The sequence below is a fragment of the Paragemmobacter amnigenus genome (assembly GCF_009908265.2).
GTDB classification, from domain to species: Bacteria; Pseudomonadota; Alphaproteobacteria; order Rhodobacterales; family Rhodobacteraceae; genus Paragemmobacter; species Paragemmobacter amnigenus.
Map to the genome: position 1 here is coordinate 57495 of NZ_JAAATX020000011.1, position 56014 is coordinate 113508.

Genomic DNA, 56014 nt, shown 5'->3' on the forward strand with positions numbered 1-56014 from the left:
CCGGCCATAAGGACCGTGTCGTTGAAGCGGATGGCGTTGGCGGCGGCCTCTTCCCCGTCGGCGGTGTGGATCACGCGGTAGCCGTCGAAGCAGCCCGAGGCGGCGAGGCGTTTGGTGGAGAGGATGGTTTCGGCATCGAGAAGCGAGCAGTCGGTCTTGAAATGCAGGACGCCGGGGGGCGTGTGCACCTCGCGCAGGGTGTGGCCCCATGGGGTGACGAGGGCGCGGAGTTCCTCGATTCCGGCGGCATCTGTGCGGGCCGAGCGGCCGACGAGGATTTCGCGGCCCGTGACGAGGATGTCGCCGCCTTCGATCGTGCCGGGGCCCGTGATGAAGGCGACGGTGGTGTAGAGCGCTCGCAGGTGGGGGGCCATTTCCGCCGCCTCGCCCAGCCGCGTGGGCGCGCCGGGGCGCATGATGATGGCGCCCTGGGGCAGGCAGAGGGCGGTGTCTTCGACAAAGACCGAGTCGGGAAAGGCGTCCAGCGGCGGGAGTTCCACGACCGTCGCGCCGGTGGCGCGCAGGGCGGCGATATAGGCGGCGTGGTGGCCTTGCATCGTGGCGAGGTCGGGGGTGCCAATGTCGATCGCGCGCAGGCCGCGGGTGATGGAAGCGGCTGGGCGGCGCGTGACGGCGTGGGTAAAGCGGAAGGAAGCGTCGGTCATGTCACCACCCTAGCAGGGGAAGGGATGGTGGGCGACCCTGGAATCGAACCAGGCATGGGTCTCCCCGGCGGAGTTACAGTCCGCTGCCGCACCTTGCAGCTCGTCGCCCGACGCGAGGCGGGGGATAGCCGAGGGGGAAAGGGGCGTCAAGGAGGAAAGCGGGGAAAAGTGGCTTGCAAACGGGGGGCTTCGGGGGACATGGATGGAGGGTGCGAAAAGGGGATGCCGAGATGAAGACCGGAGCGAAGAAGCCCACATGGGTGATCGACAAGGAACGCGCGCGGCGGGCCGAGGCGAAAGAGACGGTCTGGCTGTTCGGCATCCATGCGGTGCGCGACGCGCTGGTCAATCCGGCGCGAGAGAGGCTGCGGCTGGTGGTCACGAAAAATGCCTTTGACCGGCTGGCCGATGCGATTGCCGCAAGCGGGATGGAGCCCGAGATCGTGGACCCGCGCAAGTTCGACGTGCCCATCGACGAGGGGTCGGTCCATCAGGGCGCGGCGCTTGAGGCGCGGCCGCTGAACTGGGGCAAGCTGGCGGATGTGGCGATTTCGGGGGCCGGGGCGCCCTTGGTCGTGCTGCTGGACCGGGTGACGGACCCGCATAACGTGGGCGCGGTGCTGCGGTCGGCCGAAGTCTTCGGCGCGCGGGCCGTGATCGCGCCGCGCCATCATTCCGCGCCCGAGACGGGGGCGCTGGCCAAGACGGCGAGCGGGGCGCTGGAGCGGCAGCCCTATCTGCGGGTGACGAATCTGGCTGACGCGATGGTGGAGCTGAAGGAGATGGGCTATGTGCTCATCGGGCTGGATGGCGACGGGACGGTGCCGCTGGCCGAGGCGATGGCGGGGGTCGGCACGCGGCCCGTGGGGCTGGTGCTGGGGGCCGAGGGGCCGGGGCTGCGCGACAAGACGCGCGAGACCTGCGACGTGATCGCGCGGATTCCTTTTGCCGGGGAGTTCGGGTCGCTGAACGTGTCCAACGCGGCGGCGGTGGGGCTTTATGCGGCGTCGCAGCGGTAGGGGCTTCGGGGTTTGTGGAGATGGCGGGGTGAACCCCGCCCTACGGATGTCCGCAAGCCGGAACCCGCACCCCGACACCAAAGATTTATCACGAATGCGGGATGGGAACTTTAATTCCCGTCCGCGGTTTCTATGTCACAGCACAGAGGTTCGGGTTCGGAACACCCGTTTCTCATTCACTGTCCCTCGTTCCGCGACTTGGCGCCCGGCCGCAGAGGCCCGGGCGCCTTTTTCTTTGGGGGTGTTCCAATGACCGATGACGATATCCGCCGCATCCTGACGGGCGTCCGCACGATTGCCGTCGTGGGCTGGTCGCCCAAGCCGGAACGGGCAAGCCATGGCGTCGCGGCCTTCCTGAAGCGCAAGGGGTATCGGGTGATCCCCGTCAATCCCGGACAGGCGGGGCAGGAGGCGCTGGGCGAGGTGGTGCGGGCGTCGCTGGCCGAGATCGGCGGGGGGGTGGACATGGTGGACATCTTCCGCCGGTCGGAAGAGGCGGGCGCGGTGGTCGACGAGGCGCTGGCGGTGCTGCCGGGGCTGAAGGCCGTGTGGATGCAGTTGGGCGTGGTGGATGCGGCGGCGGCGGCGCGGGCGCGGGCGCAGGGGGTGGAGGTGGTGATGGACCGCTGCCCCGCGATCGAGATGCCGCGGTTGGGGATGTGAGGGGCAAAATTCTTCTGGCGAAGAATTTTGGGTGCGATTTTTCTTGCGAAAAATCGGGGTCCGGTCAGCGGGGTAGGGGTCGGCGGGGATTTTCGCAGAAAATCCGGGGCCGGGAATTTTCGCCAGAAAATTCCCGTTCCCTCAGCCGCGGGATGCCTTTTCGGCAATGCCCGATGTGCCTTCGCGGCGGTCAAGCTCGGCCAGCACGTCGTCCAGCGTCACGTCGCGGGCGGCGAGCATGACGAGAAGGTGGTAGAGGACATCCGCCGCCTCTGCGGTCAGCTTGGCGCGGTCGCCCTTCACGGCCTCGATGATGGCCTCCACCGCCTCTTCACCGAATTTCTCGGCGCATTTTTCGGGGCCCTTGGACAGGAGCTTGGCGGTCCAGCTCGAGTCCGGATCGGCGCCTTTGCGGGACTGGATCGTGGCGGCGAGGCGGGAGAGCGTGGTCACTGTAGCCTCATGGGGATGCCGGCGGCGGCCATGTGGGCCTTGGCCTGGGCGATGGTGTAATCGCCGAAGTGGAAGATGGAGGCGGCAAGGACGGCGGAGGCGCCGCCGATGGTGACGCCTTCGACGAGGTGGTCGAGGGTGCCGACGCCGCCGGAGGCGATGACGGGGATGGAAACCGCGTCCACGATGGCGCGGGTGAGGGGCAGGTTGAAGCCCGCGCGGGTGCCGTCACGGTCCATGCTGGTCAGCAGGATCTCGCCCGCGCCTTTCGCGGCGACGGTGCGGGCGAAGTCGACGGCGTCGATGCCGGTGGGTTTGCGCCCGCCATGGGTGAAGATTTCCCATTTGCCGGGGGCCACGGTCTTGGCGTCGATGGCCACGACGATGCATTGCGACCCAAACCGGTCGGCGCTGCGGGCCACGACATCGGGGTCGGCCACGGCGGCGGAGTTGAAGCTGACCTTGTCGGCACCGGCGAGGAGGAGGGCGCGCACATCTTCGGGCGTGCGGACGCCGCCGCCGACGGTGAGCGGCATGAAGCATTGTTCCGCCGTGCGGGTGACGAGGTCGAACATCGTGCCACGGTTTTCGTGGGTGGCGTGGATGTCGAGGAAGCAGAGTTCATCGGCACCGGCGGCGTCATAGGCGCGCGCGGCCTCGACCGGATCACCCGCATCGCGGAGGTCGACGAAGTTGACGCCCTTGACCACGCGGCCATCGGCCACGTCGAGGCAGGGGATGATGCGGGTCTTGAGCATGGGCTGGCCTTGGCGATCCGGAGGGCGGCGCTGTCACCGACGCAGATAGCGGATCAGGTGGACGAAGGCCAGAAGGACGAGCGCCAGCGCGACGGCGGCGGCGAAGGGGAGGGTGACAAGGGCGAACCAGCCCATCATCGCGGCGGTGTAGAGCGCGCCGCCCCAGTCGGCGCCGAGGATGATGCAGCTGTGGATCGACCCCTCGTCCAGCCGGCAGCCCGCGGCCGAGGCGATCAGGCCCGCCGCGAGGGTCGACAGGACCGGCAGCAGGCAGAGGAGGAGAAGGACACTCAGGACAAGATAGGCGATACGCATGGGGGCAGCATAGCGCGGCGATGCGGGCCTGTCGCGGGGGATTTGGCGTGGAGCGGGGGCCAGCCCCCGCACCCCCGGAGTATTTGGGTCAAGATGAAGGCGTATCCGGTCGGGCTTGGTGCCTGCGGGCGCGGGGGGGCGTTGCCGGTGTGGCGGGAAGAGGCGGCCAGCCCGCGCGCGATGGTCAGGCTTTCAGGGCAGAGAGCGCGGCGGCGAGGTCGATGGCGCCGTCATAGAGCGCGCGGCCTGAGATGGCGCCCGCGATGATGCCGGTGTCGCGCAGCGCGATCAGGTCTTCCATCCGCGAGACGCCGCCGGAGGCGATGACGGGGATGGTGACGGCGCGGGCCAGCGCCGCGGTCGCGTCGATGTTGGGGCCCTGCATGGCGCCGTCGCGGTCGATGTCGGTGTAGATGAGGGCGGCGACGCCTGCATCCTCGAAGCTCTGGGCAAGGTCGGTGGCCATGACATCCGTCTCGGTCGCCCAGCCCTTGGTGGCGACGCGGCCCTTGCGGGCATCGATGCCGACGGCGACCTTGCCCGGGAAGGCGCGGGCGGCCTCGCGCACCAGCGCGGGGTTTTCCACGGCGACGGTGCCGAGGATGACGCGGGCAAGGCCCTTTTCCAGCCACATGGCGATGGTGGCCATGTCGCGGATGCCGCCGCCGAGCTGGGCGGGGACGCTGATGCGGGAGAGGATCGCCTCGACCGCCGCGGCGTTCACCGGTTCGCCAGCGAAGGCGCCGTTGAGGTCGACGAGGTGGAGCCATTCGCAGCCCGCCTGCTGGAACTTGAGCGCCTGTGCGGCGGGGTCGTCGCCGAAGACGGTGGCGGCGGACATCTCGCCGCGCAGGAGGCGGACGCATTGGCCGTCCTTCAGGTCGATGGCGGGGTAGAGGATCATGGGCGTGGTCCTGCGCGGTGGGGCTGTGCCGCGCGTTTGGCACGGGTCGCGCGGCGGGGCAAGGGGCGGGGTGGAGCGGCAGGTCGGGGTGCGCGACCCAACGTCAGGCTTGATCGGTGGCGCGGGACGGGGAAGATGGCGGCGTTCGGGGGCGTTTCAGGGAGGTTCGGTCGATGAAACGGTTGGTGATGGCGGCGGCGGTGATGGCCGGAATGTCGGGCGCGGCATGGGCGGCGGATCCGGTGGAGGGGGTCTGGCAGACGGAGGTCGATGATGGCTCTTTTGCTCACATTACCATGTCACCCTGCGGTGAGGGATTTTGTGGCGTAATTTCCAAGACGTTCAAGGAAGACGGATCAGAATACGTTTCAGAGAACCAAGGAAAAACCATCGTGATGGACATGATTCCCAGAGGAAACGATGAATATGAGGGTCAGGTTTTCCGCCCCTCCAACGGGAAGACCTATTACGGCACCATCGGTCTGGAGGGTAACATGCTCAAATTGTCTGGTTGCATTATAGGTGGATTGATCTGCGCCAAACAAAATTGGACTAGGGTTGAATAACGGGAGGTGCGTTTCTCCCCTTGATTGAAATAGAGATTGACTCGGCTGCTATCCGGCGATCAGTGTTGCGTGGATTGTAGGTGAACGCTTGGTAGTAAAATGAAGGTAGCTGTTCCGGCGCTGTTGTTGGTACTCCTGTCGGGCTGTGTTTCAGATACCGTTTGGTATCAGGAGGGTGCTCGGCCAGCGGTGGTAAACGACGCGGCAACTGACTGTGCTGTTGAGGCAGTGAATAGAGTGCCGCAGAATACACAGCTTGGAATGACCCCCGCTTATACAACTCCAGCCCAGACTTACTGCACAAGCGGGGGCTTCGGTTCGGTGAACTGCACGACTTATGGCGGTGACGTTCGCGGAGGTGACATTTATTCATACGATGCAAATAGTGGCCTTCGTCAGCAGGTGATGGCGCAGTGCATGGCGCGCCGAGGATATCAGCTCATTTCACTGCCGGTGTGCGCTCCGGAGAAAGTTCGAAACGTTGAGGTGGACCAGTCTCGCCTTCCTAAGTTGACGGAAAATTCTTGTTTGGTGCAGACGTCCACTGGATATGCGATGGTGAACCCAGAGTAATTCAACCATCGCACTGGCGGCGGTTTGTTCTGACCAAGGGGTGCAGGGGCGACCTTGCGCCCCTTTGCTTTTGCGGGGGGTCCGATGGGGCGGCGGGACTGGGGCTGGTTGGCGGTGCTGTCGCTGCTCTGGGGCGGGTCTTTCCTGTTTGTCGAGGTGGCGCTGCGCGGTCTGCCGCCGCTGGCGGTGGTGTGGTGCCGCGTGGCTGGCGGGGCGGTGCTGCTGGCGGGGGTGCTGCGCCTGACCGGGGCGGGCCTGCCGTGCGGGGGGCGGGTCTGGGGCGCGCTGGCGGTGATGGGGGTTCTGAACAATGCCGTGCCCTTCACGCTGTTCGCGCTGGCGCAGGGGCAGTTGGCGGGCGGTGTGGCGGCGATCCTGAACGCGATGACGCCGGTGCTGACGGTGCTGGCGCTGGCAGTGCTGGCGGGCGAGCGGCCGGGGGCGGGGCGGCTGGCCGGTGTGCTGGCGGGGTTTGCGGGTGTGGCGGTGATGATGGGCGGCGCGCTGGAGGGCGAGGGCTGGGCCAAGCTGATGTGTCTGGGGGCGGCGGGGAGCTATGCGCTGGCCTCGGTCTGGGCGCGGCGGTTCGGGGCGATGGGGCTTGCGCCGGTGGTGGTGGCCTTTGGCCAATGTGCGACGGCGGCGGTGCTGTTGTTCCCCGTGCTGATGGTCGGGCGGGTGTGGGAGGGGGTTTCGGCGGGGCCGGAGGTTTGGCTGGCGGTGGCGGGGCTGGCGAGCCTGTCGACGGCGCTGGCCTATGTGATCTTCTTTCGCCTCATGGCCTCGGCCGGGCCGGTGAACGTGCAGCTTGTGACCTTCCTGATCCCCGTGAGCGCGGTGGCGATGGGGGTGATGCTGCTGGGCGAGCGGATCGAGGCGCGGCATCTGGCGGGGGCTGCGCTGATCGGGCTGGGGCTGGTGGCGATTGACGGGCGGGTGGCGGGCTGGCTGCGGGCGCGGGTCAGCAGGTGAGGCGGCCGCGGCGTTCGCCGCTGTCGCCGGTGAAGCTGGAGGCGACGGCGGTGCAGCCGGTGGCGAGCGCCACGGCGCGCAGCATCTGGTCGGGGATGGCGCGGCGTTCGGCGGGGGAGGCGTAGCCGAGGCGGATCACCTGCGCGCGGTTGCCGTCGCGGAAGACGGCGTAGCTGCGGCCTTCGACGACCACGTCGCTGCGCCGGGCGTCGAAGAATTGCGGAGAGGGAGAGGCGCAGGCGGCGAGGAGCAGGAGGGTTGCGAGAGGGCGCATAAACAGAAACCTTGGAACCGGGAACACGGGGCCAAGGATGGCGGCTGTCGGCCTGCAAGGCAAGCAGGGCCGCGTTGCGGGTTGGGCCCGCCTGTCGGGGCCGTCAGGGTTTCCAGCGCAGGAAGTTCGCGATCAGGCGCAGGCCGGTGGCCTGCGATTTCTCGGGATGGAACTGGGTGCCGATGATGTTGTCGCGGCCCACGATGGCGGTGATGGGGCCGGCATAGTCGACATGGGCCAGCAGATGGGCGGGGTCGGCCACGCGGAAATGGTAGGAATGGACGAAATAGGCGTGGTCGCCCGTGGAGATGCCCGCGAGCACGGGGTGGGGGTGGTCGATCACCAGATCGTTCCAGCCCATATGCGGCACCTTCAGCGCCGGATCGGCGGGGGTGATGCGCGTGACCTCGCCCCCGATCCAGTCGAAGCCGCGGGTGTCTTCGTATTCGCGGCCCCATGTCGCCAGCATCTGCATGCCCACGCAGATGCCGAGAAAGGGTTTGCCGGCGGCGACGCCGTCCGAGATCGCCTCGAACAGGCCGCCGAAGCTGCCCAATGCGCGGCGGCAGGCGGGGAAGGCGCCGTCGCCCGGCAGGACGATGCGGTCGGCGCGGGCCACGTCATCGGGCGCGGAGGAGACGAGGATGTCGCCCGCGCCGACCTCTGCCGCCATGCGCTGGAAGGCCTTTTCGGCGGAATGGAGGTTGCCGCTGTCGTAATCGACGAGGACGGTCAGGGGCATGGGCGTTCGGGTCCGGCTGGGGGCAGGAACTTTCGGGAATTCCTGCAAATTTCTTTGGAGAAATCCGGGCGCGCTGCGGTCAGAGCGCGCCCTTGGTGGAGGGCAGGACACCCGACATGCGCGGGTCGGGTTCGACGGCCATGCGCAGGGCGCGGGCCACGGATTTGAAGGCGGCCTCGGCGATGTGGTGGCTGTTGAGGCCGTGGATCAGGTCGACATGCAGGGTGATGCCGCCATGGGTCGCCAGCGCCTGGAAGAATTCGCGCACGAGTTCGGTGTCGAAGCTGCCGATCTTCTGCGTCGGGAAGGGAAGGTTCCAGACGAGGAAGGGCCGCGCCGACAGGTCCAGCGCGCAGGCCACCTGCGCGTCGTCCATGGCGAGGTTGAAATGGCCGTAGCGGCGGATGCCGCGCTTGTCGCCCAGTGCGCGGGTCAGGGCCTGACCCAGCGCGATGCCGCAATCCTCGACCGTGTGATGGTCGTCGATGTGCAGGTCGCCGTCGGCCTTGACCGTGATGTCGATCAGGGAATGGCGGGCGAGCTGGTCCAGCATGTGGTCGAAGAAGCCGACGCCGGTGTGGTTGTCATAGGTGCCCGTGCCGTCGAGGTTGACGGTGACGGCGATTTCCGTCTCGGACGTGGTGCGGCTGATTTCGGCGGTGCGCATGGCGGGACCCCTGTGCTGGTCGGGGCCTTATAGGGCGCGGGGGCGGGTTTGGAAAGCGGGTCAGGCGCCGCGCTGCGCGGGGTGGCGGCGCGGCGAGAGGGTGGCGGCAAGGCCAAGGAAGAGGCCCGAGAGCGCGGCGATGGTGCCCGCAGCGGAGACGGTGAAGGACAGTCCGAGGGCGAGGGGCAGGTAGCCCGCGATCAGCGTACCGAGGATGGCGGAGAGGGCCGCGACGAGGATCGAGAGCGCAAGCTGGCGCGGCAGGCTGTCGGTCAGCAGGCGGGCGGTGGCGGGGGGGCAGACCAGCATGGCGATGGTCAGGATGGACCCCACCGCCGAGAAGGCCGCGACGGCGGCCAGCGCGGTCAGCCCCGTCAGCGCGGCCGAGAGGGTGCGGGTGGGGATGCCCATGGTGGCGGCGAAGCCTTCGTCGAAGGTGGCGATGGCGAGCGGGCGCCAGAGCAGGGCGAGGAGGAGGAGGATGCCTGCGGCAATGGCGGCGAGGAGCGGCAGTTCGGGTGGCAGGCTGGCCAGTGCTGCGGGGTCCGTCAGCGAGGACCAGCCCGCGGCCTCGATCCAGATCAGGCCTTCGAGATTGCCGTAAAGCGCGTGTTCCACATCCAGATGCACCGCCGCCGCACCGGAGGTTTCCAGCAGCAGCACGCCTGCGGCGAACATGGCGGTGAAGGTCACGCCCATGGCCGCGCCCGGATCGGCCCCCGTGGCGCGGCGGATGAGTTCGATGAGGCCGGCCGAGAAGGCGGCGGCGGCCAGTGCGCCCCCCAGCATGACGGGCGGCGCGGCAGAGCCGGTGAGCAGGAAGGCCGCGACGAGGCCCGGCAGGACGACATGGGCCATGGCATCGCCCAGCATCGCCTGACGGCGCAGGAGCAGGAAATTCCCGGGCGCGGCGCAGGCGATTGCGGCCAGTGTGGCGATGACCAGCGGCGGCAGGGTGAAGGGGACGAATTCGCTGCCGGTCATGTCTGCTCTCCGGCGGCGAGGCGGGCGCGCAGGCGGGCATGGGCGATGCTGCGCGCGATCAGGCCGCGCCGGGGCGCGATCAGGGCCGAAAGCGCGAAGGCGGCGAAGGCCAGCAGGACGATGGCGGGGCCGGTCGGCAGGTCGGGCAGCGCGACCGAGAGCGCGGCGCCCAGATGGCCCGAGACCGCGCCGATCGCGCCCGCCAGCAGCGCCACGGTGGACATCCGGTCGGACCAGAGGCGGGCGGCGAGCGCGGGGGTGATGAGCAGCGCCACGATCAGGATCAGCCCTACCACCCGCAGGCCCAGCAGAACGCAGGCCAGCGTCAGGACAAGGAGCGCCATATCGGCGGCGCGGGTGTCGATGCCCATCAGGCGGGCATGGGCGGGGTCGAAGGCCGTCATCACCAGCGCGCGGCGCAGAAGCCAGAGCAGCGCCAGCGTCACCGCGCCACCACCCGCGACCAGCAGCGCGTCATCGCGCAGCATTCCGGCGGTGGAGCCCAGAAGGAAGCTTTCCAGACCGGCAGGGCGGCCAAGGCTCAGGTTCTGGATCACGGTCAGGATCACGATGCCCGCGCCGTAGAAGGTGGAGAGCACCGCGCCGATGGCCGCATCCTCGGGCAGGCGGGTGCGGGTCAGGCGGTTCAGCGCCATCAGTCCGAGCGCGGCAGAGATCCCCGCGCCGAGGAGTAGGCCCGCCAGCCACCGCCCGTCGCTGCCAAGCGCGGCCATGACGAGGAAGGCAAGGCCGATGCCCGGAAGCGTGGCATGGGCCATGGCATCCGAGACGAGGGCACGGCGGCGCAGCGTGGTGAAGGCCCCCGTGCAGCCCGCGGCGAAGCCCAGAAGGGCGGCGCCGATGCTGACCAGTGCGGCATTGTAGCCGGACTGGAAGAGCAGGGCCTGAAGCAGGGTTGCGGTCATTGCGGGGCGTGGCCGTCAGGCCGGGATCGCGGTGAGAAGCTGGTTTCCATAGGCCTCGGCCACCGTGGCGCGGCGGAAGGTGGCGGCGGTCGGGCCTTCGGCGATCACATGGCGGTTCAGCAGCAGGACGCGGTCGAAATAGGCAGGCACGGTGGACAGGTCGTGATGCACGGCAATCACCGTGCGGCCCTGTGCGCGCAGGCCGTGCAGGACGGCGATGATGGCGGATTCGGTCGCGGCATCCACGCCCGCGAAGGGTTCATCCAGAATGACGAGGTCGGCATCCTGTGCCAGGGCGCGGGCAAGGAAGACGCGCTGCTGCTGGCCGCCCGACAGCGCGCCGATCTGGCGCGTGGCGAAACCGGCCATGCCCAGACGGTCAAGGCAATCGGCTGCGCGGGCGCGGAGCGCGGGCGTCAGGCGGCCCAGAAGGCCTGTCTGGCGATAGAGGCCCATCTGCACCACGTCGATCACGCGGGCGGGAAAGTCCCAGTCCACCGCGGCGCGCTGGGGGACATAGGCGATGCGGGGCATGGCGCGGGGGACGGGCTGGCCGAAGGCGCGCACCTCGCCCGTCAGGGCGGGGATCAGGCCGAGCGCGGCCTTCAGCAGCGTGGATTTGCCCGCCCCGTTGGGGCCGATGACGGCGGTCATCGACCCCTTGGGGAACCGGGCACTGACCGTGGCGACTGCGGGGACTGATCCGTAGGCCACGGTCAGGCCTGTGATGGCGAGTGCCGTTTCCGGCAGTGGGATTGGGGTTGGGCTCGCCATCATGTGCCTGCGTCGAGTTTGCCGACCATGCCGCGTTCCGGCGCATCGCCGCCCAGTGCGCGGGCGATGGTCGTGACGTTATGGTCGATCATGCCGATCCATGTGCCCTCGTAGCTGCCGTCGGGGCCCATGGCATCGGAGAAGAGTTCGCCACCGATCGTGACGTAATGGCCCTGCGCGTCGGCGCCTTCGATCAGGGCGCGGATGGTGCGGTCCGAAACGGAGCTTTCGACAAAGACGGCGGGGATGCGGCGGCTGACCAGAAGGTCGACCAGTTCGCCGATACGGGCAAGGCCGGCTTCGGATTCGGTGGAGATGCCCTGTATCCCCTCGACCTGCCAGCCATGGGCGCGGCCGAAATAGGCAAAGGCGTCATGGGCCGTGACCAGAACCCGCGCGGGTTCCGGGACCGTTGCCAGCGTCGCCGCGCAATAGGTCTGGAGCGCCGCCACATCGGCGCGCAGGCCGGCCAGTCGGGCCCCGGTGTCGAAGCCCTGTTCCTCTAGGGCGGCGGCGATGCTTTCGGCGGCGATCAGCCACAGGTCCGGGTCGAACCAGACATGGGGATCGGGCCGGTCGGGATAGGCCGGGTCCGAGAGGAGGCGGTCCTTCGGGATCGTCTCGGCCACGGCGAGGACCGGCGTGCGGCGCGACAGGTCCGCCATGACATCGGTAAACTGCGCCTCGAGGTTCAGGCCGTGCCAGAGGATCAGGTCGGCGCGCGAGAGCGCGAGGATGTCCGAGCGCGTGGGGCGGTAACCGTGCGGGTCCATGCCCGGCCCCATGAGCGCGCTGACCGGACCGCCGGTCAGGCGGCGCGCGAGATCGGCGATCATGCCCGTGGTGGCGGTAATCGCCGGTGCCGCCGCCGAGGCGTGGAGAGCGGGTGCCGCAAGGGGCAGGCTGGCCAGACCGGCAAGCAGCGCGCGGCGCGAGAGGGCGAAGGAGGGGGTCGCTGTTCTGCTCATGGGGGGAAGATGGTGAGAATGGTTCTCAAAGTCAACATGGAATGAGAGCGGCTCGCAACTTCGTGACCGAAGGGGTGTTATTCGGGTGGGACTTCGCGCAGGGGTTGCGGCGGTTGCCTGCCTGCGGGGAGGGGCGGCGGGATCGACGCTTGACGCAGGGCGGGGGGCGTGCGGAACTGGTCGCGGACGCAGCCTGCGGGGCTGGGATCCGGGGCAGCGAAAGATCCGGAAAATCCGGACGACGGACAGGCGGAAAGAGGGGCAGATCATGGATTTCAGGCAAACTCGGGCGGGGATTGGTCTTGTGCTGGCGCTGGTTGCGGGGGCCGCAACTGCGGGAGAGGTGATGTCGCCCGATTATGGCGCGGTGACGCATCGTCCGGCGCCGTCGGGGGCGGGCACGCTGATCGAGGTGAAGAGCCTGCACGGCTGGTCCTGCAGCGGGGTCTATGCGCCGCCCGCGCGGGCGGGCGAGGCGGTGGATTTCCCGCTGGACTGTTCGGACGATGTGAAGGGCAAGGCGCTGATGAGCGTCGAGGATGGCCGCGCGGCAATCCTGTTCCAGCGCAAGGACGGCAGCAAGGGCAGCGCGGCCTTCCGCATGGAATAGGGCCGCATGGAATAGGGACGGCCCGACCGGAGCGCCGAAATGACGACGGCCACCCCGCGGGGTGGCCGTTTGCCGTTTCGACTGGAGCGGGCGATGAGATTCGAACTCACGACCCTAACCTTGGCAAGGTTATGCTCTACCCCTGAGCTACGCCCGCACTCCGTGGCGCGGGTGATAGTGCGGGGCGGGGCGGGGTGCAAGGGGAAATTTCGGCCCTGGGGAGGGGGGCGATTTTTCTGCGAAAAATCGGGCGTCGCGCGGGTGGAGGCGGGCGGGATGGTTGGTCCGGGGCGGGAAATTTCGCAGAAATTTCGTGCGGGCCGAAATGCGAACGGCCGCCCAAGGGCGGCCGTCTGGCAGGTCCGACTGGAGCGGGCGATGAGATTCGAACTCACGACCCTAACCTTGGCAAGGTTATGCTCTACCCCTGAGCTACGCCCGCGCCGGTTGGACTGGCGCTGATCTATAAAAGCCGCGCGGGGGGTTCAAGGGGGAAAGTGCGGGGCAGGGCGGATTTTTGGGGCAGGCAGGATGGGCAATCCTGCCCATCCTGCGGCGCCGGTCATTCCAGCTCGACCAGCAGGTCCTTTGCCTCGATCATGCTGCCCGCATGGACATGCAGCGCCTTGACCGTCGCCTCGCGGTCGGCATGCAGGCCGGTTTCCATCTTCATCGCCTCGATGGTGACCAGAAGGTCGCCCGCGCGGACCTTCTGGCCCACGGTCACCGCCACGGAGGCGATTGAGCCCGGCATCGGCGCGCCGACATGGGCGGGGTTGCCGTCCTGCGCCTTGGGCCGTGCGGCGGTCTTGGCCTTCACGGCGCGGTTCGGCACGCGGATCACGCGGGGCTGGCCGTTCAGTTCGAAGAAGACCTTGACGTCGCCGTCCTCGGTCGTCTCGCCCACGGCTTGCAGGCGGATTTCCAGCTGCTTGCCGGGGTCGATTTCCGGCGTGATCTCCTCGCCCGGTTCCATGCCGTAGAAGAAGGTCTTGGTGGGCAGGGTGCGGACGGGACCGTAGAGGCGGTGGCGGCCCATGTAATCAAGGAAAACCTTGGGATACATGAGGTAGCCGTTCAGATCCTCGTCATCCACGGCGCGGCCGCCGAGTTCTTCGGAGAGCTTCGCCCGCGTTTCTTCCAGATCGACGGGGGGCAGGGTCTGGCCGGGGCGTCCGGTCAGCGGCGCCTCGCCCTTGAGCACCTTTTTCAGGATGCCTGCGGGCCAGCCGCCATGGGGTTGGCCGAGATTGCCTTTCAGCATGTCGACGACCGAGTCGGGGAAGGCCACGTCATGGTCGGGGTCTTCGACCTGTGCCCGCGTCAGGCCCTGCGCTACCATCATCAGGGCCATGTCGCCCACCACCTTGGACGAGGGCGTGACCTTCACGATGTCGCCGAACATCTGGTTGGCGTCGGCATAGGCCTGCGCCACTTCGGGCCAGCGTTCCTCGAGCCCGAGCGAGCGCGCCTGCGCCTTGAGGTTGGTGAACTGGCCGCCGGGCATTTCGTGCAGGTAGACTTCGGACGCGGGGGCGGGGATGCCGGATTCGAAGGCCGCGTATTGGGTGCGGACATGTTCCCAGTAGTTCGAGATGTCGCGGATCGCCTTGATATCCAGACCCGTGTCGCGGTCGGTGTGGCGCAGCGCCTCGACGATGGAGCCGAGGCAGGGCTGCGAGGTGCCGCCCGAGAAAGCGTCCATCGCGGCGTCCACCGCATCGACGCCCGCGTCGCAGGCGGCAAGGATCGTCGCCGCCGCGGCGCCGCTGGTGTCATGGGTGTGGAAGTGGACGGGCAGGCCGATTTCCTGTTTCAGCGCCTTGACGAGGATGCGGGCCGAGGCGGGTTTCAGAAGCCCCGCCATGTCCTTCAGACCCAGCACATGGGCGCCTGCGGATTTCAGTTCCTTTGCGCGGTCGACGTAATATTTGAGGTCGTATTTGGACCGCGCGGGGTCCAGAAGGTCGCCCGTGTAGCAGATCGTGCCTTCGCAGACCTTGTTCGCCTCGATCACCGCGTCCATGGCGACGCGCATGTTCTCGACCCAGTTGAGGCTGTCGAACACGCGGAAGACATCGACGCCGGTTTCGGCGGCTTGCAGGACGAAGGCGCGCACGACGTTGTCGGGATAGTTGGTGTAGCCCACCCCGTTCGAGGCGCGCAGGAGCATCTGGGTCATCAGGTTGGGCATGGCCGCGCGCAGGTCGCGCAGGCGCTGCCACGGGCATTCCTGAAGGAAGCGGTAGGCCACGTCGAATGTGGCCCCGCCCCAGCATTCGACCGAGAAGAGTTGCGGAAGGTTGGCGGCATAGGCGGGGGCCACGCGGACCATGTCGATGGACCGCATCCGCGTCGCAAGCAGCGACTGGTGGCCGTCGCGCATGGTGGTGTCGGTGATGAGCACCTTCTTCTGCGCCTTCATCCAGTCGGCCACGGCCTGCGGGCCCTTCTGTTCCAGCAGGTTCCGCGTCCCCGTGGCGGGGGTTTCGGTCAAGAGCTTCGGGGGCTTGGGCATCTTCGCCTCGGCCGGGGGTTTGGGCCGGCCTGCGGTTTCGGGATGCCCGTTCACCGTGATGTCGGCGATGTAGGTCAGGATCTTCGTCGCGCGGTCGCGGCGTTTCTTGAAGGCGAAGAGGTCGGGCGTCGTGTCGATGAACTTGGTCGTGTAGGAATAGTCGAGGAAGGTCGGGTGCTTGAGCAGGTTGATGACGAATTCGATATTCGTCGCCACCCCGCGGATGCGGAATTCGCGCAGGGCGCGGTCCATGCGGGCGATGGCCTTTTCCGGCGTCTGGGCGTGGGCCGTGACCTTCACCAGCAGCGAGTCGTAATAGCGCGTGATGACGCCGCCCGCATAGGCTGTGCCGCCGTCCAGACGGATGCCGTTGCCAGTGGCCGAGCGGTAGGCGGTCAGGCGGCCGTAGTCGGGAATGAAGTTGTTGAGCGGGTCCTCGGTCGTCACGCGGCATTGCAGGGCGTGGCCGTTGAGTTTGACATCGGCCTGCGACGTGACGCCGGTCGCTTCGGGCAGGGACTTGCCTTCCTCGATCAGGATCTGGGCCTGCACGATGTCGATGCCGGTGACTTCCTCGGTCACGGTGTGTTCGACCTGCACGCGGGGGTTCACCTCGATGAAGTAGAACTTGCCCTCGTCCATATCCATCAGGAATTCGACGGTGCCAGCGCATTCGTAGTCGACATGGGCGCAGATCTTGCGCGCCATCTCGCAGACCTCGTCGCGCTGGGCCTGCGTCAGGTAGGGGGCGGGGGCGCGTTCGACGACCTTCTGGTTGCGGCGCTGGACGGTGCAGTCGCGTTCCCACAGGTGCCAGACATTGCCCTGCTTGTCGCCGAGGATCTGCACCTCCACATGGCGGGCGCGCTGGATCATCTTTTCCAGATAGCCTTCGCCATTGCCGAAGGCGGCTTCGGCCTCGCGCCGGCCTTCGCGGACCTTGGCCTCAAGCTCGTCCTCGCCCAGGATCGGGCGCATGCCGCGCCCGCCGCCGCCCCAGGATGCCTTGAGCATCAGGGGATAGCCGATTTCCTTGGCCTGCTTCTTGATGAGCGCCATGTCCTCGCCCAGCACCTCGGTCGCGGGGATGACGGGGACGCCCGCCTCGATCGCCACGCGGCGGGCGGAGGCCTTGTCGCCAAGGGCGCGCATGGTTTCGGCGCGGGGGCCGATGAAGGTGATGCCCGCCTGATCGCAGGCTTCGACGAAGTCGGGGTTTTCCGACAGCAGGCCATAGCCGGGGTGGATCGCGTCCGCGCCCGACATCTTGGCCACGCGGATGATTTCGGGGATCGACAGGTAGGCGCCGACAGGCGACATCCCCTCGCCGATGCGGTAGGCCTCGTCCGCCTTGAAGCGGTGGAGGGACAGCTTGTCTTCCTCGGCGAAGACGGCGACGGTCTTTTTGCCCATTTCGTTGGCGGCGCGCATGACGCGGATGGCGATCTCGCCGCGGTTGGCAACGAGGATCTTGCGGAACTCTGGCATCGGTCTCTCCGGTGTCGGCAGTCAGGCGGGCTTTTCACGAAGTTTGCGGCAGGCGCAAACAGGGGCGTACTCTAGGGGCGCTGCGGTGCGGCGCAAGTGTGGGAACCGGCGTTATCTGCAAATTTTGCGAAATATTCAGGCAGCCTTTTGCAGCTGCAAAGCCTGCTTTTGCAGCTGCGGCAGGACTTTGGGTGGGAAAAGGCGAACATTCGGTGAACTCTTTTCCTTTGCCGCCAGAGGCGCTAGGGTTCGGGGCATGAGCGATTTCGACCATCCCGACAGCTTCGACGCCCCCGCCATTCCGCTTTCGCAGCGGGCCATGATGGCGGGGCGGGGGGCGCCCTATCTGGACGATCTGAACCCCGCGCAGCGCGCGGCGGTGGAGGCGCTGGACGGCCCCGTCCTGATGCTGGCAGGGGCGGGGACGGGAAAGACCAAGGCGCTGACGGCGCGGATCGTGCATCTGTTGCGGACGGGGCGGGCAAGGCCGAACGAGATTCTGGCGGTGACCTTCACCAACAAGGCCGCGCGCGAGATGAAGCTGCGTGTCGGGCGGATGCTGGGCGAGGTGGCCGAGGGGATGGCGTGGATGGGCACCTTCCATTCGCTGTCGGTCAAGATCCTGCGGCGGCATGCGGAACTGGTGGGGTTGAAGTCGAACTTCACCATTCTGGATACGGATGACCAAGCAAGGCTGGTCAAGCAGTTGCTGGACGCCGAGCACATCGACCGTAAGCGCTGGAACGAGCGTTGGTTCTTGCATCACATCGACAGTTACAAGAACCGCGCTTGGTCTCCAGATGAGGTTCCGGCTTCCGAGGACCCTGAAGTCTGGTTGACGCCGAATATCGGAAATGTGCCGTCATTCATGGGCGGAACTGGTGCAAAGCGGAAAGTAACGCAGGTCTATCGCGCGTATCAAAGTCGGCTCTTGGCGCTCAACGCGGTCGATTTCGGCGACCTTCTTAACTACTGTGTTCATCTCTTCAAAACGTGCCCTGACGTTTTGGAGCAGTATCAGCGACGGTTCAAATACATCCTCGTCGACGAGTATCAGGACACCAACGTCTGCCAGTATCTGTGGCTGCGGCTTCTGGCGCAGGCGCATCGCAACATCTGCTGCGTGGGGGATGACGACCAGTCGATCTATGGCTGGCGCGGGGCCGAGGTGGGCAACATCCTGCGGTTCGAGAAGGATTTTCCCGGCGCCGTGGTGGTGCGGCTGGAGCAGAATTACCGATCCACGCCCCATATTCTGGCGGCGGCGTCAGGCGTGATCGCGGGGAATGCGGGGCGGTTGGGCAAGACGCTGTGGACCGAGGTGAAGGAGGGCCACAAGGTCCGGCTGATCGGCCATTGGGACGGCGAGGAAGAGGCGCGCTGGATCGGGGAAGAGATCGAGGCGGTGCAGCGCGGCACGCGGGGGATGGACCCTGTGGGGCTGGACGGGCAGGCGATTCTGGTGCGGGCATCCCACCAGATGCGGGCCTTCGAGGACCGGTTCCTGACGATCGGGCTGCCCTATCGGGTGATCGGGGGCCCGCGATTCTATGAGCGGCAGGAAATCCGCGATGCGATGGCCTATTTCCGGCTGGCGGTCAGTCCGGAGGACGATCTGGCCTTCGAGCGGGTGGTGAATGTCCCCAAGCGGGGACTGGGGGACAAGGCGCAGGCGGATATCCAGCGGACGGCGCGGCTGTCGGGCGTGTCCCTGCACGAGGGCGCGCGCGAGCTGGTGGCCAATGGCGGGATCGGCGGCAAGGGCGCGGGGCAGTTGCGGGCCTTTGTCGAAGGGATCGACCGCTGGCACGCGCTGACGCTGGATGCGGTGCGGGTGGCGGGGGATGACGACCTGCTGGAGCCCATTGGCGCGGTGGCGCCGGCGATGGATCACGTGCGGCTGGCCGAGATGATTCTGGAGGAATCCGGCTACACCGAGATGTGGCAGAACGACAAGACACCCGAGGCGCCGGGGCGGCTGGAGAACCTGAAGGAACTGGTCAAGGCACTGGAGCAGTTCGACAATCTGCAAGGCTTCCTCGAACACGTTGCCCTCATCATGGACAACGAGACCGAGGAGGCGGGCGAGAAGGTCAGCATCATGACGCTGCACGCCGCCAAGGGTCTGGAGTTTCCGGTGGTGTTCCTGCCGGGGTGGGAGGACGGGTTGTTCCCCAGCCAGCGCAGCATGGACGAGAGCGGGTTGAAGGGGTTGGAGGAGGAGCGGCGTCTGGCCTATGTCGGCATCACGCGGGCCGAGGAGCTGTGCACCATCTCCTTCGCGTCGAACCGGCGGGTTTACGGGCAATGGCAGAGCCAGTTGCCCAGCCGCTTCATCGACGAATTGCCGGCCGCGCATGTCGAGGTGCTGACGCCGCCGGGGCTTTATGGCGGCGGCTTCGGGGCGGCGGCCCCCTATGTCTCCAGCATGGATGACCGGATTTCGAAGGCGGATGTCTACAACTCGCCCGGCTGGAAGCGGATGCAGGACCGCGTGCAGACGCGGGGCGTGTCGCAGCCGCGCGAGGCGCGGGGGGTGGTGATCGACGCGACGGCGGTACCGGCCTTTACCGAAGGGGACCGCGTGTTCCACCGCAAGTTCGGCTATGGCATCGTGATCGGTCTGGAAGGCGACAAGCTGGAGATCGATTTTTCGAAGGCGGGGATCAAGAAGGTCGTGGCGGGGTTCGTCGTCGATGCGGATGACGCGGACGAGGTGCCGTTCTGAGCCGCGATTTCTGACACAGAAATCGCGGCGTTTTCTGCACGCAGAAAACGGGGCCAGACGTCGGGGGTCCGATTTCTGCGTCAGAAATCGGCGCGTTTCCTGCGTCAGGAAACGCCCTTCCGGGCCAGACGCTCCAGCGCCCAGATCGCCAGCCCTGCCAGCAGCCCCCAGAAGGCCGCGCCGATGCCTGCGAAGGCCACGCCTGCGCCGGTCACGGCAAGGGTGAGGGTGGCGGGGAAGCGTTGGTCGGGCGTGGCGAAGGCCCCCGTCAGCGCGCCCGTCAGCGGGCCCAGAAGCGCCAGCGCGACAAGGGCCGTCATCAGCGCGGGAGGCAGGGCGTTGAGGATGGCGATGACGACAGGGCCGGTCAGTCCCAGCACGACCCAGACCGCGGCATAGGCCAGCCCCACCTTCCAGCGTTGCGACCGGTCAGGGTGCACGTCGTCGCCCATGCAGATGGCGGCGGTGATGGCGGCCATGTTCACCGTATGCGCGCCCATGAGCGCGGTGGCCGCCGAGATCAGGCCGGTCACGGTCAGGGCGGGGGCGACAGGCGGTTCGAATCCTGCGGCGCGCATGGTGGCGAAGCCCGGCAGGTTCTGCGAGGCCATGGTGACGAGGTAGAGCGGCAGGCCAAGGCCGATCAGCGCGGCCCAGTCGAAGGCGGGTGCCACCAGAACGGGGACGGGCGGCACCGGCGGCAGGGCGGGCAGCAGCGCCGCGCCCGTGGAGAAGGCGGTGGCAAGGCCCGCGGCAAGCGCGGCCAGCACGGCCAGCGCGGGGTTGGAGAGCCGGACGAGGGCGAAGAGTGCCACCATGGGCGCGACCAGAAGCGGGGCAGCGGCCAGCGCGCCGGCGCCTTTGAGCACGAAGGGCAGCAGCACGCCCGCCAGCATGGCAGCGGCGATGCCGTCGGGGATGCGCGCCACGAGGCCCCCGAGCGGGCGGATCAGTCCGGTGGCGGCGATGAGAAGCCCTGCGAGGATGAAGGCGGCCACGCCCTCGGCCATGCCATAGCCGGAGGAGGCGGCGATCAGCGCGGCGCCCGGGGTGGACCATGCCAGCACCACCGGAACGCGGTGCCATGTGGAGAGCAGTGCCGAGCCTGCCGCCTTGGCGAAGCAGACACCCATCACCCAGCTTGCCGTCTGGTCCGGTGTCGCCCCCAGTGCGGCGGCGGCGGCGAGGACCAGCGCGATGGTGGAGCCGTAGCCCACGAGGGCCGCGACGAGGGCGGCGGAAAAGAGGGAGGGGCGCATCGGTCCTGTCGGGTCTGCTTCGCTGTTGCGGCGGACTATCGGCGGCGGGGATGCGGGATGCAAGCGGCGCAGGACGGATGCGGCGACCCCGAGAGGGAGGAGGGGGTCGCCGCCTGGTCCGTCCGGCCCGAGGGAGGAGGAGAGGGCCGGTCGCACATCGTGGGGGGGGGGGCTGCCCCCGGAAAGGATGCGGCGGTTCCCGGGAGGAGGTGGGAACCGCCGCCGGTCCGATGACCCTCAGGGAGGAGGAGGAGGGTCTGTCGCACGGGCGTGGGGCAGGTGGCCCCGAATGGAATGGCGGCGATCCCAGGGAGGAGGAGGGGACCGCCGCAGGTCCGGCAGGCCCGAGGGAGGAGGAGAGGGCCCGTCGTACACCGGTGGGACCGTCGGTCCCGGAATTTTGTGCGGCGGTCCCAGGGAGGAGGAGGGGACCGCCGCGTTTCCGTGTCCCCAGGGAGGAGGAGGGGGACTTCGGATCGGTTTGGACGTCAGCGCCGGGGCGCGACATCCGAGTCAAAGTGCGGCGACGCCAGGGAGGAGGAGAAGCGCCGCCGCTTTTGCCAAGAACCCCGGGAGGAGGTGGGGTTCAGCAAGAAACCTTATTTGCCATAGGCGGCTTCGTGGGCCACCGAGCGGATGTCGTTGCGCGAGATGCCCAGATCGGACAGTTCGCGGTCCGAAAGCACGAGAAGCTCGCGGACGGTCTGGTTGTACACGGCGCGGCGGGCGAGGTGCGCTTTGAACTGGGCGACATAGCCCGAGAAGCGGTCAGCCAGCGAGAAGGACGCGGCGCGGGAAGAGTTTACATAAGCCATTTCGATCAGCCTCAGTTTGCTACACGGTGTCGGACAGCGTTCTGTTGCGCCGTTAACGGAAACATGGGGCAATTGCTGCAGGTGCACAATAGCCCGCCTCCGCAATGCTGCCTTGCAGCAAATGCATGGCTGGATGTCACAAAAACGTCATTAATTTCATTGGTTTCGCCCGAAAATTGAGCAAATGGTCAACGCGGCCTTGCCGAGCGCCGCAAAGATGGCGAGGTTTGCCGAAACCTTGTGCGGGAGAAGAACGGATGTCGGTTTCGCGGGAGTTAATCATGCGGGCTCTGGCCGGTGTCGGCCTGCCGGGCGGCGGCGATCTGGTGTCGCGCGATTTGATTCGCGCCTTGACGGTCGAGGGCGGCGCGGTGCGCTTTGTGATCGAGGCGGAAAGCCCCGAGGCGGCGCGGGCGCTGGGCCCCGTGCAGGCGGCGGCGGAGGCGGCGGTGCGGGCCGTGCCGGGGGTTGCATCGGTGCAGTTGGTGATGACGGCGCATGGTCCGGCGGCCAAGCCTGCGGCGCCTTCGCTGAAGATCGGGCAGCATCCGACGCCGCAGCAGGGCGGGCCGCAGAAGGTGTCGGGCGTGGACCGGATCATCGCGGTGGCGTCGGGCAAGGGGGGCGTGGGCAAGTCGACCGTGTCGTCGAACCTTGCCGTGGCGCTGGCGCGGCAAGGGCGGAAGGTGGGGCTGCTGGATGCCGATATCTACGGGCCGAGCCAGCCGCGGATGATGGGGGTCAGCAAGCGACCCGCCAGCCCTGACGGGAAAATCATCGAGCCTTTGCAGGCACATGGCGTGACGATGATGTCGATCGGGCTCATGCTGAAAGAGGACGAGGCGGTGATCTGGCGGGGGCCGATGATCATGGGGGCCTTGCAGCAATTGCTGGGGCAGGTGGCCTGGGGGAAGCTGGACATCCTGATCATCGACCTGCCACCGGGGACGGGGGATATCCAGCTGTCGCTGGCGCAGCGGACGCAGCTGACGGGGGCGCTGGTGGTGTCCACCCCGCAGGACGTGGCGCTGCTGGATGCGCGCAAGGCGTTGGACATGTTCAGCAAACTGAAGGTGCCGGTGCTGGGCCTGATCGAGAACATGTCGACCTTCTGCTGCCCCAATTGCGGGCACGAGACGCAGATTTTCGGCCATGGCGGGGTGAAGGCCGAGGCGGCCAAGCTGGGCCTGCCGTTCCTGGGCGAGTTGCCGCTGGCGCTTTCCGTGCGTCAGGCGGGGGATGCGGGCACGCCGATTGCCGCGACCGACGCGCCCGAGGCCGAGGCCTATGCGCGGCTGGCGCGGGGGCTGATCGCGGGGGGGATGGCGTAAGGTTTCGCTGGCGGGGCAAGGGGTTGGCGGAAACGGGTTGTACCGGCGGCTGTGCAGACGGTTGTGCAGACAGGTGTACATACAAATTCCGGCAGTCGGCGGGGGCGGATCATGGTTAAGGGTGCGCTGGCGCACAGTGGGGCCGGATTGCGGCCCTGACAGGCTGGACGGGCGGGGGCGGGCTTCCCACATCGGGAGAAGGGGCGCAGACCGCGCCCGCCTTTGCGAAAGGACGCCCGCATGAGCATCGACCTGCCGCCGATCCCCGACATCGCCGCCATCATCGCGCCGCAGGAGATCGAGAAGAAGAAGCGCGGCGGCAGCGGGCGGGCGACCGCCATCGCCATCGGGACGGTGCTGATCCTGTCGGACGGGTCGGAATGCGTGGTCGTGGATCATGACGGCGCGGGCAACCCGATCTGCCAGCCCGTGGAGAACTGACGCCCGCCGCGGGATCGCGATTGCGCGATGCTGCGGGATGGCGCGGGACGCGAATCACCGGCACGGGAAATGACGGGAAATCCGGGGACGCCCCCCGGATTTTCGCGTTTCAGGGGGCTGTGATCCCGTGTCTTTCGGCGTTTTTGACCCGTTCTGACGGATGGATGAAAAAAAATTGGGATGGGGTGGGAAAGGGCGCCACTCATCAGTGGTCACTATATGTTGTGAGTTCGTGAACCATACTCGCAACTAATCGGCGGCAGGACTGCCTTTTGCCCACAAGATGCTGTTCCGGCAGAGGGTTCGGGACAAGATGTGCCCGTTTTTGACCGAAGATTTCCATTGCTTCCCATGAAATCCCGTGGCATCCCTAACTCACGACGGATGAAGCGGAACGTTGAAAAGCAGGGGCGGCTTCAAGACCCCGAACAGGCGAAAGCAGGCTTCATACAGGCACCCGCCTTCATCCGAACATGAGAGATCCGGCGCGCGAGCGAGCAGACATCTCCCCCAGGTGGCGCGCGTAGCTGGACGCCCAGCGATGGGACAGGCGGCGGATCGAGCAGTGGCAGCAGCTCGATCCGCCGTTTCCGTTTCAGGGTCCGGATGATCCGGACAGGGGCCTGACGGAGCAACGACGGGCTGCACGAGGAGGCCGGAAGGCCCATGTCGGAGGCGTTCAGAGGCGAGTTCACCCAGAAGGTGGACGGTAAGGCCCGGGTTTCGATCCCGGCGGCCTTTCGCCGTGTGCTGGAGGCCGGAGACCCTGATGCCACCCGCAAGCGCATCGTGATCGTCTATGGCGACGAGCGCCGGAAATTTGCGGAATGCTACACCGTCGCGGGCGCGCAGCGTCTGGAGGCGATGATCCGCAAGCTGCCGCTGGGGTCGATGCAGCGGCGCCTGCTGGAGCGTAACATGGTCACCCTGTCGGTCACGCTGGAGATCGACGATGACGGGCGGATCGTGCTGCCGCCCAAGGTGCGGGAAAAGACGGGGCTGTCGTCCGAGGCGGGCGAGGCGGTCTTTGCCGGCGCGCTGGACACGTTCCAGCTGTGGAAATCCGAGACTTACGAGGCCGAGATCCGCCGCGCGGCGGAAGAGGAGCTGGCGGCGCTGCCTGCGGACATGGACATCCTGTCGCTTCTGGGCGGCGACGTGCCGGAGGTCTGAGCCTTGGCCGTCAGCGATCAGAATACCGGTCGCACCCCCCATATCCCGGTCCTGCTGCGCCCGTTGCTGGCGGCGGTGGCGCCTGTGACGGGCGCGTGGCTGGACGGCACCTTTGGCGCGGGCGGCTATGCGCGCGGGCTGTTGGAGGCAGGGGCGGCGCGGGTGACGGGGGTGGACCGCGATCCGCTGGCCTTGCAGATGGCTGCCGCCTGGGCGGGGGAGTATGGCGACCGGCTCCGGCTGGTGGCGGGGAATTTCTCGGAGCTGGATGTCCATGCGGGCGGGATGCTGGACGGGGTCGTGCTGGACCTTGGCGTGTCGTCCATGCAGCTTGATCTGGCGGAGCGGGGGTTTTCCTTCCAGAAGGACGGCCCCTTGGACATGCGGATGAGCCAGTCGGGCGAGAGTGCGGCCGATCTGGTGAATACGGCGGCCGAGGGCGTTCTGGCGGATATCCTTTACCATTACGGCGAGGAGCGGGCCTCGCGCCGGATCGCGCGGGCGATCGTGGAGGCGCGGGCGGTGGAGCCGATCACCACGACGCTGCGGCTGGCCGAGATCGTGGCGAAATGCCTGCCGCGCCCCAAGCCCGGGCAGAGCCATCCGGCGACGCGGTCCTTCCAGGCGATCCGGATTGCCGTGAATACCGAATTCCACGAACTGGCCGAGGGATTGCAGGCCGCCGAGCGCGCGCTGAAACCCGGCGGGCGGCTGGCGGTGGTGACGTTCCACAGTTTGGAGGACCGGATCGTCAAACGCTTTTTCCAGATCGCGAGCGGGGCAGAGGCCAATGCCAACCGCTATGCCCCCGCCAAGGCGGGCAGCACCGCGCGCTGGGAGATGGTCACGCGCAAGGCCGTGGGGCCGGATGACGTGGAGCTTGCCGAAAATCCCCGCGCGCGCAGTGCCAAGCTGCGGGTCGCGCGCCGCACCGATGCCCCGCCGCAGGCCATCGCGCCCGAGGCGCTGGGCCTGCCGGTGATCCAGCCGAAGAAAGGACGCCGCTGATGCGCCCCGTGTTTTTCGTGTTGTCCTTCCTTGCCGTAATGGGTCTGGCCTTCTGGGCCTATCGCGAGAATTACGCCACGCAGGCCGCGCTGCGCGACATGGGGCGGTTGCAGGACGAGATCGCGGCGCTGCGCGAGGCGCTGGCGCTGCAGCGGGCGGAGTGGGCATATCTGAACCGGCCCGACCGTCTGCGCGAGCTGGCCACGCTGAATTTCGACCGGCTGGGGCTGTTGCCGCTGGAGCCCACGCAGTTCGGGGCGGCGGCGCAGGTGGCCTATCCGGCGCCCGTGATCCTGCCGGGCGAGGACGGGTTTCCCGCCATCACCGATCCGGTCGAGGTGACCGGACAGACGACCAACACCGCACCGGATGGGCAGTTTCCATGATCCGCACACCGCTCCGCCCGCTTGCCCGCATCCTGTCGGCCCGCCAGAAGGGCGAGAACCCCGACACCATCGAACGCGAGAACCTGCGCCTGCGGCATGAGGCGATGCGGGACAAGAGCCGCGCGCGGGCCGAGGTGCGGCTTTTGTTCCTGAGCCTTGGTTTCCTTGCGGCCTTCACCACGATCGGCGCGCGGATGGGGCTTTTGGCCGCGACCGAGCCGATGGAGCCGCGATCGGCGGCGGCGGGGGCGCAGATTCTGGCGACGCGGGCGGATATCACCGACCGCAACGGGCGGATTCTGGCGACCAACATGCAGACCTATGCGCTTTATGCCCAGCCGCGGGACATGGTCGATCCGGCGCGCGTGTCGCGGGAACTGGCGAAGATCTTTCCCGAGATCGACCCCGTGGCGATGGAGCGGCGGCTGACGGACGGGCGGTCTTTCCTGTGGATCCGGCGGGTGATGAGCCCCGAGCAGATGCAGCGCGTGCACGAGATCGGCGATCCCGGCCTGCTGTTCGGGCCGCGCGAGATGCGGCTTTATCCCAATGGCCAACTGGCCGCGCATGTGCTGGGTGGCGCCAGTTTCGGGGCCGAGGGCGTGTCGAGCGCCGAGGTGATCGGGACGGCGGGGATCGAGAAGGCGCTGGATGCGCGGCTGCGCGATCCGGCGCAGGCGGGCACGCCGCTGGAACTGTCGCTGGACCTGACGCTGCAGGCGGCGGTGGAGGAGATTCTGGGCACCGGCATGACGATGCTGAATGCCAAGGGGGCGGCGGCGATCCTGATGGATGTGAAGACGGGGGAGATCCTGTCGCTGGCGTCGCTGCCTGCCTTTGATCCGAATGACCGGCCCAATCCGCTGGTCAAGGGGGAACCCGGCGACAGCCCGCTGTTCAACCGCGCGGTGCAGGGGGTGTACGAACTGGGCTCCACGTTCAAGATTTTCACCGTGGCCAATGCGCTGAACCTTGGTCTGGTGGAACCCGATACGATGGTGGATGCCAATGCGCCGCGGCGCTGGGGGCGGTTCACGATCAAGGAGTTCCAGAACAAGAATTACGGCCCGCTGCTGTCGGTCGAGAATGTGATCGTGAAGTCGTCCAACGTCGGGACGGCCAACCTTGCGCTGATGATCGGGGCGGAGCGGCAGCAGGCGTTTCTGCAGTCGCTGGGGTTCTTTGACCCCACGCCGGTGGAGCTGGTCGAGGCGCCGGGGGCCAAGCCCATCGTGCCGAAGAAATGGCCGGACATCACGACCATCACCACAAGCTATGGCCACGGGATTTCGGCCAGTCCGATGCATCTGGCGGCGGCCTATGCCACCATCGCCAATGGCGGGGTGAAGGTGACGCCGACGCTGCTGCATGGCGGCGTGCCGCAGAACGGGCCGCGCGTGATGGACGAGGAAACGGCGCGCGACGCGATGCGGATGCTGCGCGGCGTGGTGGCGCACGGGACGGCGACGCTGGGCGATGTCGAGGGCTATCAGGTGGCGGGCAAGACCGGCACGGCGGAAAAGCCCAACAAGGCGGGCGGCTATGACACCGACAAGGTGGTCAATACCTTTGCCAGCATGTTCCCTGCCGACAATCCGCGTTACGTTCTGGTCGTCACGCTGGACGAGCCGGTGGAGACCACGGGCAGCGAGCCGCGCCGGACGGCGGGCTGGACGGCGGTGCCGGTGGCGGGCGAGATCATCCGCCGCGCCGCGCCCCTGCTGGGGCTGCGCCCTGTGGTTGAACCGCCCCCCGTGGATGAGCTAACAGCCGTGTCCAACTGACAGCGATAAGGGTGCGGCATGGCGGGCGGGAAGCGACTTTCGGAACTGGGGCTTGCCGCAAGGGGCGGGCGTGATCCGGTTCTGACGGGCGTGACGCTGGACAGCCGCGCGGTGCGGGACGGGTTCCTGTTTGCGGCCCTGCCGGGGGCGCGGCTGCACGGGGGCGAATTCATCGGGCCCGCGCTGCGGATGGGGGCGGCTGCGGTGCTGACCGATGCCGAGGGTGCGCGGATCGCGGCGGAGGCGCTGGCGTCCAGCGAGGCGGCGCTGGTGGTGGCCGAGGATGTGCGCGCGGCGCTGGCGGGGGCGGCGGCGCTGTGGTCCGGGGCGCAGCCCGGGGTGATGGTTGCGGTGACGGGGACGAACGGCAAGACATCCGTGGCGACCTTCACGCGGCAGATCTGGATGGCGCTGGGCCATGAGGCGATCAATATCGGCACGACGGGGGTCGAGGGGGCGTGGGTTGCGCCGTCGGCCCATACGACGCCGGACAGCGTGACCCTGCATGACATGCTGGCGCAGGCGGCGGCGGCGGGGGTGACGCATGCGGCGATGGAGGCATCGTCGCACGGGCTGGACCAGCGGCGGATGGACGGGGTGCGGCTGGCAGCGGCGGGGTTCACCAACCTGACGCAGGACCATCTGGATTATCACGGCACGATGGAGGCCTATGAGGCGGCCAAGGCGCAGCTTTTCGCGCGCGTGCTGCCGCCCGAGGGGGTGGCGGTCGTGAACATGAACGATTCCACGGGCGCGCGGATGGTGGCGGTGGCGCGGGCGCGGGGGCAGCGGGTGCTGACCGTGGGCCATGGCGCGGGCTGCGACCTGCGGCTGCTGGGGCAGCGGGCCGAGGCCACGGGGCAGGAGGTTCGCTTTGCCTGGCAGGGGCAGCCCTGGCAGGTGAAGCTGGAGCTGATCGGGGGTTTTCAGGCCGAGAATGTGGCGCTGGCCGCCGGATTGGTGATCGCGGCGGGCGAGGAGCCTGCGGCGGTGTTCCGCGTGCTGGGGCAGTTGACGGGCGTGCGGGGGCGGATGCAGCTCGCTGCGACGCGGGCGAACGGGGCGGCGGTGTTCGTCGATTACGCCCATACGCCGGATGCGATTGCGACGGCGCTGCGCGCGCTGAGGCCGCATGTCATGGGGCGGATCGTCATCGTCTTTGGCGCGGGGGGCGACCGGGACCGGACCAAGCGGCCGCTGATGGGTGCGGCGGCGCGGGAGCATGCGGATGTTCTGTTTGTGACAGACGACAACCCGCGGAGCGAGGATCCGGCGGCCATCCGTGCAGAAATACTGCAAGCCTGCCCCGAGGCGAACGAGGTGGGCGATCGCGCCGAGGCCATCCTGCGGGGGGTCGATGCGCTGGGCCCCGGGGATGCGCTGTTGATCGCGGGCAAGGGGCACGAGACGGGGCAGGTGATCGCGGGCGACATCTATCCCTTTGACGATGTGGAACAGGCGAGCATTGCGGTCGCCGCCTTGGACGGGGTGATCTGATGGTGTTGTGGCGGTCGGACGAGGCGGCGGCGGCGACGGGCGGGCGGGTGACGAAGCCGTGGACCGCGACGGGGGTGTCGATCGACACGCGCACGCTGCGGGCGGGGGAGTTGTTCGTGGCGCTGAAGGATGTGCGCGACGGGCATGATTTCGTGGCGGCCGCGCTGGAGAAGGGGGCGGCGGCGGCGATGGTCAGCCGTATCCCCGAGGGCGTGGCGGCGGATGCGCCCTTGCTGGTGGTGCCCGATGTGCTGCGCGCGCTGGAGGGGTTGGGCCGTGCGGCGCGGGCGCGGACGCGGGCGAAGGTGGTGGGGATCACCGGATCGGTGGGCAAGACATCGACCAAGGAGATGCTGCGCGCCGTCCTTGGCGGGCAGGGGCGGGTGCATGCCGCCGAAGCCAGCTACAACAACCATTGGGGCGTGCCGCTGACGCTGGCGCGGATGCCGCAAGAGACGGAATTTGCGGTGATCGAGATCGGGATGAACCATCCCGGCGAGATCGCGCCCTTGGCGCGGATGGCCGATCTGGATGTGGCGATGATCACGACGGTCGCGCCCGCGCATCTGGAGGCGTTCGAGAGCGTCGAGGGGATCGCGCATGAGAAGGCGTCGATCCTGGAAGGTCTGCGTCCGGGCGGGGTGGCGGTCCTGAACGCGGATATCGCGACGACGCCGATCCTGCGGGCCAAGGCGGATGCGGTGGGGGCGCGGGCGGTGATGTTCGGCACGTCCGAAGGGGCGGACTGGCGCATCGTGGCGGTCGATATCGCGGACGAGACGACGGTGGTGCGTGCCACGCGGCGGGGCGAGCCGATCCTTTTCAAGGTGCTGTCGCCGGGGCGGCATTTCGCGGCCAATGCGACCGGCGCGCTGGCCGTGGCCGAGGCGATGGGATGCGATCCGGCCATCGCGGCCTGCGACATCGGCCAGTGGTCGCCGCCCACGGGGCGCGGCACGCGCGAGCGGATCGTGATGGATACGCTGGAGGAGGTGGGATTCGACCTGATCGACGATGCCTTCAACGCCAATCCGGCCAGCATGGCGGCGGCGCTGGATGTGCTGATCGGGGCGGTGCCGGAAAACGGGGTGGGCAGGCTGGCGGCGGGGCGGCGGATCGCGGTTCTGGGCGACATGCTGGAGCTTGGCCCGACCGAGGCCGAGTTGCACGCGGCCATCGCGCGGCATCCGGGGCTGGAGAAGGTGGCGGTGATCCATTGTGTGGGTCCGCGCATGCGCGCGCTGTGGCAGGCGCTGCCGCGCGGGCAGCGGGGCGAATGGGTCGAGACGGCGGCGGCGCTGGCGGAACGGCCACGGTCGCTGGTCGATGCGGGGGATATCGTGCTGGTCAAGGGGTCGAAAGGGTCCAAGGTCAGTTTGGTCGTTGACGGCTTGCGGAAACTGGGTCAGGCGGTGGCGCCAAAGAACAAAGGGGCAGAGTGAATGTTCTACTGGCTGACGGCCTTCTCGGACGGGGGCGATATCTTCAACCTGTTCCGCTACCAGACGGTGCGGGCGGGGGGCGCGTTCCTGACGGCGCTGATCTTCGGGTTCGTCTTCGGGCGGCCGCTGATCGACCTGCTGCGCCGCAAGCAGAAGAAGGGCCAGCCCATCCGCGATGACGGCCCGCAGAGCCATTTCGCCAAGGCGGGGACGCCGACGATGGGGGGACTTCTGATCCTGTCGGCGCTGATGGTGTCGACGCTTCTGTGGGCGCGGTGGGATAACCCCTATGTCTGGATCGTGCTGCTGGTGACGCTGGCCTTTGGCCTGATCGGCTTTGCCGACGACTATGCCAAGGTGACGAAGCAGAACACCAAGGGCGTGTCGGGGCGGGTGCGGTTCACCGCCGGTCTGGTGATCGCGGCGCTGGCATCCTTTGCGGCGGCGGCCTTCCATCCGGCGGAGCTGACCTATCAGCTGGCCTTTCCCTTCTTCAAGGATGCGCTGTTGAACCTGTGGTGGTTCTTCATCCCCTTCGGGATGGTGGTGATCGTGGGCGCGGCCAATGCGGTGAACCTGACCGACGGGCTGGACGGGCTGGCCATCATGCCGGTGATGATCGCGGCGGGGACATTCGGGGTGATCGCCTATGTCGTCGGCAATTCGAACTGGACCGAATATCTGGGCGTGCATTTCGTGCCCGGGACGGGGGAGCTTTTGATCTTTTGCGCGGCGCTGTTCGGCGGGGGGATGGGGTTTTTGTGGTACAACGCCCCGCCTGCGGCGGTGTTCATGGGGGATACGGGGTCGCTGGCCCTGGGCGGTGCGCTGGGGGCGATTGCCGTCTGCACCAAGCACGAGATCGTGCTGGCCATCGTGGGCGGGCTGTTCGTGGTCGAGGCGCTGTCGGTCATCATCCAGGTCGTCTATTACAAGCGGACGGGCAAGCGCGTCTTTCTCATGGCGCCGATCCACCACCATTTCGAGAAGAAGGGCTGGGCCGAGCCGCAGATCGTCATCCGGTTCTGGATCATCTCTCTCATCCTTGCGCTGGTGGGTCTGGCGACGCTGAAGGTGCGGTGAGGGCGGATTTTCCGGCGAGAATCCGGCGATTGGATACGGGGCCGGTCCTGCGGGGCCGGCCTTTTGCCATCTGGCGGGCGGGGCGATCGGCGGTTGGCCACCGAAGCCTGCCGGTTGTGCGCGCGACCTGTGTCGGGGGCATTGCGCTTGGCCCGTGCGCGGCCTAGGACAGCCGCCCCAGTGTCATGAGGTACGACGTGTCAGACCAGCTTGCCCCGCACGAGAGATCGGTTTTCGCCACCCTGTCCGCCGTTCTGGCCGAGGAGGGCGCGGTGGAGCGTGATTCCCTGCGCGTGCTGGTCGCGTCGCGCGGGGGCGATCTGGGGCGGGAGTATATCCGGCTGCGCGATCTGGGATTCGTGCAGGAGGTCGAGACGCGGCCCGGGTTCTTTGCGCGGCTGTTCGGGGTGAAGGCGAAGCGGCTGGTCAGCCTGACGCCGCGCGGGCGGGAACTGGCGGGGTTGGCGGTGGCGGTGCCGGAGGCGGCTGTGGCTGCGCCCGAGCCAGAGGTGGCTGCGCCTGTGGCGGAGCCGGTGGCCGAGGTCGTGGCGGAGCCGGTGGCCGAGGCTGCGGTCGAGGGTCCGGTCGTGGAGCCTGTTGCCGAACCTGTGGTCGCGCCTGCGGTGCGGGCGGCGGCGGCGAAGCGGCAGAAGAAGCCGCGCGTGACGGTGGCGGATTTCACGGAATCGGTGGGCGGCGCGCCGGTCGATGAGGCGGTCGCCCTGCCCGAGGGCGAGCGGCTGGACGGGCTGGCCGAGACGCTGGGGCTTATGGGGTTCGAGCTGATGCCGGCGGGGCGGTTGCTGGCGGCGCATCGCTGGGCGGCGGGCTTTGCCGATGCGGATGTGGTGCTGGAGACGCTTGTGGTGGCGGTGGCCCATGCGGCGCGGCTGGACCGGACGGGGACGGCGCGGCTGGATCAGGCGGCGATGGCGGGCGTGGTCGATGCGGTGGGCGCGGCGCTGGGTCCGCTGGTGGCCGAGGGCGCGCTGGGGGCGGCGCAACTGGACGAGAGCCTTGGCGCGATGCGGGCCTTCCTGCGCGGGGATGCGGCGGCGGACGGGGCTGTGGCGGCGCTGCTGGACGATCCGCTGCGCGGGCTGGCCCCGCCCGCGATCTGCCCCGAGGGGGTGTGGATCCCTGCGGATGATGGCGGGGAGTGAGCTTTCCTAGCGCCGGAAGGGCGCGGGCAGGCCGAAGGCCGCGGCGGCGCTGCCGGTGCGTAGGGCTTCGGTCCAGCGATCCTCGAGCAACAGTTTGGCGCGAGCGGGGGCGAGGCCGGTTTCCCATGTTGAGGGCGGCAGGCAGACGAGGCCGTCGTCATCGCCGAGGATGAGGTCGCCCGCATGGATGGTGGTGCCCGCGAAGGTGACGGGGCCGTTGACCGCGCCTTCGGCCGCGCCGGTGGGGCCGCGCGGGGTGATGTGGCAGGAGAAGACGGCGAAATCGTCCCATCGGCCAAGCGTAGCGGTGTCGCGCACCGCGCCGTCCACGATCACGCCTGCCACGCCCTTGGCCCGCAGGTGGCCCGACAGGATGTCGCCGATCATGGCGTGGTCGCGGTGGCCTCCTGCGGCGATGACGAGCACCTCGCCCGCCGAGATCAGGTCGAGCGCGTGCAGCACCGCGCCGAAATCGGGGGCGGCGCAGTCCACCGTGACCGCGCGGCCCGTCAGGCGGGGTTGCTGGCCCGCTGGGCGCAGGGGGCGGATGGCGGGGTCGATCTGGCGCGCGTCCGGCACGGTGTCGACGGCTATGGCGACGGGGATGTCGGCCCATGCCGACAGGTCGGGGGCGGGCGGCAGGGCGGAGCGGTGGAGCGTGACGGGCATCTGGTCCTACATCTGGGCTTTGAGCGTGGCGCCGAGGGCGGCGATGCCCTGACGGATGCGGTCTTCGGATTGCGACGAGAAGTTGATCCGCGCGTGGTTCGGGCGGGGGGTGGTGGCAAAGAACGTACCACCCGGGACATAGGCGGCGCGGGCCTTGGGCAGGGCGTGGTCGCGCATGAAGGCGGTGGCGTCGAAGCCTTCGGGAAAGCGCGCCCATGTGAAGAGTCCGCCTTGGGGGTCGGTCGCCGTCACCTCTTGCGGGAAGTGCTGGCGGATGGCGTCGAGCATCACCTCTTTCTTGCGGCGATAGGCGGCGCGCAGGGTGGCAACATGGGCCCAGAGGTCGTGCCGGTCGAGGAAGAGCGAGGTCGCCGCCATGTTGAGGGTGGAGGTCTGGGTATCGGCGGCGACCTTCAGGAGCGAGAGCCGTTCGAGGAGCGGCGGCGAGGCCAGCGCCCAGCCGAGGCGGAGGGCGGGGACGAGGATCTTCGAGAAGCTGCCGAGATGGATGACGCGGCCTTCCGTATCCAGCGATTTCAGCGTGGGCAGCGGGTCGCCGTCAAAGCGGATGTGGCGGTAGGGCGTGTCCTCGACCACGATCAGGTCGTGGCGGTTGGCAAGGTCGATCAGGCGGTGGCGGCGGGGCAGCGACAGGGTGACGCCGGTGGGGTTCTGGAAATCCGGCACGGTGTAGATCATGCGGGCCGAGGGGGTGGTGGCGAGGGTGGCCGCGAGCGCGTCCATGTCCATGCCATCGGCATCGATGGGGATGGCGGCATAGCGCGGCTGGGACGGGGCAAAGGCGATGAGCGCGCCGAGGAAGGTGGGGTCTTCGACCACGATCGTCTCGCCCGGGTTCACCAGCATCTTGGCGGCGAAGTCGAGGCCCTGCTGCGAGCCTTGCAGGATCAGGATGTCGTCGGCCGTGCAGGGCGTGCCGTCGGCGGTCATCAGGGCGGCGATCTGGGCACGCAGGCGGGGCAGGCCGTCCGAGGGGGCATATTGCAGCGCGTCGCCCGAGGGGTCGGCGATGGCGTCGCGGAAGACGCCGTCGAGCAGGCCGCGCGGGAAGAGCGTTGCATCGGGATAGCCGCCGCCGAAGGAGATGATGGAGGGGTCCGCGCCAAGCGCGAGCAGGTCGCGGATGGCCGAGGGGCGGACCTGATCCATGCGGGTGGCAAAGCGGGGGGCGAGGCGGGGGCTGGCGGGCGCTGTCATGGGGGCAGGGTGCCTTGGGTGCGGGCGGGGTGCAAGGGGGCGGCGTGGCGCGGGTGGAACGGGCGGACGGGGGGCTGTCTGCCCCCCGCACCCCCCGAGGGTATTTGGACCGTGGCGAAGGGGCGAGAGCGGGCTTTTCCTTTGCGGGGCGTTCCCCTATCCCTTGGGCGCGGCAGGATGTGGAGGCGCGGATGATCCCGGTTCAGGGCTATCAGGGGCGGAAGGTGGCGGTGCTGGGGCTGGGTCGGTCGGGGCTGGCCACGGCGCGGGCGCTGGTCGCGGGGGGGGCGGAGACGCTCTTGTGGGATGACAGTCCGGAAAGCCGCGCCAAGGCCGAGGCCGAGGGGTTCGTGATGACGGACCTGACGCGGAACGGCGCGCTGGAGGGGGTGGCGGTGCTGGTCGTATCGCCCGGCATCCCGCATCTCTATCCCGCGCCGCACAAGGTGATTGCCCGCGCGCTGGAGGCGGGGGTGCCGGTGGACAATGACATCGGGCTGTTCTTCCGCAGTTATGCGACGAAGGATTGGGACGGGTTCGACACGGTGCCGCGGGTGGTGGCGATCACGGGGTCGAACGGGAAATCGACGACGACGGCGCTGGTGCGCCATATCCTTGACGAGGCGGGGCGGCCCGTGCAGATGGCGGGGAATATCGGGCGCGGGGTGCTGGATATCGAGCCTGCGCAGGATGGCGAGGTGGTGGTGCTGGAGCTGTCGTCCTACCAGACGGAGCTGGCGCGGGCGCTGACGCCGGATGTGGCTGTTTTCACGAACCTTTCGCCGGATCATCTGGACCGTCACAACGGGATGGGCGGCTACTTCGCGGCCAAGCGGCGGCTGTTTGCCGAGGGCGGGCCGGACCGCGCGGTGGTGGGGGTGGACGAGCTGGAGGGGCGGTTCATGGCCGACCAGCTGGCCGAGGGGCCTGAGGATGACCGGGTGATCCGGGTGTCTTCGGGCAGCAAGCTGGAGGGGTTCGGCTGGGCGGTCTTTGCGCGCAAGGGGTTTCTGTCGGAATGGCGCAAGGGGCGGCAGGTGGCGAGCATCGATCTGCGCGGGATCAAGGGGCTGCCCGGCGCGCATAACCACCAGAACGCCTGTGCGGCCTATGCCGCCTGCCGGTCGCTGGGCGTGGGGCCGAAGGAGATCGAGCGGGCGCTGCAATCCTTTGCCGGCCTGCCGCATCGCAGCCAGTTGGTGGGGGAACGGGGCGGGGTGCGGTTCGTCAACGATTCCAAGGCCACCAATGTGGACAGCGCGGCCAAGGCCTTGCAGGCCTTCGACCGCATCCGCTGGATCGCGGGGGGGATGGGCAAGGAGGGGGGGATTGCCGCGCTGGCGCCTGTGCTGGGGTCGGTGGTGAAGGCCTATCTGATCGGCCATTCGGCGCGGGATTTCGCCCTGCAGATCGGGGATCTGCCGCACGAGATCTGCGAGACGATGGAACGGGCGGTGGCGCGGGCGGCCGAGGAGGCGGAGGCGGGCGAGGTGGTGCTGCTGGCCCCTGCGGCGGCGAGTTTCGACCAGTATCCGAATTTCGAGAAGCGTGGCGAGGATTTCACCGCGCGGGTCAGGGCGATCATCGGGGGCTGACGGGCGGGCTGACGGGCGAAGGCTGCGGGCAGGTCGCAAATGGACTGGCAAGCGCGGGCGGCTGCGCCATATTCGGATCAAACCGAGGAGGAATGCCGGATGACCGCTCTGCCCCATGCCCATGTCGACCCCGAGGGGTTGCAGGAATTTTCCGTGGTCTTCACCGACCGCAGCCTGAACCACATGTCCGCGCGCTTTCAGGGCGTGATGCGGGATGTGTCGGGGCTGTTGAAGGAGGTCTACCGCGGGTCGGCCGTGGCGCTGGTGCCCGGGGGCGGGACCTATGCGATGGAGGCGGTCGCGCGGCAGTTCGGCAAGGGATCGGTGCTGGTGGTGCGCAACGGGTGGTTTTCCTTCCGCTGGACGCAGATCTTTGACGCGGGTGGGTTCGCATCCGCGACGACCGTGGTGATGGCGCGCCAGACCGGAAATGACCCGCGCGCGCCCTATGCGCCGCCGCCCGTGGACGAGGTGGTGGCGAAGATCCGCGAGGTGCGGCCCGAGGCGGTGTTCGCGCCGCATGTGGAGACGAGCGCGGGGATCATCCTGCCCGACGACTACATCGCCAAGGTGGCGGCGGCGGCGCATGAGGTGGGGGCTGTCATGGTCCTTGACTGTATCGCGTCGGGCTGCGTCTGGGTGGATATGGAAGCGACGGGGGTCGACGTGCTGATTTCCGCCCCGCAGAAGGGGTGGTCGGCGTCGCCTTCGGCGGGGGTTGTCGTGCTGTCGCCGCGGGGCGAGGAGCGGCTGGCGGCGACGGAGAGCAATTCCTTTGCGCTGGACCTGAAGAAGTGGCGGGCGATCATGGCGGCCTATGAGGGGGGCGGGCATGCCTATCACGCCACCATGCCCACGGATGCCATCGTGGGGTTCCGCGACGCGATGTTTGAGACGAAGGCGATGGGATTCGCCGCAGCCAAGGCGGCGCAGTGGGAGCTGGGGCGCGAGGTGCGGGCGCTGCTGGCGCGGAAGGGCGTGCCGTCGGTCGCGGCGGAGGGGTATCAGGCGCCGGGCGTGGTGGTGAGCTATACCGACCAGCCGGATATCCAGAACGGGGCGAAGTTCCGCGCGCAAGGCATGCAGATCGCCGCGGGCGTGCCCTTGCAGGTCGGCGAGGGGGCGGAGTTCAAGACCTTCCGCCTTGGCCTGTTCGGGTTGGATAAGCTGAAGGACGTGCCCGCGACCGTGGCGCGGCTGGAGCGCGCGGTGGAGGCGGTGCTGTAGGGGCGGAAAAATCTTCTGGCGAAGATTTTTCGGGGCGATCCTTCTGGCGAAGGATCGGGGCGCGTGGTGCGGTCCGCGTCACGGCGGGGGGCGGTTCTTCGCCAGAAGAACCGGTTTCAGGAATTTTCGCGAGAAAATTCCTGCCTCTTACCGGACGCCGAGGCCCGCGCGCATCAGCGTCTTGCGGACGGGCGCCACGGAGTAGAGCGCGTTGAGCGCGGTGGCGCGCAGGTCGCGCAGCCCTTGCGCGCCCATCATCGAGGCGCGGTTGAGCGCGTCGATGCCCGTCACACGGGCCTGCACTTCCCAATGGCGTTTGCGGTGGTAGGTGGCGAGCATGGCCGCACTGCCGATGGCGTCGCGGTCGGCCTCGGCCAGGTCGAGCAGCACGCGCAGGTCGGCCAGCGACATGTTCAACCCCTGCGCGCCGATGGGGGGGACGACGTGGGCGGCTTCGGCCATGAGCGCGGTGCGTTCGCCCGCCATCCGCTCTGCGATCTGGCTGATGATGGGCCAGAGCGAGCGGCGGCTGACCAGTGTCAGGGGGCCGAGTATGTGGCAGGAGCGGGTGTTCATTTCGGCCTCGAATTCCGCGACCGGAAGGGCGGCGAGGCGTTCGGCATTGGGGCCGGTTTCCATCCAGACGATGGCCGAGCAGGGCATGCCGTCGCGGTCGGGCAGGGGGACGAGGGTGAAGGGCCCGCCGGAGCGGTGGATTTCGGTCGAGACGTTGCGGTGCGGGATGGGGTGGGTGACGGCGAAGGCCAGCGCCTTTTGCCCGTAGCGGGTGGTCTTGACGGGGATTTCCAGCGCCTCGCGCATGGCCGAGTTGCGGCCGTCGGCGGCGATGACCATGCGGGCGGCGATGCGGGTGCCGTCGGAGAGGGTGGCGATGGCCTCTGCCTCGCGGGTCAGGAGGGCGGTGGTGGCGAGGCCCGCGCGGAAGGAGACGTCGGGGAGGTCGGCAAGGCGGGCGACCATCTCGCGCCGGAGGAGCCAGTTGGGCAGGTTCCAGCCAAAGGGTTGGTCGGAAATGTCGGCGGCGTCGAAATCCTTGACGATGCGGGGGTCGGGATATTCGCCGCCCGCGTCGATGATCCGCATGATCTGCAGCGGCGCGGCATGGGGGGCGAGGCGGTCCCAGAGCCCTGCCGCCTGCAGGACGGGGATCGAGGGTTGCAGGAAGGCGGTGGTGCGCAGGTCGGCGCCTTCGTCTTCGATCCTTGTCACCGGGGGGGTGGGGTCGACGCAGACCACGCGGAAGCCTGCGGAGCCGAAGGCGGCGGCGGCTGTGAGGCCTGCGACCCCGCCGCCGGAGATCAGGATGTCGGTGGTTTCGCGCATGTGGTCACTCCGTTCCCGCTGTCGCAGAGATACGCCTGCGGGGCGGGAAGGCGAAGCGACAAAGTGACCCTGCTCAGGGAAGGGTGATCCAGAAGAGGAGCGCGAACATCACCGGCACGAAGGCCACGGCAGGCAGGACGAGGGCGACGAGGCCCCATGTCTTGACCGCGAGGACGAGGAGCGTGACGAGGATCGTCAGCAGGTAGTAGACGGTGGAGATGTCGCGCGAGATGTCGCGGGCGATGTGGCCGATCACCGGCGTGGCGTGCAGGATGCGCGAGGCAAGGCCGGGGGCGGGGGCGTCGGCGGTAAGGGACATCTGGGACTCCGTTTTTCCTTCCGGGGATGTGGAGCGCGGGACGGGGAAGTCCAAGGGGGCTTTGCTGCGGTGCGGCGTCGCAGGGGGTGGCGGCGATTTCTGACGCAGAAATCGCAGCGGAATTTGACGCAAATTCCGCGACCCCGCCGGCAGGGCCGCGATTTTGGCGTCAGACATCGCCTGTGAGGCGGGAGAGGAAGTCGGACAGATCCGCCGCGTGGTGGTGGATGTGGTCGGCGGGTTCCGGTTCGGGGGCGATGTGGACGGTCTTCATCCCCATCGCGTGCGGCGCGGCGAGGTTGCGGGCGTCATCCTCGAACATCGCGGCGCGGGTCGGGTCGAGCTGGTCGAGGGCGAAGACCGTCTCGAAGGCCTGCCGTTCGGGTTTGGGGCGGTAGCCCGCATGTTCCACCCCGTAGACCGCATCGAAAAGGCCGGTCAGGCCGCGCGCGGCAAGGACGCGGTGGGCATAGGGGGCGTCGGCATTGGTATAGACGATGCGGCGGCCCGGAAGGGCGGCGATGCGGCGGGCGAGGACGGGGTCGGGCGACAGGACGGAGAAGTCGATGTCGTGGACATCGGCAAGGTAGGCCTCGGGATCGATGCGGTGTTCGGCCATGAGGCCCGCCAGCGTGGTGCCGTAGAGTTGCCAGTAGGTGGCGCGCAGATGGTCGGCATGGTCGCGGTCCACCCCCAGCGCCTGCATCACCCAGTCGGTCATCCGCACCTCGATCTGGTCGAAGAGGCGCATCTGCGGCGGGTAGAGCGTGTTGTCGAGGTCGAAGACCCAGGTGCGGACGTGGCGGAACTGTTCTGCTGGCATGGTGCATAGCTAGTCCGGCGGGGCGGGCAGGGCAATGGGTGGGTGTTGAAAGGGGCGCGGACGGGGGATAGTGTCAGGCGCGGTATACAACCGTATTCAGGGTCCGGTTCGGGGCCACAGACGGGGCGGGGCGGGGGACGACGTGCAGAAGGATGCCTATACGCTGATTCTCGAGGCGATTGACGGGGGGCTTTACAAGCCCGGTGACCGCCTTGTGGAATCGGAACTGGCCGAGCGGCTGGGTGTGTCGCGCACGCCCGTGCGCGAGGCGTTGCAGCGGCTGGAGACGCAGGCGATGCTGACGCGCGACGGGCGGAGCCTGATCGTCGCCTCGCTGGACCACAACCAGCTGGCCGAGCTTTACGCGGTCAGGACCGAGCTGGAGGGGCTGGCGGCGCGGCTGGCGGCGCGGCATGCGACGGATGAGGAGATCCGCGTCCTGAAGGGCATGGTGGAGGATGACCGCGCGCTGCTGGGGGGCGATCCGAAGCTGCTGTCGCGCGCGAACAAGCGGTTCCACAAGCAGATCCATCTGGCGAGTCACAACCGCTTTCTGGTGCAGCAGCTGGACCTTGTGCACCGGTCCATGGCGCTGATGGCCAATACGTCCTTTGCGGCCGAGGGGCGGGACGAGGTGGCGCTGGCCGAGCATGAGCAGATCGTGCGGGCAATCGAGGCGCGGGATGGCGAGGCGGCCTATCAGGCGTTGCGCCAGCATATCAGCAAGGCCTTCGAGACGCGGCTGCGCGTCGATGCGGGCGAGATCCGGATGCGCTAGGGGCTGTCGTCGAACTGGCCGTGGCGGGTCTTGTCCCAGTAGAAGGGGCGGGTCACCACCTCGGCCAGTGCCTTGGCGGCGGCGAGGGTGCCGAGCGGGAAATAGGCGTGCAGCGTCGGTATCCAGAGCGGGCTGACCGGCTGGCCGCTGCGGCGGAGGGCTGCCAGCAGGAGCAGGGTGGAGACCGCTTCGACGGTCAGCAGGAGAAGGCCCAGTGACAGGAGCGCGCCCGCAGGCAGCAGCGCCTGCACCGGATGGCCGAACCCGAGAGGCACGGACCAGAGGCTGAGCAGGAGCGGGCCGAGCAGAGTCTGCGCCAATGTGCCGAGAAAGAGGATCTGGAAGCCCGCAAATCCGCGCGGGCCGAGGTCGCGCAGCAGGCGGCGGGGGCTTTGCATGTGCACGAGCCATGTCATCAGGTAGCCCTTGATCCAGCGCGAGCGCTGGCGGACCCATGGCAGGGCGCGGCAGTTCGCCTCTTCATGGGTGGTGCTGGGGATCATGCGGGTGGTCAGGCCGTGCCGTGCGAGGCGGATGCCCAGATCTGCATCCTCGGTCACGTTATGGGCGTCCCAGCCGCCAAGGGCTGCGAGGGGCGCGCGGCGGAAGAAGACCGAGGTTCCCCCCAGCGGCAGGGGCAGGCGCAGGCGTTCCAGCCCGGGCAGGATCAGGCGGAACCACTGCGCATATTCCAGCGTGAAACAGCGCGAGAGCCAGTTGCGGCGCGGGTTGTAGAAGTCGAGCGCGGCCTGCAGGCAGGCGACCTGCGCGGGGGCGGCGGCGAAAGCGGCGGCGACGGTGCGGAGCTGGTCGGGTTCGGGGGCGTCTTCGGCATCGTAGACGCCGATGATGTCGCCCTGCGCTGCGTCGAGCGCGAGGTTGAGCGCGCGGGGCTTGGTGCGGATGGTGCCGGCGGGGACGGGGATCACGCGCATCCATGCGGGCAGGGTCGCGGCGACGAGGGCGTCGCGGGTGGGGGTGTCGTCATCCTCGACCAGCAAAAGCACCTCGAGCCGGTCGCGGGGATAGTCGAGCCGTTCCAGCCTGCGGATCAGGCGCGCGGCGATGTCGGATTCGCGGAAGAGCGCGATGAGGAGCGAGATGCGGGGCAGGTCCGTATCGGGCAGGGGGGCAGGTGCGGGGCGGGGCGGACTGTGCAGCGCGGCGAGGGCGGCGGCGATCTTGAGCGCGGTATTGGCCAGAAGGGCGAGGAGGGCGAGGGCGAAGGCGGCAAGGAGCGTGGCCTGCGGGTCGGCAAGGGCGGCGAGGAGGAGGGTCGCGGCGAGGGCGGCGAAGGTGAGGGCAAGGCGGCGCGGGTCGAGGGCGCGGCAGCTTTGCGCGGCGGGGCAGCGGGTTTCGGCGGCGCGGGCGAGGGCGGGGCCGTGCTGCGAGAGGACCGCCGTCTCGATCTGCGGGCGGGGCAGTTCGACAGGGCGCAGGAAGGGGCCGAAGCGGGCGGTCAGGCTGTCGCGGGCGCGGGCGAGGTGGCGGGGGCTTTCGGTTGCGACGAGAAGTTCGCCCCTGTTCCATGCCCATGGCAGGACGCCGTCGGCCAGACAGCGGGCGGGGCCATAGGCGGCAGCCAGCGCGGGGTCAGGCGCGAGGGCGAGCGGGTCGCGGGCGGGGGGGCGCAGCGGCGCGGGGACCGCGACGGCAGGGGGGAAGAGGAAGGAGACCGGCGCCTCGGCCAATCCGGCGGGGCGGGGGGGAAGGGGTGCCGCCTGCGGGCCGAGATCCATGCCTGTGCCAACCTTTCCGGGCCAACCTTTCTGGTTGGCCGCAGTCTGGCAGGGCAAATCTTAACAGCCGGTTAAGGCGCGCGGATCAGGCGCTGCGGCGGGCGCGCATCGCTTCGGCGAAACGGTCGAAGAGATAGTAGCTGTCCTGCGGGCCGGGCGAGGCTTCGGGGTGGTACTGGACCGAGAAGACCGGCTTGCCATCCACAGCGATGCCGCAATTCGACCCGTCGAAGAGCGAGACGTGGGTTTCGCTGACGCCTTTGGGCAGGGTCTGGCTGTCCACGGTGAAGCCGTGGTTCATCGAGGTGATCTCGACCTTGCCGGTGGTCAGGTCCTTGACCGGATGGTTCGCGCCGTGGTGGCCGTGGTTCATCTTGACCGTCTTGCCGCCCAGTGCCAGCGCCAGCATCTGATGCCCAAGGCAGATGCCGAAAAGCGGCAGGTCGGCCTTGAGCACGCCCCGGATCATCGGGACGGCATAGGTGCCGGTCGCGGCCGGATCGCCGGGGCCGTTGGAGAGGAACACGCCTTCGGGGTTCAGGGCCAGCACATCTTCGGCCGTGGCGGTGGCGGGCAGGACGGTGACGTCGCAACCGGCCGAGGCGAGGCAGCGCAGGATGTTGCGTTTCGCGCCATAGTCGATGGCGACCACGCGCAGCCCGTCGCCGGTGCGTTCGGTATAGCCTTCGGGCCATGCCCAGCGCTTTTCGTTCCAGCGGTAGGACTGGGTGCAGGAGACGTCCTTGGCCAGATCGAGGCCCACGAGCCCCTTCCACGCGCGGGCCTTGGCCACCAGCGCGGCGATGTCGAAATTGCCCGCCGGATCATGGGCGAGCGCGACATGCGGCGCGCCCTGCTGGCGGATGGCGCGGGTCAGGCGGCGGGTGTCGATGCCACCGATGCCGATGCGGCCCTTGGCCGTCAGCCAGTGGGTGAGTTCGTCGCGCGAGCGCCAGTTCGACGGCTCGGTCGGGTCCCATTTCACCACCATGCCGGCGGCGACGGGGGTGCCGGTTTCATCATCTTCGGGCGTGACGCCCACATTGCCGACATGGGGGAAGGTGAAGGTCACGACCTGCCCCGCATAGGAGGGGTCGGTCATGATTTCCTGATAGCCCGTCATGGCGGTGTTGAAGACGAGTTCCGCCACCGTCTCGCCCGTGGCGCCGAAGCCCATGCCGTAGAAGACGGTGCCGTCAGAGAGGGCAAGGCATGCGGTCGGTTTCGCTGAAGCGGGCATGGTGCGACTCTCCTATCGGCAAATTGCGCGGACACTAGTTGTGATGGGGGGCGGGGTCAAGGCTTTGGCGGAAAAGGAATATGTCGATATTACAATGGGTTGGGGAAAGAGAGGGCGGTTGTGGGTCGGGGCGGGACAGGGTATGGTGTCGCTTCATGCCAACCTTCGGGGAAAGGTGACATATGTCTTTGCGGGAACGCCTGCAGGTCGCGCTCAAAGACGCGATGAGGGCGAAAGAGGCCGAGCGGCTGTCGACGCTGCGGCTGATCAATGCGGCGATCAAGGATCGCGAGATCGCAAGCCGCGGGGAAGGCGGCGAGCAGGAGGTGGGGGATCCCGAGATCCTCGCCATCATGGGCAAGATGGTGAAGCAGCGGCAGGAATCGGCGCGCGCCTATGAAGAGGGCGGGCGGCTGGAGCTGGCCGAGAAGGAACTGAACGAAATCCGCGTGATCGAGGAATTCCTGCCGCGCCAGTTGGGCGCGGAGGAGGTCGAGGCCGCGGTGAAGGCCGCGATTGCCGAGGCGGGGGCAAGCAGCATCCGCGACATGGGCCGCGTGATGGCGGTGCTGAAGGGGAAATATACCGGCCAGATGGATTTCGGCGCGGTGGGGCCGAAGGTGAAAGACCTGCTGGGCTGAACCGCGCGGCAGCGGGTGCTGAAAGGGGGGCTTCGGCCCCCCTTTTCTCATGGCGCGGCGAAGGCGCGGTCGAGGAAGGCGGTCAGGCGGGTGAAGGCTTCCTCGCCGGCGGCATCGAGCGTGAACTGGTATTCATGGGGCAGCGGGGGCTGGTGGTCGGCGGGGAAGAAGAGCGTGTCGACCGTCAGGCCCGCGGCGCGCGCCTGTTCGGCAAGGGCCGTGCTTTGCGGCAGGAGCGGGTCGGCATTGCCTGCGGTGATGAAGAGCGGCGGCAGGGCCGGCGCGAGGTGGGCGAAGAGCGAGAAGAGCGCGGCATCGGGGGCGGCGGCGGCGTCCCGCTGGCCGAGATAGGCCCAGAGGACGGTGCGGAGGAAGCCGCCGAAGGCGCCGTCGCTGTCCATTCCCTGCAGGTCATAGGCCCCGCAGAAGAGGGCGAGCCCGCGGATGGTGGCAGGGTCGGTGCGGGGCCGCAGGCCGAGCGCTTCGGCATAGGCGGGGTCGTTGAGGGCGAGCGCGGTCTGGAGCGCGATGTGGCTGCCCGCACTGTCGCCCGCAAGGACGATGCGGGTCCGGTCGAGACCGTGGTTGTCGGCGGCACCTTCGAGCCAGAGGAGGGCTTCGAGCATCTGCTCCGTGGGGCGGGGGTGGCGGGCCGTGGGGGCGAGCGTGTAGTCGGGCGCGATGGTGGCATAGCCGCGCGCGGCAAGGATCTGGAGGTAGTTGCCGATATTGTCGCGCCCGCCCGAGACGAAGGCGCCGCCATGGACCCAGAGCAGGACAGGCCAGCCGCCCGGTGGCGGATCGCCCGAGGGAAGGAAGAGGTCGAGCCTCTCGTCGCTTTCGGGGCCATAGGCGAGGTCGCGGCGGCGGTCGATGCCGTCGGGCAGGCGGGGTTCCAGCGCCGCCATCGCCTGCGCGGCGCCGTGGTCGAACAGCAGACGTATCGCCAGGACCGCGGGCCATGGCGTCAGGAGGCTGGCAAGGAAGAGCGAGATACACAGGCCAATCGCCACGGCACCAAGGACGACGAGCTTGCGCATCGCGGCACTCCGGTTCGTCCCAATCCCGCCGCGAAGGACAGCACGAAGCGCCGCGTTTGGCGAGGGGTTTCGTGCGGGTTCCGTCCCGTCGCGTCCGTGGCGGTCAGCGAAGGGCGGCGAGGCGGGTCTGGAGTTCGTCGCGCAGGACCATGCGTTCCTCTTCGGAGAGGAAGGCGCCCAGCTCCACCTCGCGCCCGTTGCCCTTGAGCGTGAGGTAGTTCGGCACGGGGCCGCCGGTGGGGTGGAGGTGGACGGTGACCCAATAGGGGTTGGCCTGCCAGTCCTGCCGCGCCCCGCGGGGGCCGTGGCGGGTGAGGGCGAGGCTGTCGCGGTCGAGCGTCAGGTCCTCGACGATCTCGGCGTCGCGGTAGGAGCGGGAGAGGGCGAACCACATCCCCCAGACCGCCACGATGAAGAAGGGCAGGATGCCCCAGAGCACGGGCGAGCCGAGGACGGCCAGCATCGGTACGGCGATCAGCGCGCAGGTGGCCCCGATGAAGAGGACGAAGCCGCGGCGGGGCAGCGACCGGTAGGGCCAGAGGTGCAGGCGGGCCTGCGAGTCGGGCGTGGGGGGCAACCATTCATAGGGCATGGGCGGCAGGGTAGCTTGGCGCGGGCGGAAGGAAAGGAATTGCTGACTCCGCCAGAGAGCTTAACGCGCCGGATGGCGGCAGCAAGGCGGCGCGGCGTGCCGCCGCAGGTCTTTGCTTTCACCTGCGCGCCTGCGCGCGGCAGCTCGGGCCGAAGGGGCTGCACGCGTCCCCTCTGGCCGCGCGGGCGCGGCCATTCACCCCTTGTGGATATTTCGGGACGGAACAGCGCGGCTGCTGGTTTTCTGTCTGCACATATCCGCGGGGGTGGGGGTGGCGCACGGGGAAAGGAAAAGGCCGCGGAGCGATCCGCGGCCTTGTCTTTTCGTGTTCTGCCTTGCCTCAGTGGGCGTGGCCCTTGTCCCAGTCGGACTGCTTCGGCAGCTGCTCGAAGGTGTGTTCCGGCGGGGGCGAGGTCAGCGTCCATTCCAGCGTGTCGGCGTATTCGTTCCAGTAGTTGTTCTCGGTCACGCGCTTGCCGAAGAACAGGGTGTAGAACACGACGCCGATGAAGAACACGAAGGAGGCGAAGGCGATCATCGCGCCGACCGACGACCACCAGTTCCAGTAGGCGAAGGCCTCGGGGTAGTCGATGTAGCGGCGCGGCATGCCCTGACGGCCAAGGAAGTGCTGCGGGAAGAAGGTCAGGTTCGAACCGATGAACATGGCCCAGAAGTGCAGCTTGCCCGCCCATTCCGGATACTGGCGGCCCGACATCTTGCCCATCCAGTAGTAGATGCCCGCGAAGATGCCGAAGACGGCGCCCAGCGACATCACGTAGTGGAAGTGGGCCACGACATAGTAGGTGTCGTGATAGGCGCGGTCGACACCGGCCTGCGACAGGACGATACCGGTCACGCCGCCGACGGTGAAGAGGAAGAGGAAGCCGAAGGCCCAGAGCATCGGCGTCTTGAACTCGATCGAGCCGCCCCACATCGTCGCGATCCAGGAGAAGATCTTGATGCCGGTGGGCACCGCGATGACCATGGTCGCCAGCATGAAGTAGGATTGCTGGGTCAGCGACATGCCGACGGTGTACATGTGGTGCGCCCAGACGACGAAGCCCAGAACACCGATTGCCACCATCGCGTAGACCATCGGCAGGTAGCCGAAGATCGGCTTGCGGGCGAAGGTCGCGATCACCTGCGAGATGATCCCGAAGGCGGGCAGGATGATGATGTAGACTTCCGGGTGGCCGAAGAACCACAGGATGTGCTGGTAGAGGATCGGGTCACCGCCGCCCGAGGGCGTGAAGAAGGTGGTGCCGAAGTTACGGTCCGTCAGCAGCATGGTGATGGCACCGGCCAGCACCGGCAGGGCCAGCAGCACGAGCCATGCGGTCACGAAGATCGACCAGGCGAAGAGCGGCACCTTGTGCATGGTCATGCCCGGCGCGCGCATGTTCAGGAAGGTCGTGATCATGTTGATCGCGCCGAGGATCGAGGAGGCACCCGACAGGTGCACCGCGAAGATGGCGAGGTCCATGGCATAGCCGCCTTCGGCGGTGGTCGAGAGCGGCGGGTAGAGAACCCAGCCAACGCCCGCGCCCGAGCCCAGTTCGCCGCCGCCGCCGGGGGCGAAGAGCGAGGCCACGGCGAGCGAGGTGCCCGCGACGTAGAGCCAGTAGGACAGGTTGTTCATCCGCGGGAAGGCCATGTCCGGCGCGCCGATCTGCAGCGGCATGAAGTAGTTGCCGAAACCGCCGAACAGCGCGGGAATCACCACGAAGAACATCATCAGGATGCCGTGGGCGGTGATGGTGACGTTCCAGATATGGCCGTTGGGCGTGCAGGTCGCCGCGGCATCGGCCACGAGGCGCAGGCCTTCCTGGCACATGTACTGGACGCCGGGATTCATCAGCTCCATCCGCATATAGACGGTGAAGATGACGGAGATCAGACCGACGATGCCGCCGGTGAAGAGGTAGAGGATCCCGATGTCCTTGTGGTTCGTGGACATGAACCAGCGGGTGAAGAAGCCCCGCTCGTCGTGCTCATGGCCATGAATGGCTGCGTCGGCCATTGGCGTCTCCCGATATTGTAAGCGTTTGAACCGGCGTCATGCGCCGGATCCTGGTTCCCTTATGGGCCCGTGTTTAATCGCGCGCGGGGGCGGCGGCAATGACCGACTTTGACGCAGATCAAGAAAAGGGGGGTGCAGGGCGGGAAAGCGGGGCGACGCATCGTCGCGGTGGCCTGCGGGGCGGGGCGGCAAGCGAAGGGCGCGCGGGAGGTTTCCCGCGCGCCCTGATGTCCCCGCGGGGGGGGGCCGCGATGCGCGGTTACTTCAGCGTGGCGAGGTAGGCCGCCATATCCTCGGCCCCCTTCGACAGCTTGAAGGACATCTTGGACTTGGCCGCGTCGTCGCCCGTCTCGGCCTTCACCCATGCGGAAGGGTCGGGCAGATAGGCAACCAGCATCGCCTCGTCCCAGACCTTGCCGGCGGCGCCGACGGATTTCAGGCTTTCGGAATAGGCGAAGTCAGGCACGCCGCCCACGGTCCGGCCCACGACGCCGAAGAGGTTGGGGCCGGTCTTGCCGCCCTTGACGATTTCGGTGCCGTCGGCGGCGACGATGGCGTGGCAAGCCTTGCATTTCTTGAAGTCGGCCTCGCCCTTGGCGGCGTCACCTGCGGCGAGGGCAGGGGCGGCGAGGGCGGCAAGCGCGAGGGCGGCGATCAGGGTTCTGGTCATGTCGTTCTCTTTCAGTAGGCTGGGCGCAGGATGGCGGATGCCTTGCAAACGCGTCGCAGAGTGCCTGCGGTTCCGGTCAGGCGCAAGGGATGCGATGGTCGCAGCCGTTCGGAGAGGGGGTCAGCGCGCGCAGGCCGGCGGATTGACGCCGTCGGGGCGCAGGCCGCCTTCGGGCGGGAAGAAGCGCGGGAAGGTCGCCATGAGGGCGGCGTCGAGGTCGGCCATGGTGACGGGCAGGCCAAGGTCGACAAGGCTGGTGACGCCATGGTCGGTGATGCCGCAGGGCACGATGCCCGAAAAATGCGACAGGTCCGGTTCGACATTGATCGATATGCCGTGGAAACTGATCCAGCGGCGCAGCTTGACGCCGATGGCGGCGATCTTGTCCTCGGCCGGGGTGCCGTCGGGGTTGGGGGCGCGGTCGGGGCGGGTGACCCAGACGCCGACGCGACCGGGCCGGATCTCGCCCTTGACGTTGAATTCGGCAAGGGTCGCGATCACCCAGTTTTCCAGCGCACGCACGAAGCAGCGCACGTCGCGGCCACGCGCGCCCACGTCGATCATGCAGTAGACCACGCGCTGGCCGGGGCCGTGATAGGTATATTGCCCGCCACGCCCCGTTTCATGGACGGGGAAGCGGTCGGGCTGCACCAGATCGGCGGGGCGGGCCGAGGTGCCCGCGGTATAGAGCGGCGGATGTTCGAGGAGCCAGACCGCCTCGTCCGCGCGGCCTTCGGCCATGGCGGCCACGTGGTCCTCCATCGCGGCGAGCGTGGGGAGATAGGGGCTGAGGCCGGGCAGATGGGTCCATTCGGGCATGGGGAGTGTCGCGCGCTGCAAAAAATCGTCCTGAGCAATGCCCCCAAAGGCGCAAGGTCCGCAAGGGCGATTGAAGCGGGCCGCCATTTGCCGCATAGGTCGCGCACGGGTTCGGAGGATGGACATGGGTGAAGCCTGCGTATTGTGCGGCGTGAGCGCGACCGAGGTCGTCTCGCGCGAGGACCGCCACGGGCGGCCGCTGGTCACGGTCCTGTGCACGGGCTGCGGCGTCCTGCGGAACGATCCGGTGCCGAGCGAGGCGGAACTGACCGAGTTCTATCGGCGCGACTACCGGACCGACTACAAGGGGGCGCCCGAGCCGCGGCTGCGGCAGGTCTGGCGCAATCTGGAGCGGCTGAACGCGCATTTCGCGGCCTTCCGCGACATCTATTCCAAGGGCGGGCGCTGGCTGGACCTTGGCGCGGGGAGCGGGGAGTTCTCGTTCCTTGCGCGGCGGCTGGGCGCGGAGGTCACGGCGGTGGAGCCGAACGAGGCCTATGCCGAATATTGCCGCGCCAAGCTGGATCTGCCGGTGCAGACGGGGCGGATGGAGGATTTCGCCTTTGCCGAGGGCAGTTTCGACATGATCCGGCTGAGCCATGTGCTGGAGCATCTGCGCGATCCGGTGGTGGCGCTGCGGCGGCTGGCGGGGTGGCTGGCCGAGGATGGCATCCTTTATATCGAGGTGCCCGACATCGAAAGCGACGCGCGCCACAAGATGCGCGGGCGGATGTTCCATTACGGGCATATCTACAATTACAACCCCGTGACGCTGCGCCATGTCGCGGGGCTTGCGGGGCTGGTGGAACTGCCTGCCACCGCCGCGCGGTCGGCGGGGCGCTGCGGGGCGTTCTTCAAGCGGGGCGAGGGGGGCACGGTTCCGGTGGCGGAACTGGGGATCAACGCGCTGCGGATGCGGGCGGCCATGGTGGCGCATAACGGGCGGCGTCTGCCCGAGCCTGCCGAGGGCACGGTGGCCGGGCGATTCCTGCGGACGATCGCCGCGCGGCTGCGCGAGGCCCGCGAGGGCGCGCGTCTGAAGACGCATCGCGCCATCGCCGACGCCGCCGCGCAACGGCTGGCCGAGGTGCTGGCGCGCGGCTGAGGGGGCAGGGAGCGACAGGCCGGAAAAGGGCGCTTTTTTCCTCTTTCCTTCCCCGATGGCCTTCGCTAAACAGCCGCCACCAAGCCAAATCGTGCGGATGTGGCGGAATTGGTAGACGCGCAGCGTTGAGGTCGCTGTGGGGTAACTCCCGTGAAGGTTCGAGTCCTTTCATCCGCACCATGACTTCCCGACCGGGCCGGAAAGGCCCGGTCAGGGAGGGCAGACTTCCCCGTCATCGCAGGTTGAAATGACACGGCGCGGGCCGTGCCTTTCGGCATTTGTGGCCGGTGGCGGCGCCCTGAAGCGGCGTTTGCGAGTCGGCACCGCAACGCCGGATTAACGAATTGGGCCGCGGCAGTGGGCCTTGCCGCAATTGCCCTACTTTCGCCACAATTGCCATCCTTAAGGATATGGTATCCCGGCCAAAGTCCGGGTTCATGCCGAACCGGCGCAAGACCGGTCGGCCGTGGCGCGAGCAGAGTGATGGCCACCTATGTGATCGACGGCTATGCCGCCGGTTCAATCATCGTGAGCGGGGGCGGAGCCCTCGCCAACGGGTCCACATTCATGCTGGACCCGAACTGGTCGGCACCGGCATCGGAGCTGCTCTTTACCGTCACGGATGACGACACGGCCTTTTCGGGCAGCGCGGCGGCGACGCTGGATGCCAACCAGACCGGCGTGGTGACCAATGCGGCGGGTGCGACCGTCGCCTCGGGCGCGATCCGGCTGGGCACGGCCTATACGGTCAGCGATCCGGTGGCGGGCAGTGTCACGCTCTATCAGGTGATCGTGGGTGGCACGACCGTCGGCTATGTCTCGACCCAGCCGCTGCAGCCGGGTGTGGCCTATACGGTGACGGCCACGGCGGCGACGACGGCGGCGGGGACGAGCTATGCGGTGATGGCACCGCTGTCCCATGACCAGAGCGCGGACAATGTCCTGACGGGCGGGACGGGAAATGACTCGCTGCGGGGCGGGGCGGGCGATGACAGCCTGTCGGGCGGGTCGGGCAACGACACGATCCTTGGCGGGGCGGGCAATGACACCCTGTCCGGCGGGGCGGGCAATGACAGCCTGTCGGGCGAGGATGGCGACGATCTGTTCGGGATCACCAATGCCTCGGGGATCGACTCGGTCTTTGGCGGAGCGGGCAATGACACGATCAGCTATGCCGGTGCGCTGACAGGGGCCGCTGTCACCTATAGCGCCACGGGGGCGGGAACGCAGGCGCTGGCCGGTGTGGCGGCGACGGCCTTCAGCGGGATCGAGGCCTTTGACGGGACCGAATTCAACGACACGCTGAACGCAGGCTCTTCGGCAGGCGATGTCACGCTGTGGGGCAATGGTGGGGCCGATACCGTCACGGGCGGGTCGGGCAATGACCGGCTGTTCGGCGGGGACGGGGCGGATGTGCTGACCGGCAATGCCGGCAATGACCAGCTGTCGGGCGGTGCGGGCGATGACAGCCTGACTGATGCGTCCGGCACGAACATCCTGAGCGGGGACGAGGGCGATGACCGGCTGGTGGCCGGCACGGGGGCGGATGCGCTGTTCGGCGGCACGGGCCGCGACACGCTGTTCGGCGGGGACGGGGCCGATACGCTGGAGGGCGGGGACGACACGGATTCGCTTTATGGCGGGACGGGAACGGATGTCCTGTCGGGGGGCGAGGGCGCGGATCTGCTGGATGGCGGGGCGGGCAATGACACGCTGACAGGCGGGGCGGGTAATGATGCCCTGCTGGGTCAGGCGGGCGATGACACCTTTGTCCTGACCGGAAATGACGGCGCGGATACGATCACCGGCGGGACGAACGGCACGACGCTGGGCGATCTGATCGACGCGACCGCGATCGATGCCGATGTGACGCTGGGCTTCAGTGCGAGTCAGGCGGGCACGCTGTCGGCGCTGTCGGCGCTGTCGGCGGGGACGGTCGCGGGGTTCTCGGGCATCCGGCGCGTGGCGCTGGGCGGGGGCGAGGATACCGTCACCGGCGGGACCGGCAACGAGAGCGTGGACGGCGGGGCGGGCAATGACAGCCTGTCGGGCGGGGGCGGGGCCGATACGCTGGCCGGCGGGGATGGCAATGACACGCTGGTGGGCGGGGCAGGGTCGGATTCGCTGATCGGCGGCGAGGGGGACGACCTTTTCGTCATTGCGGCGGGTGACGGGTCGGACACCCTCGTCGGCGGGGCGGGGAACGATACGGTCGACCTGTCCGCCCAGACCGCGGCGACCACCGTGAATTTGTCGGGCGCGGGGGCGGGGACGGCGGCGAATTCGGGCGGCACCACGACCTTTTCGCAGGTGGAGCTGGTCCGCACGGGGTCGGGGGCCGATACGGTCAACGGCAGCGCGGCGGCGGATCGGGTCGAGACGGGGGCGGGCAATGACCGCCTGTTCGGCGGTGGCGGGGCGGATGTCCTGTCGGGTGGCGACGGGCGGGATTCTCTGGAAGGCGGCGACGGCAACGACACGCTGGCGGGCGGGGCGGGGATCGACACGCTTTATGGCGGCACCGGGCTGGATGTTGTCGACTATTCGGACAGCGATGCGGCGGTGAATGTGAACCTGCGGACATGGACCGCAACCGGCGGACATGCCGAGGGGGACGTGCTGCAGGGCGTCGACGGGGTGATCGGGTCGGCCTTCGACGACACGATCATCGGTTTTGACGACGAGAATCTCGGGGCGGCCGACTTTTACCTGAACACCTTTTTCGGTGGGGCGGGCAATGACGTCATCGAGGGACGCGGCGGCAGCGACCAGCTTTTCGGCGGCGCGGATGACGACACGGTTCTGGGCGGTGACGGGAACGATACGGTCGAGGGCGGCGACGGCAACGATCTGGTCACCGGTGACGCAGGCAATGACACGCTGTCGGGCGGGGAGGGCGATGACAGCCTGTCGGGCGGGACCGGCAATGACGTGGCCGATGGCGGGGCGGGTGCGGACCTGCTGGATGGCGGGGCGGGATCGGACGCGCTGGCGGGGGGCGAGGGCAACGATACGCTCGTCGGCGGGGCGGGCAACGATACGCTGACCGGCGGGGCGGGGCGGGATACCTTTGTCATTACGGCAGGGGGCGGGTCGGATGTGATCGCCGATCTGGACCTGACGCTGCTCGACGGGCAGTTCACGGACCGGATCGACGTGTCGGGGATGGTCGACGCGCAGGGCAATCCGGTCAACTGGGAGGATGCCGTCGTCACCCCTGACGGGGCGGGCGGGGCCATCGTCACGCTTCCGGGGGGCGTGTCGATCCGGCTGGTGGGCATCGATCCGGCGCTGGTGTCGGGGAAGAAGGCGCTGAACCAGCTGGGCGTGCCGTGTTTCGGGACGGGGACGCTGATCCTGACCGAGCGGGGCGAGGTGCCGGTGGAGTCCATCCGCGCGGGTGACCGTGTGGTGACGCTGGATCACGGGGTGCAGCGGGTGATGTGGGCGGGCGGGCGGCATCTGGATGCGGCGGCGCTTGCCGCAGAGCCGCTGCTGCGGCCTGTGATGATCCGCGACGGGGCGCTGGGCAACAGGGGCGACGTGCTGGTATCGCCCAACCACGCCGTGCTGGCCGAGGTGGACGGGGTGGAGATGCTGGTGCGCGCCAAGCATCTGGCCGAGACGGGCGATGCGCGCTTCCGCATCGCGAGGGGCAAGCGCGAGGTGGGCTATCACCATCTGTTGCTGGAGCGGCACGGGATCATCTTCGCGCAGGGCATGGCGACCGAAACGCTGTATCCCGGTCCGGTGGCCGTGGCGGCGCTGGGGACGGCGGTCGCGGCCCAGATCGCGGCGGCCTTCCCGCTGCTGGCGCCGGTGCTGGCCGGGCTGGTGGAGGCCGGGACGCTGTATGGTCCGACCGCACGGCCCGTGGCGAAGCGCAGGCTGCTGCTGCCCGGTCCGCGGGTGCGGGACAGGGCGGCCGCATGAGGGAGAGGGATTGCGCGGCAAATGGAAACAGTTGCCGCGTTTGTATCGGAATCGCCACCAATGCCATCATTTGGCCGCGATTTCGGGATCAGGATTAAAGGGCCGTTCAGGCCGGTCGAGTAGTAACGAGTGACCCCGCAAAGGGGCGTGTGAGCAGTAAAGATGCCGGTGTTTACGATAAGGGGCTTTCAGGCCTCGTCCATCATCGTCAGTGGCGGGGGCAGCCTGACTACAGGCACCTCGGCCATGATCGATCCGGCCTTTTCGGCCGCGACGCAGGCGCTGACCTTCACGATCACGGATGACGACACCGCCTTTTCCGGCAGCAGCACGGCGCAGACCGATGCGGGCCAGACGGTGGTGGTCACCGACGCCTCGGGCGCGACGGTGGCAAGCGGCGCGGTGCGGCTGGGCAATGCCATCACCTTCAACAACGGCGTCACGTCCGTCACGCTCTACGAGGTCTATGTCGGCGGGACGCTGACGGGCTACATCTCGAATTCCGACCTGCAGCCGGGGGTCAGTTCGACGGTGCAATCGGTCACCGACACGGGGGTGAACGGTCCGGCCTATACCTTCTTCGTCAACCAGACCTTCGATCCGGCGGCATCGACCACCTATTTCGCGGGGCAAGGCAATGACAGCATCCTTGCGGGGGACGGCAACGATACCATCAGCGCCTTTGGCGGGAATGACACGCTGTGGGGCGGTGCCGGCAATGACAGCATCGACGGTGGCGAGGGCAATGACGTCCTGATCGGCGGGACGGGAAATGACATCCTGAACGGGTCGGGGGGTGACGACCGTTTCGTCATGGAGGCTGGCGACGGCAACGACACGCTGAACGGCGGGGTCGAGACGACAGGAGACATCATCGATGCCACCGCGATTACGGCGGGGGTCACGGTCAGTTTCAACGGGATCGGATCGGGCACCATCGCGGATGGCACGCAGACGGACAGTTTCAGCGCCATGGAGCGCGTGCTGCTGGGCGCTGGCAATGACACGGCTACCGGCAATGCGGGGGCTGAAAGCATCGACGGCGGGGCGGGCAACGATTCGCTGTCGGGGGGCGCAGGCAATGACACGCTGACGGGCGGGGCGGGTGACGACACGCTGATCGGCGGGACGGGGAATGATGCCCTGTCGGGGGGCGAGGGGAATGACCGCTTCATCCTCGGCACCGCCGACGGGGCCGATACCATCACCGGCGGGGCGGGTAACGATACGGTCGATCTGTCGACGGCAACGGCCAATACGGCGGTGACCTTCACCTCGGCCACGGGGGGAACG

The 56014-nt window shown here is 68.2% G+C and carries 50 protein-coding genes and 4 tRNA genes (2 of these 54 only partly in view); 24 read left to right on the forward strand and 30 right to left on the reverse strand.

Annotation, left to right across the window (positions count from 1 at the left end):
* Window positions 1–665, reverse strand: partial view of a dimethylarginine dimethylaminohydrolase family protein gene (locus GU927_RS15505; protein ID WP_161763379.1) — the 5' portion only. The gene continues 127 nt to the left of window position 1, outside the view; only the first 665 of its 792 coding nucleotides appear in the window; the start codon lies at window positions 663–665; its stop codon lies off the left edge, out of view.
* A gap of 25 nt (window positions 666–690) precedes the next feature.
* Window positions 691–774 (reverse strand) — tRNA-Tyr (locus GU927_RS15510).
* 121 nt (window positions 775–895) lie between these two features.
* On the opposite strand from GU927_RS15510, the gene rlmB reads away from it, so the two are divergent.
* Both rlmB and GU927_RS15520 read left to right on the forward strand, forming a co-directional pair.
* Window positions 896–1684 carry a 23S rRNA (guanosine(2251)-2'-O)-methyltransferase RlmB gene (gene rlmB, locus GU927_RS15515; RefSeq protein ID WP_161763380.1) on the forward strand — a complete coding sequence of 263 codons (789 nt, stop codon included), beginning with the start codon at window positions 896–898 and terminating at the stop codon, window positions 1682–1684.
* Between the two features lie 249 nt (window positions 1685–1933).
* Complete coding sequence (locus GU927_RS15520) at window positions 1934–2347, forward strand: CoA-binding protein (RefSeq protein WP_161763381.1); 414 nt, start codon at window positions 1934–1936, stop codon at window positions 2345–2347.
* A 141-nt stretch (window positions 2348–2488) separates the two neighbouring features.
* Here GU927_RS15520 and GU927_RS15525 read toward each other — a convergent pair whose 3' ends face one another.
* From GU927_RS15525 to hisA, 4 genes are all read right to left on the reverse strand, one after another.
* A complete protein-coding gene (locus GU927_RS15525) occupies window positions 2489–2800 on the reverse strand; it encodes a phosphoribosyl-ATP diphosphatase (protein ID WP_161763382.1) in 312 nt (103 codons plus the stop codon).
* Window positions 2797–3558, reverse strand: a complete 762-nt coding sequence (gene hisF / locus GU927_RS15530; RefSeq protein WP_161763383.1) for an imidazole glycerol phosphate synthase subunit HisF — start codon at window positions 3556–3558, stop codon at window positions 2797–2799. The genes GU927_RS15525 and hisF overlap by 4 nt, the downstream gene beginning before the upstream one ends.
* Before the next feature lie 33 nt (window positions 3559–3591).
* Entirely contained in the window at window positions 3592–3873 is a 282-nt protein-coding gene (locus GU927_RS15535; protein WP_161763384.1) for a hypothetical protein, read from the reverse strand.
* A gap of 184 nt (window positions 3874–4057) precedes the next feature.
* The gene (gene hisA / locus GU927_RS15540; protein WP_161763385.1) at window positions 4058–4777 is read right to left on the reverse strand and encodes a 1-(5-phosphoribosyl)-5-[(5-phosphoribosylamino)methylideneamino]imidazole-4-carboxamide isomerase; all 720 of its coding nucleotides are present in this window, start codon (window positions 4775–4777) and stop codon (window positions 4058–4060) included.
* Window positions 4778–4950: 173 nt separating this feature from the next.
* On the opposite strand from hisA, the gene GU927_RS15545 reads away from it, so the two are divergent.
* Both GU927_RS15545 and GU927_RS20520 read left to right on the forward strand, forming a co-directional pair.
* Window positions 4951–5343 carry a DUF2147 domain-containing protein gene (locus GU927_RS15545; RefSeq protein WP_161763386.1) on the forward strand — a complete coding sequence of 131 codons (393 nt, stop codon included), beginning with the start codon at window positions 4951–4953 and terminating at the stop codon, window positions 5341–5343.
* Window positions 5344–6000: 657 nt separating this feature from the next.
* Complete coding sequence (locus GU927_RS20520) at window positions 6001–6888, forward strand: DMT family transporter (RefSeq protein WP_161763387.1); 888 nt, start codon at window positions 6001–6003, stop codon at window positions 6886–6888.
* On the opposite strand, the gene GU927_RS15565 is transcribed toward GU927_RS20520, so the two are convergent.
* The 7 genes from GU927_RS15565 to GU927_RS15595 all read right to left on the reverse strand — a co-directional run bounded on the left by GU927_RS15565 (window position 6878) and on the right by GU927_RS15595 (window position 12223).
* Complete coding sequence (locus GU927_RS15565; protein WP_161763388.1) at window positions 6878–7162, reverse strand: hypothetical protein; 285 nt, start codon at window positions 7160–7162, stop codon at window positions 6878–6880. The two genes, GU927_RS20520 and GU927_RS15565, sit on opposite strands and share 11 nt — an antisense overlap.
* 103 nt (window positions 7163–7265) lie before the next feature.
* Window positions 7266–7904 (reverse strand): imidazole glycerol phosphate synthase subunit HisH, encoded by a 639-nt coding sequence (hisH, locus tag GU927_RS15570; protein ID WP_161763389.1) that lies wholly within the window; start codon window positions 7902–7904, stop codon window positions 7266–7268.
* Window positions 7905–7983: 79 nt separating this feature from the next.
* A complete protein-coding gene (gene hisB, locus GU927_RS15575; RefSeq protein WP_161763390.1) occupies window positions 7984–8571 on the reverse strand; it encodes an imidazoleglycerol-phosphate dehydratase HisB in 588 nt (195 codons plus the stop codon).
* 60 nt (window positions 8572–8631) lie between these two features.
* Complete coding sequence (locus tag GU927_RS15580; RefSeq protein WP_161763391.1) at window positions 8632–9555, reverse strand: metal ABC transporter permease; 924 nt, start codon at window positions 9553–9555, stop codon at window positions 8632–8634.
* Complete coding sequence (locus tag GU927_RS15585) at window positions 9552–10481, reverse strand: metal ABC transporter permease (protein WP_161763392.1); 930 nt, start codon at window positions 10479–10481, stop codon at window positions 9552–9554. The genes GU927_RS15580 and GU927_RS15585 overlap by 4 nt, the downstream gene beginning before the upstream one ends.
* A gap of 15 nt (window positions 10482–10496) precedes the next feature.
* Window positions 10497–11258 carry a metal ABC transporter ATP-binding protein gene (locus GU927_RS15590; RefSeq protein ID WP_161763393.1) on the reverse strand — a complete coding sequence of 254 codons (762 nt, stop codon included), beginning with the start codon at window positions 11256–11258 and terminating at the stop codon, window positions 10497–10499.
* Window positions 11255–12223: a metal ABC transporter solute-binding protein, Zn/Mn family gene (locus GU927_RS15595; RefSeq protein ID WP_161763394.1), complete on the reverse strand. Its 969-nt coding sequence runs from the start codon at window positions 12221–12223 to the stop codon at window positions 11255–11257. The genes GU927_RS15590 and GU927_RS15595 overlap by 4 nt, the downstream gene beginning before the upstream one ends.
* A gap of 268 nt (window positions 12224–12491) precedes the next feature.
* On the opposite strand from GU927_RS15595, the gene GU927_RS15600 reads away from it, so the two are divergent.
* Entirely contained in the window at window positions 12492–12833 is a 342-nt protein-coding gene (locus tag GU927_RS15600) for a hypothetical protein (RefSeq protein WP_161763395.1), read from the forward strand.
* 82 nt (window positions 12834–12915) lie between these two features.
* On the opposite strand, the gene GU927_RS15605 is transcribed toward GU927_RS15600, so the two are convergent.
* The 3 genes from GU927_RS15605 to GU927_RS15615 form a co-directional block, all read right to left on the reverse strand.
* Window positions 12916–12990, reverse strand: a tRNA-Gly gene (locus GU927_RS15605).
* Window positions 12991–13200: 210 nt separating this feature from the next.
* Window positions 13201–13275 (reverse strand) — tRNA-Gly (locus GU927_RS15610).
* A 120-nt stretch (window positions 13276–13395) separates the two neighbouring features.
* Window positions 13396–16839: a pyruvate carboxylase gene (locus tag GU927_RS15615; RefSeq protein ID WP_161763396.1), complete on the reverse strand. Its 3444-nt coding sequence runs from the start codon at window positions 16837–16839 to the stop codon at window positions 13396–13398.
* 256 nt (window positions 16840–17095) lie between these two features.
* On the opposite strand from GU927_RS15615, the gene GU927_RS15620 reads away from it, so the two are divergent.
* Window positions 17096–19567 (forward strand): ATP-dependent helicase, encoded by a 2472-nt coding sequence (locus tag GU927_RS15620; protein ID WP_161763397.1) that lies wholly within the window; start codon window positions 17096–17098, stop codon window positions 19565–19567.
* Window positions 19568–19671: 104 nt separating this feature from the next.
* Here GU927_RS15620 and GU927_RS15625 read toward each other — a convergent pair whose 3' ends face one another.
* Both GU927_RS15625 and GU927_RS15630 read right to left on the reverse strand, forming a co-directional pair.
* Window positions 19672–20826: a benzoate/H(+) symporter BenE family transporter gene (locus GU927_RS15625; protein WP_161763398.1), complete on the reverse strand. Its 1155-nt coding sequence runs from the start codon at window positions 20824–20826 to the stop codon at window positions 19672–19674.
* 599 nt (window positions 20827–21425) lie between these two features.
* The gene (locus GU927_RS15630) at window positions 21426–21641 is read right to left on the reverse strand and encodes a DUF1127 domain-containing protein (RefSeq protein ID WP_161763399.1); all 216 of its coding nucleotides are present in this window, start codon (window positions 21639–21641) and stop codon (window positions 21426–21428) included.
* Between the two features lie 257 nt (window positions 21642–21898).
* Between GU927_RS15630 and GU927_RS15635 the strand changes: the two genes are divergently transcribed.
* The 10 genes from GU927_RS15635 (at window position 21899) to GU927_RS15680 (ending at window position 32949) form a co-directional block, all read left to right on the forward strand.
* On the forward strand, window positions 21899–22972 hold the full coding sequence (locus GU927_RS15635; protein WP_161763400.1) for an Mrp/NBP35 family ATP-binding protein: 1074 nt from the start codon (window positions 21899–21901) through the stop codon (window positions 22970–22972).
* A 240-nt stretch (window positions 22973–23212) separates the two neighbouring features.
* Window positions 23213–23413 carry a hypothetical protein gene (locus GU927_RS15640; RefSeq protein ID WP_161763401.1) on the forward strand — a complete coding sequence of 67 codons (201 nt, stop codon included), beginning with the start codon at window positions 23213–23215 and terminating at the stop codon, window positions 23411–23413.
* A 666-nt stretch (window positions 23414–24079) separates the two neighbouring features.
* A complete protein-coding gene (mraZ, locus tag GU927_RS15645; protein WP_161763402.1) occupies window positions 24080–24586 on the forward strand; it encodes a division/cell wall cluster transcriptional repressor MraZ in 507 nt (168 codons plus the stop codon).
* Between the two features lie 3 nt (window positions 24587–24589).
* Window positions 24590–25594 (forward strand): 16S rRNA (cytosine(1402)-N(4))-methyltransferase RsmH, encoded by a 1005-nt coding sequence (gene rsmH, locus GU927_RS15650; RefSeq protein ID WP_161763403.1) that lies wholly within the window; start codon window positions 24590–24592, stop codon window positions 25592–25594.
* Window positions 25594–25980 (forward strand): cell division protein FtsL, encoded by a 387-nt coding sequence (gene ftsL, locus GU927_RS15655; RefSeq protein ID WP_161763404.1) that lies wholly within the window; start codon window positions 25594–25596, stop codon window positions 25978–25980. Before rsmH ends, ftsL begins: the two co-directional genes overlap by 1 nt.
* Window positions 25977–27764 (forward strand): peptidoglycan D,D-transpeptidase FtsI family protein, encoded by a 1788-nt coding sequence (locus tag GU927_RS15660; RefSeq protein ID WP_161763405.1) that lies wholly within the window; start codon window positions 25977–25979, stop codon window positions 27762–27764. The genes ftsL and GU927_RS15660 overlap by 4 nt, the downstream gene beginning before the upstream one ends.
* Window positions 27765–27782: 18 nt before the next feature.
* Window positions 27783–29261, forward strand: coding sequence for a UDP-N-acetylmuramoyl-L-alanyl-D-glutamate--2,6-diaminopimelate ligase (locus GU927_RS15665; RefSeq protein WP_161763406.1), 1479 nt, complete (start codon window positions 27783–27785; stop codon window positions 29259–29261).
* The gene (locus tag GU927_RS15670; protein ID WP_394357682.1) at window positions 29261–30703 is read left to right on the forward strand and encodes a UDP-N-acetylmuramoyl-tripeptide--D-alanyl-D-alanine ligase; all 1443 of its coding nucleotides are present in this window, start codon (window positions 29261–29263) and stop codon (window positions 30701–30703) included. Before GU927_RS15665 ends, GU927_RS15670 begins: the two co-directional genes overlap by 1 nt.
* Entirely contained in the window at window positions 30704–31786 is a 1083-nt protein-coding gene (gene mraY / locus GU927_RS15675; protein WP_161763407.1) for a phospho-N-acetylmuramoyl-pentapeptide-transferase, read from the forward strand. It begins immediately after the preceding gene.
* A gap of 185 nt (window positions 31787–31971) precedes the next feature.
* Window positions 31972–32949: a hypothetical protein gene (locus GU927_RS15680; protein ID WP_217765702.1), complete on the forward strand. Its 978-nt coding sequence runs from the start codon at window positions 31972–31974 to the stop codon at window positions 32947–32949.
* 6 nt (window positions 32950–32955) lie between these two features.
* On the opposite strand, the gene GU927_RS15685 is transcribed toward GU927_RS15680, so the two are convergent.
* Together GU927_RS15685 and GU927_RS15690 are read right to left on the reverse strand one after the other, a co-directional pair.
* Entirely contained in the window at window positions 32956–33618 is a 663-nt protein-coding gene (locus tag GU927_RS15685) for an RraA family protein (RefSeq protein ID WP_161763409.1), read from the reverse strand.
* A gap of 6 nt (window positions 33619–33624) precedes the next feature.
* Window positions 33625–34836: an aminotransferase-like domain-containing protein gene (locus GU927_RS15690; RefSeq protein ID WP_217765703.1), complete on the reverse strand. Its 1212-nt coding sequence runs from the start codon at window positions 34834–34836 to the stop codon at window positions 33625–33627.
* 191 nt (window positions 34837–35027) lie between these two features.
* On the opposite strand from GU927_RS15690, the gene murD reads away from it, so the two are divergent.
* Window positions 35028–36431, forward strand: coding sequence for a UDP-N-acetylmuramoyl-L-alanine--D-glutamate ligase (gene murD / locus GU927_RS15695; protein ID WP_161763410.1), 1404 nt, complete (start codon window positions 35028–35030; stop codon window positions 36429–36431).
* 99 nt (window positions 36432–36530) lie between these two features.
* A complete protein-coding gene (locus GU927_RS15700) occupies window positions 36531–37658 on the forward strand; it encodes an aminotransferase class V-fold PLP-dependent enzyme (RefSeq protein WP_161763411.1) in 1128 nt (375 codons plus the stop codon).
* A 147-nt stretch (window positions 37659–37805) separates the two neighbouring features.
* Here the strand turns inward: GU927_RS15700 and GU927_RS15705 are convergent, their stop codons facing one another.
* The 3 genes from GU927_RS15705 to GU927_RS15715 form a co-directional block, all read right to left on the reverse strand.
* Window positions 37806–39002: a UbiH/UbiF family hydroxylase gene (locus GU927_RS15705; protein ID WP_161763412.1), complete on the reverse strand. Its 1197-nt coding sequence runs from the start codon at window positions 39000–39002 to the stop codon at window positions 37806–37808.
* Window positions 39003–39075: 73 nt separating this feature from the next.
* Window positions 39076–39321, reverse strand: a complete 246-nt coding sequence (locus GU927_RS15710; protein WP_161763413.1) for a hypothetical protein — start codon at window positions 39319–39321, stop codon at window positions 39076–39078.
* A 169-nt stretch (window positions 39322–39490) separates the two neighbouring features.
* Complete coding sequence (locus tag GU927_RS15715; RefSeq protein ID WP_161763414.1) at window positions 39491–40144, reverse strand: pyrimidine 5'-nucleotidase; 654 nt, start codon at window positions 40142–40144, stop codon at window positions 39491–39493.
* 142 nt (window positions 40145–40286) lie between these two features.
* Here GU927_RS15715 and GU927_RS15720 point away from each other — a divergent pair, with 142 nt between their 5' ends.
* The gene (locus GU927_RS15720) at window positions 40287–40922 is read left to right on the forward strand and encodes a GntR family transcriptional regulator (protein WP_161763415.1); all 636 of its coding nucleotides are present in this window, start codon (window positions 40287–40289) and stop codon (window positions 40920–40922) included.
* Here the strand turns inward: GU927_RS15720 and GU927_RS15725 are convergent.
* On the reverse strand, window positions 40919–42661 hold the full coding sequence (locus tag GU927_RS15725; RefSeq protein ID WP_232489234.1) for a glycosyltransferase: 1743 nt from the start codon (window positions 42659–42661) through the stop codon (window positions 40919–40921). The two genes, GU927_RS15720 and GU927_RS15725, sit on opposite strands and share 4 nt — an antisense overlap.
* Window positions 42662–42746: 85 nt before the next feature.
* Window positions 42747–43901, reverse strand: a complete 1155-nt coding sequence (gene carA / locus GU927_RS15730) for a glutamine-hydrolyzing carbamoyl-phosphate synthase small subunit (protein ID WP_161763416.1) — start codon at window positions 43899–43901, stop codon at window positions 42747–42749.
* A gap of 182 nt (window positions 43902–44083) precedes the next feature.
* Here carA and GU927_RS15735 point away from each other — a divergent pair, with 182 nt between their 5' ends.
* Entirely contained in the window at window positions 44084–44542 is a 459-nt protein-coding gene (locus GU927_RS15735) for a GatB/YqeY domain-containing protein (protein ID WP_161763417.1), read from the forward strand.
* A gap of 47 nt (window positions 44543–44589) precedes the next feature.
* Here GU927_RS15735 and GU927_RS15740 read toward each other — a convergent pair whose 3' ends face one another.
* From GU927_RS15740 to lipB, 5 genes are all read right to left on the reverse strand, one after another.
* Window positions 44590–45582, reverse strand: coding sequence for an alpha/beta hydrolase (locus GU927_RS15740; RefSeq protein ID WP_161763418.1), 993 nt, complete (start codon window positions 45580–45582; stop codon window positions 44590–44592).
* Window positions 45583–45685: 103 nt separating this feature from the next.
* Window positions 45686–46174: a DUF2244 domain-containing protein gene (locus GU927_RS15745; protein WP_161763419.1), complete on the reverse strand. Its 489-nt coding sequence runs from the start codon at window positions 46172–46174 to the stop codon at window positions 45686–45688.
* Window positions 46175–46514: 340 nt separating this feature from the next.
* On the reverse strand, window positions 46515–48194 hold the full coding sequence (ctaD, locus tag GU927_RS15750; RefSeq protein ID WP_161763420.1) for a cytochrome c oxidase subunit I: 1680 nt from the start codon (window positions 48192–48194) through the stop codon (window positions 46515–46517).
* Between the two features lie 259 nt (window positions 48195–48453).
* A complete protein-coding gene (locus tag GU927_RS15755) occupies window positions 48454–48864 on the reverse strand; it encodes a c-type cytochrome (RefSeq protein WP_161763421.1) in 411 nt (136 codons plus the stop codon).
* A gap of 120 nt (window positions 48865–48984) precedes the next feature.
* The gene (gene lipB / locus GU927_RS15760; RefSeq protein WP_332838507.1) at window positions 48985–49809 is read right to left on the reverse strand and encodes a lipoyl(octanoyl) transferase LipB; all 825 of its coding nucleotides are present in this window, start codon (window positions 49807–49809) and stop codon (window positions 48985–48987) included.
* A 25-nt stretch (window positions 49810–49834) separates the two neighbouring features.
* On the opposite strand from lipB, the gene GU927_RS15765 reads away from it, so the two are divergent.
* From GU927_RS15765 to GU927_RS15780, 4 genes are all read left to right on the forward strand, one after another.
* Window positions 49835–50788 carry a class I SAM-dependent methyltransferase gene (locus GU927_RS15765; protein ID WP_217765704.1) on the forward strand — a complete coding sequence of 318 codons (954 nt, stop codon included), beginning with the start codon at window positions 49835–49837 and terminating at the stop codon, window positions 50786–50788.
* A gap of 93 nt (window positions 50789–50881) precedes the next feature.
* Window positions 50882–50968, forward strand: a tRNA-Leu gene (locus tag GU927_RS15770).
* 303 nt (window positions 50969–51271) lie between these two features.
* A complete protein-coding gene (locus GU927_RS15775; RefSeq protein ID WP_161763424.1) occupies window positions 51272–54721 on the forward strand; it encodes a Hint domain-containing protein in 3450 nt (1149 codons plus the stop codon).
* Between the two features lie 162 nt (window positions 54722–54883).
* A protein-coding gene (locus GU927_RS15780; protein ID WP_161763425.1) for a Hint domain-containing protein crosses the window boundary here: on the forward strand, window positions 54884–56014 show its 5' end (the start). 3216 nt of this gene lie beyond the right edge of the window; 1131 of the gene's 4347 nt are visible here — the first part of the coding sequence; it begins with the start codon at window positions 54884–54886; its stop codon lies off the right edge, out of view.

Bases quoted from the DNA above. Each gene is read 5' to 3' on its own strand.
- GU927_RS15685 (WP_161763409.1), bottom strand. From the start codon at position 33,618: ATGCCCGTCACGCTCCACCGCTCCGCCCTGCCGCCCGCCCCCGACCTG.
- GU927_RS15740 (WP_161763418.1), bottom strand. From the start codon at position 45,582: ATGCGCAAGCTCGTCGTCCTTGGTGCCGTGGCGATTGGCCTGTGTATC.
- GU927_RS15710 (WP_161763413.1), bottom strand. From the start codon at position 39,321: ATGTCCCTTACCGCCGACGCCCCCGCCCCCGGCCTTGCCTCGCGCATC.
- GU927_RS15600 (WP_161763395.1), top strand. From the start codon at position 12,492: ATGGATTTCAGGCAAACTCGGGCGGGGATTGGTCTTGTGCTGGCGCTG.
- GU927_RS15535 (WP_161763384.1), bottom strand. From the start codon at position 3,873: ATGCGTATCGCCTATCTTGTCCTGAGTGTCCTTCTCCTCCTCTGCCTG.
- GU927_RS15680 (WP_217765702.1), top strand. From the start codon at position 31,972: ATGAGGTACGACGTGTCAGACCAGCTTGCCCCGCACGAGAGATCGGTT.
- GU927_RS15665 (WP_161763406.1), top strand. From the start codon at position 27,783: ATGGCGGGCGGGAAGCGACTTTCGGAACTGGGGCTTGCCGCAAGGGGC.
- GU927_RS15545 (WP_161763386.1), top strand. From the start codon at position 4,951: ATGAAACGGTTGGTGATGGCGGCGGCGGTGATGGCCGGAATGTCGGGC.
- GU927_RS20520 (WP_161763387.1), top strand. From the start codon at position 6,001: ATGGGGCGGCGGGACTGGGGCTGGTTGGCGGTGCTGTCGCTGCTCTGG.
- mraY (WP_161763407.1), top strand. From the start codon at position 30,704: ATGTTCTACTGGCTGACGGCCTTCTCGGACGGGGGCGATATCTTCAAC.
- hisB (WP_161763390.1), bottom strand. From the start codon at position 8,571: ATGCGCACCGCCGAAATCAGCCGCACCACGTCCGAGACGGAAATCGCC.
- carA (WP_161763416.1), bottom strand. From the start codon at position 43,901: ATGCCCGCTTCAGCGAAACCGACCGCATGCCTTGCCCTCTCTGACGGC.
- GU927_RS15625 (WP_161763398.1), bottom strand. From the start codon at position 20,826: ATGCGCCCCTCCCTCTTTTCCGCCGCCCTCGTCGCGGCCCTCGTGGGC.
- GU927_RS15670 (WP_394357682.1), top strand. From the start codon at position 29,261: ATGGTGTTGTGGCGGTCGGACGAGGCGGCGGCGGCGACGGGCGGGCGG.
- GU927_RS15705 (WP_161763412.1), bottom strand. From the start codon at position 39,002: ATGCGCGAAACCACCGACATCCTGATCTCCGGCGGCGGGGTCGCAGGC.
- GU927_RS15775 (WP_161763424.1), top strand. From the start codon at position 51,272: ATGGCCACCTATGTGATCGACGGCTATGCCGCCGGTTCAATCATCGTG.
- GU927_RS15745 (WP_161763419.1), bottom strand. From the start codon at position 46,174: ATGCCCTATGAATGGTTGCCCCCCACGCCCGACTCGCAGGCCCGCCTG.
- GU927_RS15615 (WP_161763396.1), bottom strand. From the start codon at position 16,839: ATGCCAGAGTTCCGCAAGATCCTCGTTGCCAACCGCGGCGAGATCGCC.
- GU927_RS15715 (WP_161763414.1), bottom strand. From the start codon at position 40,144: ATGCCAGCAGAACAGTTCCGCCACGTCCGCACCTGGGTCTTCGACCTC.
- GU927_RS15635 (WP_161763400.1), top strand. From the start codon at position 21,899: ATGTCGGTTTCGCGGGAGTTAATCATGCGGGCTCTGGCCGGTGTCGGC.
- hisA (WP_161763385.1), bottom strand. From the start codon at position 4,777: ATGATCCTCTACCCCGCCATCGACCTGAAGGACGGCCAATGCGTCCGC.
- GU927_RS15725 (WP_232489234.1), bottom strand. From the start codon at position 42,661: ATGGATCTCGGCCCGCAGGCGGCACCCCTTCCCCCCCGCCCCGCCGGA.
- GU927_RS15585 (WP_161763392.1), bottom strand. From the start codon at position 10,481: ATGACCGCAACCCTGCTTCAGGCCCTGCTCTTCCAGTCCGGCTACAAT.
- GU927_RS15660 (WP_161763405.1), top strand. From the start codon at position 25,977: ATGATCCGCACACCGCTCCGCCCGCTTGCCCGCATCCTGTCGGCCCGC.
- mraZ (WP_161763402.1), top strand. From the start codon at position 24,080: ATGTCGGAGGCGTTCAGAGGCGAGTTCACCCAGAAGGTGGACGGTAAG.
- GU927_RS15565 (WP_161763388.1), bottom strand. From the start codon at position 7,162: ATGCGCCCTCTCGCAACCCTCCTGCTCCTCGCCGCCTGCGCCTCTCCC.
- GU927_RS15700 (WP_161763411.1), top strand. From the start codon at position 36,531: ATGACCGCTCTGCCCCATGCCCATGTCGACCCCGAGGGGTTGCAGGAA.
- GU927_RS15630 (WP_161763399.1), bottom strand. From the start codon at position 21,641: ATGGCTTATGTAAACTCTTCCCGCGCCGCGTCCTTCTCGCTGGCTGAC.
- GU927_RS15755 (WP_161763421.1), bottom strand. From the start codon at position 48,864: ATGACCAGAACCCTGATCGCCGCCCTCGCGCTTGCCGCCCTCGCCGCC.
- GU927_RS15640 (WP_161763401.1), top strand. From the start codon at position 23,213: ATGAGCATCGACCTGCCGCCGATCCCCGACATCGCCGCCATCATCGCG.
- lipB (WP_332838507.1), bottom strand. From the start codon at position 49,809: ATGTCCATCCTCCGAACCCGTGCGCGACCTATGCGGCAAATGGCGGCC.
- GU927_RS15580 (WP_161763391.1), bottom strand. From the start codon at position 9,555: ATGACCGGCAGCGAATTCGTCCCCTTCACCCTGCCGCCGCTGGTCATC.
- murD (WP_161763410.1), top strand. From the start codon at position 35,028: ATGATCCCGGTTCAGGGCTATCAGGGGCGGAAGGTGGCGGTGCTGGGG.
- GU927_RS15590 (WP_161763393.1), bottom strand. From the start codon at position 11,258: ATGATGGCGAGCCCAACCCCAATCCCACTGCCGGAAACGGCACTCGCC.
- ftsL (WP_161763404.1), top strand. From the start codon at position 25,594: ATGCGCCCCGTGTTTTTCGTGTTGTCCTTCCTTGCCGTAATGGGTCTG.
- GU927_RS15620 (WP_161763397.1), top strand. From the start codon at position 17,096: ATGAGCGATTTCGACCATCCCGACAGCTTCGACGCCCCCGCCATTCCG.
- ctaD (WP_161763420.1), bottom strand. From the start codon at position 48,194: ATGGCCGACGCAGCCATTCATGGCCATGAGCACGACGAGCGGGGCTTC.
- GU927_RS15690 (WP_217765703.1), bottom strand. From the start codon at position 34,836: ATGACAGCGCCCGCCAGCCCCCGCCTCGCCCCCCGCTTTGCCACCCGC.
- GU927_RS15520 (WP_161763381.1), top strand. From the start codon at position 1,934: ATGACCGATGACGATATCCGCCGCATCCTGACGGGCGTCCGCACGATT.
- rlmB (WP_161763380.1), top strand. From the start codon at position 896: ATGAAGACCGGAGCGAAGAAGCCCACATGGGTGATCGACAAGGAACGC.
- hisH (WP_161763389.1), bottom strand. From the start codon at position 7,904: ATGCCCCTGACCGTCCTCGTCGATTACGACAGCGGCAACCTCCATTCC.
- GU927_RS15595 (WP_161763394.1), bottom strand. From the start codon at position 12,223: ATGAGCAGAACAGCGACCCCCTCCTTCGCCCTCTCGCGCCGCGCGCTG.
- hisF (WP_161763383.1), bottom strand. From the start codon at position 3,558: ATGCTCAAGACCCGCATCATCCCCTGCCTCGACGTGGCCGATGGCCGC.
- GU927_RS15735 (WP_161763417.1), top strand. From the start codon at position 44,084: ATGTCTTTGCGGGAACGCCTGCAGGTCGCGCTCAAAGACGCGATGAGG.